Source organism: Streptomyces sp. NPDC057137, assembly GCF_042670825.1.
Taxonomy (GTDB): Bacteria; Actinomycetota; Actinomycetes; order Streptomycetales; family Streptomycetaceae; genus Streptomyces.
On the sequence record NZ_JBHUUW010000009.1, the window covers coordinates 115,344 to 173,014 of the forward strand.

General features: G+C 70.1%; 46 protein-coding genes and 1 pseudogene (2 of these 47 cut by a window edge). 14 read left to right on the top strand and 33 right to left on the bottom strand.

Going from position 1 to position 57,671, the window contains the following annotated elements:
• Positions 1 to 194: the 5' portion of a DMT family transporter gene (locus tag ACFT9I_RS10620; RefSeq protein WP_382562797.1), read on the bottom strand. The gene continues 133 nt to the left of window position 1, outside the view; the window shows 194 of its 327 coding nt (coding positions 1–194); its start codon is at positions 192 to 194; its stop codon lies off the left edge, out of view.
• A gap of 120 nt (positions 195 to 314) precedes the next feature.
• Between ACFT9I_RS10620 and ACFT9I_RS10625 the strand changes: the two genes are divergently transcribed.
• Together ACFT9I_RS10625 and ACFT9I_RS10630 are read left to right on the top strand one after the other, a co-directional pair.
• Positions 315 to 1,556: a hypothetical protein gene (locus ACFT9I_RS10625; RefSeq protein ID WP_382562799.1), complete on the top strand. Its 1,242-nt coding sequence runs from the start codon at positions 315 to 317 to the stop codon at positions 1,554 to 1,556.
• A 109-nt stretch (positions 1,557 to 1,665) separates the two neighbouring features.
• Positions 1,666 to 5,415 carry a S8 family serine peptidase gene (locus ACFT9I_RS10630; RefSeq protein ID WP_382562801.1) on the top strand — a complete coding sequence of 1,250 codons (3,750 nt, stop codon included), beginning with the start codon at positions 1,666 to 1,668 and terminating at the stop codon, positions 5,413 to 5,415.
• A gap of 107 nt (positions 5,416 to 5,522) precedes the next feature.
• Here ACFT9I_RS10630 and ACFT9I_RS10635 read toward each other — a convergent pair whose 3' ends face one another.
• The 8 genes from ACFT9I_RS10635 to ACFT9I_RS10670 all read right to left on the bottom strand — a co-directional run bounded on the left by ACFT9I_RS10635 (position 5,523) and on the right by ACFT9I_RS10670 (position 12,175).
• Positions 5,523 to 5,861, bottom strand: a complete 339-nt coding sequence (locus tag ACFT9I_RS10635; protein WP_023542537.1) for a metal-sulfur cluster assembly factor — start codon at positions 5,859 to 5,861, stop codon at positions 5,523 to 5,525.
• A complete protein-coding gene (gene sufU, locus ACFT9I_RS10640) occupies positions 5,858 to 6,322 on the bottom strand; it encodes a Fe-S cluster assembly sulfur transfer protein SufU (protein ID WP_382562803.1) in 465 nt (154 codons plus the stop codon). Before sufU ends, ACFT9I_RS10635 begins: the two co-directional genes overlap by 4 nt.
• A gap of 11 nt (positions 6,323 to 6,333) precedes the next feature.
• Positions 6,334 to 7,608, bottom strand: coding sequence for a cysteine desulfurase (locus tag ACFT9I_RS10645; RefSeq protein WP_382562805.1), 1,275 nt, complete (start codon positions 7,606 to 7,608; stop codon positions 6,334 to 6,336).
• Positions 7,605 to 8,369 (bottom strand): Fe-S cluster assembly ATPase SufC, encoded by a 765-nt coding sequence (gene sufC / locus ACFT9I_RS10650; RefSeq protein WP_354607185.1) that lies wholly within the window; start codon positions 8,367 to 8,369, stop codon positions 7,605 to 7,607. The genes ACFT9I_RS10645 and sufC overlap by 4 nt, the downstream gene beginning before the upstream one ends.
• A gap of 7 nt (positions 8,370 to 8,376) precedes the next feature.
• Positions 8,377 to 8,694 carry a bifunctional 3-phenylpropionate/cinnamic acid dioxygenase ferredoxin subunit gene (locus ACFT9I_RS10655; protein ID WP_354607186.1) on the bottom strand — a complete coding sequence of 106 codons (318 nt, stop codon included), beginning with the start codon at positions 8,692 to 8,694 and terminating at the stop codon, positions 8,377 to 8,379.
• Positions 8,694 to 9,872 carry a Fe-S cluster assembly protein SufD gene (gene sufD, locus ACFT9I_RS10660; RefSeq protein ID WP_382562807.1) on the bottom strand — a complete coding sequence of 393 codons (1,179 nt, stop codon included), beginning with the start codon at positions 9,870 to 9,872 and terminating at the stop codon, positions 8,694 to 8,696. The genes ACFT9I_RS10655 and sufD overlap by 1 nt, the downstream gene beginning before the upstream one ends.
• A gap of 75 nt (positions 9,873 to 9,947) precedes the next feature.
• A complete protein-coding gene (gene sufB, locus ACFT9I_RS10665; protein WP_382562809.1) occupies positions 9,948 to 11,369 on the bottom strand; it encodes a Fe-S cluster assembly protein SufB in 1,422 nt (473 codons plus the stop codon).
• Positions 11,366 to 12,175, bottom strand: a complete 810-nt coding sequence (locus ACFT9I_RS10670) for a helix-turn-helix transcriptional regulator (protein ID WP_382562811.1) — start codon at positions 12,173 to 12,175, stop codon at positions 11,366 to 11,368. Before ACFT9I_RS10670 ends, sufB begins: the two co-directional genes overlap by 4 nt.
• 168 nt (positions 12,176 to 12,343) lie before the next feature.
• Between ACFT9I_RS10670 and ACFT9I_RS10675 the strand changes: the two genes are divergently transcribed.
• Genes ACFT9I_RS10675 through ACFT9I_RS10685 form a run of 3 tightly spaced genes read left to right on the top strand, consistent with a single transcriptional unit; the run spans position 12,344 to position 15,113 of the window.
• Positions 12,344 to 13,279 (top strand): ABC transporter ATP-binding protein, encoded by a 936-nt coding sequence (locus tag ACFT9I_RS10675; RefSeq protein ID WP_382562813.1) that lies wholly within the window; start codon positions 12,344 to 12,346, stop codon positions 13,277 to 13,279.
• Positions 13,276 to 14,079 carry an ABC transporter permease gene (locus ACFT9I_RS10680; protein ID WP_382562815.1) on the top strand — a complete coding sequence of 268 codons (804 nt, stop codon included), beginning with the start codon at positions 13,276 to 13,278 and terminating at the stop codon, positions 14,077 to 14,079. Before ACFT9I_RS10675 ends, ACFT9I_RS10680 begins: the two co-directional genes overlap by 4 nt.
• Positions 14,080 to 14,135: 56 nt before the next feature.
• Complete coding sequence (locus tag ACFT9I_RS10685) at positions 14,136 to 15,113, top strand: heme A synthase (RefSeq protein WP_382562817.1); 978 nt, start codon at positions 14,136 to 14,138, stop codon at positions 15,111 to 15,113.
• Between the two features lie 26 nt (positions 15,114 to 15,139).
• Here ACFT9I_RS10685 and ACFT9I_RS10690 read toward each other — a convergent pair whose 3' ends face one another.
• The 3 genes from ACFT9I_RS10690 to ACFT9I_RS10700 all read right to left on the bottom strand — a co-directional run bounded on the left by ACFT9I_RS10690 (position 15,140) and on the right by ACFT9I_RS10700 (position 17,737).
• Positions 15,140 to 16,258 carry an amidohydrolase gene (locus ACFT9I_RS10690; RefSeq protein WP_382562818.1) on the bottom strand — a complete coding sequence of 373 codons (1,119 nt, stop codon included), beginning with the start codon at positions 16,256 to 16,258 and terminating at the stop codon, positions 15,140 to 15,142.
• Between the two features lie 99 nt (positions 16,259 to 16,357).
• Positions 16,358 to 16,729, bottom strand: a complete 372-nt coding sequence (locus ACFT9I_RS10695) for a hypothetical protein (RefSeq protein ID WP_382562820.1) — start codon at positions 16,727 to 16,729, stop codon at positions 16,358 to 16,360.
• A 60-nt stretch (positions 16,730 to 16,789) separates the two neighbouring features.
• Positions 16,790 to 17,737, bottom strand: a complete 948-nt coding sequence (locus ACFT9I_RS10700) for a heme o synthase (protein WP_382562822.1) — start codon at positions 17,735 to 17,737, stop codon at positions 16,790 to 16,792.
• A 370-nt stretch (positions 17,738 to 18,107) separates the two neighbouring features.
• Between ACFT9I_RS10700 and tkt the strand changes: the two genes are divergently transcribed.
• The 5 genes from tkt to pgl are packed head-to-tail and all read left to right on the top strand — an operon-like array spanning position 18,108 to position 24,668.
• Positions 18,108 to 20,186, top strand: a complete 2,079-nt coding sequence (gene tkt, locus ACFT9I_RS10705; RefSeq protein WP_382562824.1) for a transketolase — start codon at positions 18,108 to 18,110, stop codon at positions 20,184 to 20,186.
• Positions 20,187 to 20,220: 34 nt separating this feature from the next.
• Positions 20,221 to 21,339, top strand: coding sequence for a transaldolase (tal, locus tag ACFT9I_RS10710; RefSeq protein WP_382562826.1), 1,119 nt, complete (start codon positions 20,221 to 20,223; stop codon positions 21,337 to 21,339).
• 4 nt (positions 21,340 to 21,343) lie between these two features.
• Positions 21,344 to 22,876, top strand: a complete 1,533-nt coding sequence (gene zwf, locus ACFT9I_RS10715; protein ID WP_382562828.1) for a glucose-6-phosphate dehydrogenase — start codon at positions 21,344 to 21,346, stop codon at positions 22,874 to 22,876.
• The gene (opcA, locus tag ACFT9I_RS10720) at positions 22,873 to 23,889 is read left to right on the top strand and encodes a glucose-6-phosphate dehydrogenase assembly protein OpcA (protein WP_382562830.1); all 1,017 of its coding nucleotides are present in this window, start codon (positions 22,873 to 22,875) and stop codon (positions 23,887 to 23,889) included. Before zwf ends, opcA begins: the two co-directional genes overlap by 4 nt.
• A complete protein-coding gene (pgl, locus tag ACFT9I_RS10725; protein ID WP_382562832.1) occupies positions 23,886 to 24,668 on the top strand; it encodes a 6-phosphogluconolactonase in 783 nt (260 codons plus the stop codon). The genes opcA and pgl overlap by 4 nt, the downstream gene beginning before the upstream one ends.
• Positions 24,669 to 24,896: 228 nt before the next feature.
• Here the strand turns inward: pgl and ACFT9I_RS10730 are convergent, their stop codons facing one another.
• The 15 genes and pseudogenes from ACFT9I_RS10730 to ACFT9I_RS10800 all read right to left on the bottom strand — a co-directional run bounded on the left by ACFT9I_RS10730 (position 24,897) and on the right by ACFT9I_RS10800 (position 42,522).
• The gene (locus tag ACFT9I_RS10730; RefSeq protein WP_382562834.1) at positions 24,897 to 26,411 is read right to left on the bottom strand and encodes a PH domain-containing protein; all 1,515 of its coding nucleotides are present in this window, start codon (positions 26,409 to 26,411) and stop codon (positions 24,897 to 24,899) included.
• Positions 26,408 to 26,905: a PH domain-containing protein gene (locus ACFT9I_RS10735; RefSeq protein WP_382562835.1), complete on the bottom strand. Its 498-nt coding sequence runs from the start codon at positions 26,903 to 26,905 to the stop codon at positions 26,408 to 26,410. Before ACFT9I_RS10735 ends, ACFT9I_RS10730 begins: the two co-directional genes overlap by 4 nt.
• Positions 26,906 to 26,909: 4 nt before the next feature.
• Positions 26,910 to 28,589 (bottom strand): glucose-6-phosphate isomerase, encoded by a 1,680-nt coding sequence (gene pgi, locus ACFT9I_RS10740; RefSeq protein ID WP_382562837.1) that lies wholly within the window; start codon positions 28,587 to 28,589, stop codon positions 26,910 to 26,912.
• A gap of 69 nt (positions 28,590 to 28,658) precedes the next feature.
• On the bottom strand, positions 28,659 to 29,846 hold the full coding sequence (locus tag ACFT9I_RS10745) for an MFS transporter (RefSeq protein ID WP_382562911.1): 1,188 nt from the start codon (positions 29,844 to 29,846) through the stop codon (positions 28,659 to 28,661).
• Positions 29,847 to 30,077: 231 nt separating this feature from the next.
• Positions 30,078 to 30,413: an RNA polymerase-binding protein RbpA gene (locus ACFT9I_RS10750; protein ID WP_382562839.1), complete on the bottom strand. Its 336-nt coding sequence runs from the start codon at positions 30,411 to 30,413 to the stop codon at positions 30,078 to 30,080.
• Positions 30,414 to 30,593: 180 nt separating this feature from the next.
• Positions 30,594 to 30,830, bottom strand: coding sequence for a preprotein translocase subunit SecG (gene secG, locus ACFT9I_RS10755; RefSeq protein WP_354607055.1), 237 nt, complete (start codon positions 30,828 to 30,830; stop codon positions 30,594 to 30,596).
• Positions 30,831 to 30,979: 149 nt separating this feature from the next.
• Entirely contained in the window at positions 30,980 to 31,780 is an 801-nt protein-coding gene (gene tpiA, locus ACFT9I_RS10760; RefSeq protein WP_382562840.1) for a triose-phosphate isomerase, read from the bottom strand.
• Between the two features lie 7 nt (positions 31,781 to 31,787).
• Positions 31,788 to 32,999 (bottom strand): phosphoglycerate kinase, encoded by a 1,212-nt coding sequence (locus ACFT9I_RS10765; protein ID WP_382562842.1) that lies wholly within the window; start codon positions 32,997 to 32,999, stop codon positions 31,788 to 31,790.
• Between the two features lie 171 nt (positions 33,000 to 33,170).
• Positions 33,171 to 34,175, bottom strand: coding sequence for a type I glyceraldehyde-3-phosphate dehydrogenase (gene gap / locus ACFT9I_RS10770; RefSeq protein ID WP_382562843.1), 1,005 nt, complete (start codon positions 34,173 to 34,175; stop codon positions 33,171 to 33,173).
• 333 nt (positions 34,176 to 34,508) lie between these two features.
• Positions 34,509 to 36,704, bottom strand: a pseudogene (locus ACFT9I_RS10775) (M14 family metallopeptidase); the annotation flags it as partial.
• Positions 36,705 to 36,911: 207 nt separating this feature from the next.
• Complete coding sequence (gene whiA / locus ACFT9I_RS10780) at positions 36,912 to 37,901, bottom strand: DNA-binding protein WhiA (protein ID WP_382562845.1); 990 nt, start codon at positions 37,899 to 37,901, stop codon at positions 36,912 to 36,914.
• On the bottom strand, positions 37,892 to 38,926 hold the full coding sequence (gene yvcK / locus ACFT9I_RS10785; protein WP_382562846.1) for a uridine diphosphate-N-acetylglucosamine-binding protein YvcK: 1,035 nt from the start codon (positions 38,924 to 38,926) through the stop codon (positions 37,892 to 37,894). Before yvcK ends, whiA begins: the two co-directional genes overlap by 10 nt.
• Positions 38,923 to 39,954, bottom strand: coding sequence for an RNase adapter RapZ (gene rapZ, locus ACFT9I_RS10790; RefSeq protein WP_382562847.1), 1,032 nt, complete (start codon positions 39,952 to 39,954; stop codon positions 38,923 to 38,925). Before rapZ ends, yvcK begins: the two co-directional genes overlap by 4 nt.
• Positions 39,947 to 42,043, bottom strand: a complete 2,097-nt coding sequence (gene uvrC, locus ACFT9I_RS10795) for an excinuclease ABC subunit UvrC (protein ID WP_382562848.1) — start codon at positions 42,041 to 42,043, stop codon at positions 39,947 to 39,949. Before uvrC ends, rapZ begins: the two co-directional genes overlap by 8 nt.
• A 50-nt stretch (positions 42,044 to 42,093) precedes the next feature.
• The gene (locus ACFT9I_RS10800) at positions 42,094 to 42,522 is read right to left on the bottom strand and encodes a Rieske (2Fe-2S) protein (RefSeq protein ID WP_382562850.1); all 429 of its coding nucleotides are present in this window, start codon (positions 42,520 to 42,522) and stop codon (positions 42,094 to 42,096) included.
• 206 nt (positions 42,523 to 42,728) lie between these two features.
• Between ACFT9I_RS10800 and ACFT9I_RS10805 the strand changes: the two genes are divergently transcribed.
• Positions 42,729 to 43,625, top strand: coding sequence for a carbohydrate kinase (locus ACFT9I_RS10805; RefSeq protein ID WP_382562852.1), 897 nt, complete (start codon positions 42,729 to 42,731; stop codon positions 43,623 to 43,625).
• Here ACFT9I_RS10805 and ACFT9I_RS10810 read toward each other — a convergent pair.
• From ACFT9I_RS10810 to uvrA, 4 genes are all read right to left on the bottom strand, one after another.
• The gene (locus ACFT9I_RS10810; protein WP_382562854.1) at positions 43,573 to 48,315 is read right to left on the bottom strand and encodes an amino acid adenylation domain-containing protein; all 4,743 of its coding nucleotides are present in this window, start codon (positions 48,313 to 48,315) and stop codon (positions 43,573 to 43,575) included. The genes ACFT9I_RS10805 and ACFT9I_RS10810 overlap by 53 nt on opposite strands.
• A 93-nt stretch (positions 48,316 to 48,408) precedes the next feature.
• Positions 48,409 to 50,034 (bottom strand): amino acid adenylation domain-containing protein, encoded by a 1,626-nt coding sequence (locus ACFT9I_RS10815; protein WP_382562855.1) that lies wholly within the window; start codon positions 50,032 to 50,034, stop codon positions 48,409 to 48,411.
• A gap of 22 nt (positions 50,035 to 50,056) precedes the next feature.
• Positions 50,057 to 50,302, bottom strand: a complete 246-nt coding sequence (locus ACFT9I_RS10820) for an acyl carrier protein (protein WP_382562856.1) — start codon at positions 50,300 to 50,302, stop codon at positions 50,057 to 50,059.
• Positions 50,303 to 50,406: 104 nt separating this feature from the next.
• On the bottom strand, positions 50,407 to 53,400 hold the full coding sequence (gene uvrA, locus ACFT9I_RS10825) for an excinuclease ABC subunit UvrA (protein ID WP_382562857.1): 2,994 nt from the start codon (positions 53,398 to 53,400) through the stop codon (positions 50,407 to 50,409).
• Between the two features lie 228 nt (positions 53,401 to 53,628).
• On the opposite strand from uvrA, the gene ACFT9I_RS10830 reads away from it, so the two are divergent.
• The 3 genes from ACFT9I_RS10830 (at position 53,629) to ACFT9I_RS10840 (ending at position 56,096) form a co-directional block, all read left to right on the top strand.
• Positions 53,629 to 54,315 (top strand): maleylpyruvate isomerase family mycothiol-dependent enzyme, encoded by a 687-nt coding sequence (locus ACFT9I_RS10830; RefSeq protein ID WP_382562858.1) that lies wholly within the window; start codon positions 53,629 to 53,631, stop codon positions 54,313 to 54,315.
• A 10-nt stretch (positions 54,316 to 54,325) separates the two neighbouring features.
• Entirely contained in the window at positions 54,326 to 54,982 is a 657-nt protein-coding gene (locus ACFT9I_RS10835) for an MBL fold metallo-hydrolase (protein ID WP_382562859.1), read from the top strand.
• 67 nt (positions 54,983 to 55,049) lie between these two features.
• A complete protein-coding gene (locus tag ACFT9I_RS10840) occupies positions 55,050 to 56,096 on the top strand; it encodes a S66 peptidase family protein (RefSeq protein WP_382562861.1) in 1,047 nt (348 codons plus the stop codon).
• 113 nt (positions 56,097 to 56,209) lie between these two features.
• Here ACFT9I_RS10840 and ACFT9I_RS10845 read toward each other — a convergent pair whose 3' ends face one another.
• The gene (locus tag ACFT9I_RS10845; RefSeq protein WP_382562863.1) at positions 56,210 to 57,235 is read right to left on the bottom strand and encodes a TerC family protein; all 1,026 of its coding nucleotides are present in this window, start codon (positions 57,233 to 57,235) and stop codon (positions 56,210 to 56,212) included.
• 310 nt (positions 57,236 to 57,545) lie between these two features.
• Positions 57,546 to 57,671, bottom strand: the end of a protein-coding gene (locus tag ACFT9I_RS10850) for a TerD family protein (RefSeq protein WP_382562865.1). 1,941 nt of this gene lie beyond the right edge of the window; 126 of the gene's 2,067 nt are visible here — the last part of the coding sequence; its start codon lies off the right edge, out of view — the gene reads right to left on this strand; it ends in the stop codon at positions 57,546 to 57,548.

A 57,671-nucleotide genomic window follows, 5' to 3' on the forward strand; every position in this document is an offset into this window, starting at 1 on the left:
GCCCAGATCGCGTACGCGGTGCCCACGGAGAGGGTCTTGAGTGTCTGGGCGAGCAGCGCGAAGGCCAGCACATAGCCGACCACGGCTCCCAGTGAGGGCCAGAGCCGGGTGAAGCCCTCGCTGTACTTCATGGCCGTCGTACCGGCCACCTCCGCCGCGATCGCGACGGCGAGCAATCCGTATGCCAGTCCCATGTGTACGAGTGTACGCATGGGATGCGTACGTGCGTACACAAGATGGCGGAATTCCCGGTCGGCGCACCAGCGGCTACGGTGTCCCGGCCGGAGTCGGCGATAACACATCGGAGCAGAGCAGTGACGCAGGACGCGGGGTGGGGCGGCGGCCCGAACAGCGGGCCGCCGGGCGGTTACGGGCCGTACGGCGGTGGCGGTCCGCCGCCGTACGGAAACCAACCTCCGTACGGAAACCAGCCTCCCTACGGAGGTCAGCCCCCTTACGGCGGTGGGCCGCCGCCTCCGTACGGAAGCGGTCCCCCGCCCGGCTGGGGCGGCTGGTCGCGCCCGCAGGGGCCGAAGCCCGGTGTCATACCGCTGAGCCCGCTCGGCCTCGGCGAGATACTCGGCGGCGCGTTCTCGACGCTGGGCCGCTACTGGGCGCAGGTGCTGGGCGTCGCCGTGGTGGTGTACGGCGCCGCGTTGCTGGTGAGCGGTGCGGCGCTGGCCGTCGCGTACGCCGCCGTCGGCGACCATCTGTCGGCCGTCGTCGACACCCCGGGCCGCTCCACACCCGCGTGGGACGACGTACAGCCGCTGATCGTCGCCTTCGTCTGCCTCTGGCTCGTACTGATGGCGACGCTGCTGCTCGCCACCGCGATGATGCAGACCTGCTGCCCGTTGATCGTCCAGGAGGCGGTGCTCGGCGGGCCGGTCAAGGTCGCCGCGACCCTGCTGCGGGCGCTGTCGCGGGTGCCGGCCGCGATCGGAACGGTCTTCCTCAGCGGGCTGATCGCGATGATCCCGGTACTGCTGTTCATCACCGGAGTGGTCTCGACGGTGGTCATGTTCGCCGCCACGGGCGGCTGGGACCCGGCCGCCTGGCTGATCCTCCTGGGCTTCGTGGGCAGTCTGGTCCTCGGGCCCCTGGCGATCTGGCTGTGGGTGCTGTTCAGCCTCGCCCCGGCGGTCGTCGTCATCGAGTCGCGCGGCCCCGTCGACGCGCTGCGCCGCTCGGCCCAACTGGTGCGCGGCTCCTGGTGGCGCGTCTGCGGCATCTCGCTGCTGGCCTTCGTGATCGCCTCGATCGCCGGCCTGGTGCTCCAGCAAGTGCTCAATGTGGTGGGGGCGTTGCCCAACACCCTCAGCTCGGGAGAGTTCAGCTACGAGCCGACCCTGGGCGAGATCTTCGTCGCCGTGAGCGGCTATCTGCTCCTGGCGCTGGTGGGCCAACTGGTCAGCCAGGTCTTCTCGACGACCTTCCCGCAGCTGGTGCTCAACCTTCTCTACATCGACCAGCGCATCCGCAGGGAGGACCTGGCGCCGTCGCTGATCGCGGCGGCGGGCACCCGGCCCGCTCCCTACCGGCCGGCACATCGCTGACGAAGGCCGGGTACCACGCGAGCGACCGGCGCGGGCGGGTTACCGCCACGGCGGTTTCACGCCAGGGGTGAAGCCGTTCCCGGCCCTGATTTGCCGGTAGATCAGCTCTATGACATTTTCCCTCTCCTCCGTCTCCGGCCGGGCGAGACCCGCCCGCGCGGGACTCAGGGCTCCGCTCATAGCGATCTCGGTCGCCCTCGTGAGCGGCGTCATTCTCCCGGTGGCCGGTCCGGCCGCCGCCGCTCCCAAGCCACCGACCGCCGGGGACCGCCAGGGTTCCGAGGTCCAGGACTACGACATCACCCTGGTCACCGGGGACGTCGTCCACTACTCGGACGGCGCCGGCGACCAGGACACCGTCACCGTCGACCGCCCCGAGGGCGCGAAGGGCGGCGTGCGTGTGCAGCAGGCCGGGGAGGACATCTACGTCATCCCCGACGAGGCGGTGTCCCTCCTCGCGGCGGGCACGCTGGACCGACGTCTCTTCAACGTGTCGACACTGGTCGAGATGGGCTACGACGACCGGCGCTCGGCGGGCATTCCGCTCATCGCCACCTACCCGGCGGGCAAGGCCCGTTCACTGCCCGGGGCTCCGGACGGCAGCAGGACGGTCACCCGGCTCGACTCGGTCCACGGCGCGGCGCTGAAGGCCGACAAGGACGACGCCCGTACGTTCTGGAGCTCCATCTCCCGTACGGAGACCAGCCGTTCGCTGGACAGCGGCATCGCCAAGCTCTGGCTCGACGGCAAGGTCGAGGCCACACTCAAGGACTCCGTACCGCAGGTCAACGCCCCGCAGGCGTGGGCAGCGGGCTTCGACGGCAAGGGCACCACGGTCGCCGTCCTGGACACCGGCATCGACGCGACCCATCCGGACGTCAAGGACCGCGTCACGCTGTCCAAGAGCTTCGTGCCGGGTGAGGAGGTCGACGACAAGAACGGCCACGGCACGCACGTCGCCTCCACCATCGCGGGTTCGGGCGCGGCGTCGGACGGGGTCAACAAGGGCGTCGCACCGGCGGCCGACCTGATCGTCGGCAAGGTGCTGAGCGACGAGGGATCGGGCGCGGACTCCGGCATCATCGAAGCGATGGAGTGGGCGAAGGCCGAGGGCGCCGACGTCGTCTCCATGAGCCTCGGCTCCAGCGTCCCGGACGACGGCACCGACCCGATGTCGCAGGCCGTCGACGCCCTGTCGGCCGACGGCGGTCCGCTCTTCGTGATCGCCGCGGGCAACGCCTACGGCGCGGGCACCATCGGTTCGCCCGGCTCGGCGGCGAAGGCCCTCACCGTCGCCGCCGTCGACAAGAGCGACCGGCGCGCCGACTTCTCCTCGATGGGCCCGCTCGTCGGGTCGTACGGTCTGAAGCCGGACCTGTCCGCGCCCGGCGTCGACATCAACGCCGCCGCCTCGCAGTCGGTTCCGGGCATCGAGGGCCTGTACCAGCAGATGTCCGGTACCTCGATGGCCACGCCGCACGTCGCCGGCGCCGCCGCCATCCTGAAGCAGCGGCACCCCGACTGGTCCGGTCAGCGCGTCAAGGACGCGCTGATGAGCTCCTCCAAGGAACTGCCCGACCACACGCCGTACGAGCAGGGCACCGGCCGGCTGGACGTGAAGGCCGCGATCGACACCACGATCGAGGCCACCGGCTCGGTCGAGGTCGCCTCGTACGACTGGCCGCACAACGCGTCCGACCCGGTGGCGGAGCGCGCCATCACCTACCGCAACACGGGTGCCAAGGACATCACGCTCGACCTGACCACCGGTACGGACGCCGAGACCTACACCCTGTCGACCTCCACCCTGACCGTTCCGGCGGGCTCCACCGCCGAGGCCGTCCTCTCGGTGGACCCGACGAAGGCCGCGAACGACACCCAGTTCTCCGGTCAGGTCGTCGCCAAGGACGCCACGGGCGCGACCGTCGCGCACACCGGCTTCGCGCTCAACAAGGAGCAGGAGCTGTACGACCTCACCCTTCGGCTCCGCGACCGCGCGGGCCGGCCGATGGACGGCAACGTCGTCCTCGGCGCGCTCGGCGACCCGAACCTGGGCGTCGTCCAGGTCTCCGGCGAGACCACGCTGCGGCTGCCTCCCGGCAACTACACCGCGTGGACCGCCGCGGACATCGACGGTGACCGGGCCGACTCGAAGGCCCTGGCGTTCCTCGCGGCCCCCGAGACGATCCTCGACAAGGCCACCACCGTCACGCTCGACGCCTCCAAGGCCCGCAAGGTCGACGTGCGCACGCCGAAGGAGACGGAGACCCGCCAGCTGCGGTACGACATGGCCCGCACGTCCCCCGAGGGTGTGGTCCAGCGCGACGCCTACCAGATCCCGCTGACCTACGACCAGTTGTGGGCGGCCCCCACGAAGAAGGTCACCGAGGGAAGCTTCAGCTTCCTGACCCGCTGGCGTCAGGGCGAGGAGCTGATCGACCTCACGGCCGACGGTCACGACGTCCCGGTCACCGTGCAGGCCGGCTCGGTCGTCGCCGAGGACAGCGAGCAGAAACTGACGGCCGTCTACGCCGGCGACGGCGCCGCGGCCGACTTCACGGGCCGGAGCGTCAAGGGCAAGGCCGTGGTGGTCACCCGAAGCGACACCGTCCCGCCCGAGGAGCGGCTGGCCAACGCGCTCGCCGCGGGCGCGAAGGCGCTCCTGGTCGTCAACGACGAGCGCGGAGTCGCGATGGAGTCCTACGTCCCGTACGGCGAGGAGACCACCATCCCGGTCGCCTCGGTGCGGCGGATCGTGGGCGCGACGCTGATCGAGGCGGCGCGGCGCGGCAAGAAGGTCACCCTCGACCAGCGGAAGTTCGCCTCCTACGTATACGACCTGGTCGACCGTCACGACGGCGCGATCCCGGACCGCTCGCTGACCTTCGCACCGTCGGCGCGTCAGCTGGCGAAGGTGGAGAACACCTTCTACGGCCACCAGGAAAAGCTGGGCGCCGGCTACCGCTACGACATCCCGGACTACGGCCCCGGCCTCGGTTTCGAGGAGTACGAGAAGTTCCCGGGCACCCGGACCGAGTGGGTCACCCCGCTTCCGGGCGCGTCCTTCTGGTACGAGAACCACTCGGTCCTGACCGCCGACTCCGGCCCCGCACACGAGGTACGGAGCGCGGAGCTCGACTACACGGCGGGCCGGACCTACCGCGACCAGTGGTTCGCCCCGGTGGTCGGTCCCCGGCTCGGTACGGGCTACTGGGGGCCGTTCCGTACCTCGTACAACGACTTCCAGTTCAACATCACACCGTGGACCGACTCGGGCGAGGGCCACTCCGGCTCGATGCCCGAGGACGAGTACGACACCACGTCGTACGCCTTCTACCAAGGTGACACCCTGATCAAGAAGGGTGCGGGCCGGGCGGGCTACGCCTGGGACCTGTCGTCGGACGCGCTGCCGTACCGACTGGTCATCGACTCGGCTCGGGACGAGGCCAGATGGAAGACCTCGACGCGGACGCACACGGAGTGGGACTTCGTCTCCGGCGCCCTGCCCGAGGGCACCGAGCAGGCCGACATCCCGCTGCTGCAGCTCGACTACGACGTGGACACCGACCTGGCGGGTGACGTCAGGGCCGGGAAGTGGGTCGAGATCGGTCTGGAGTCCGGTACCCAGGCGTGGCTGGCGGGTGCGGTGAAGGCCACCAAGGCGTCGCTGTCGGTCAGCTACGACGAGGGCAAGACATGGAGTGCGGCGGAGCTGCGCAAGAGCTCGTCGGGGCAGTGGACCGCGAAGGTGCGGACGCCCTCCAGAGGCGCCTCCTCCGTCTCGCTGAAGGCACACGCCGAGGGCCCCGGGGGCCTGGGCGTCGACCAGGAGATCATCAGGGCCTTCGGCCTCAAGTGATCGGCTGACCGCCGACAAAGCCATCAGGCCCGGTGCTCCGAGAAATCTCGGAGCACCGGGCCTGATGAGCGGAGCAATCAGATGTCGTCAGACGTGATCAGATGTGATCAGACGTTGAAGCCCAGCGCGCGCAACTGCTCGCGGCCGTCGTCCGTGATCTTGTCCGGACCCCACGGCGGCATCCAGACCCAGTTGATCTTCAGCTCGTTGACGATGCCCTCCGTCGCCGACTTCGCCTGGTCCTCGATCACGTCGGTCAGCGGACAGGCCGCCGACGTCAGCGTCATGTCGAGGGTGGCGACGTTCGACTCGTCGATGTGGACGCCGTAGATCAGGCCCAGATTGACGACGTCGATCCCCAGCTCGGGGTCGACGACGTCGTACAGCGCCTCGCGGACCTCCTCCTCGGAGGCCGGCTTCATCATCACGGTCTCGTTCTCGCTCATGCCGTCTCCTTCTGCGCGGTGTCGCCCAGTGCCTGGGCCGTCGCGTCCTTCCACGCCATCCAGCTCAGCAGCGCGCACTTCACACGGGCGGGGTACTTGGAGACGCCGGCGAACGCCACGGCGTCCTCCAGCACCTCCTCCATCGCGTCGTCGGGCTCGATCTTGCCCTTGGACTGCATCAGCTCCAGGAACGTGCTCTGGATCTTCTGCGCGTCTGCGAGTTCCTTGCCGACGAGCAGATCGTTCAGCACGGACGCGCTGGCCTGGCTGATGGAGCAGCCCTGGCCCTCGTACGACACGTCCTCGATGCGGGAGCCGTCGTACTTCACGCGGAGCGTGATCTCGTCACCGCACGTCGGGTTGACGTGGTGCACCTCTGCGTCGCCGTCCCGCAGGCCGCGCCCGTGGGGGTGCTTGTAGTGGTCCAGGATGACTTCCTGGTACATGGAATCCAGCTTCACCGGTCAATCCCTCATCCGAAGAAATTACGGACGTGCTCCAGCCCGTCGACCAGAGCGTCGACCTCGGACTGCGTGGAGTACAGATAGAACGACGCCCGCGTGGTCGCCGGAATTCCGTACCGCAGGCAGACCGGCCGTGCGCAGTGGTGACCGACCCGGACGGCGATGCCCTGCTCGTCCAGCACCTGCCCCACGTCGTGGGGGTGGATGTCTCCGAGTGTGAAGGAGATCGTCGCGCCGCGCTCCTCGGCCGTGGCCGGGCCGATGATCCGCAAGGAGGGGACCTCCAGCAGCCGCTTCACCGCGTACTCGGTGATGGCGTGCTCGTGCGCGGCGATCTTGTCCATACCGATCGCGCTCAGATAGTCCACGGCCGCGCCGAGGCCGACGGCCTGGGCGATCGGGGGCGTACCCGCCTCGAACTTGTGCGGGGCGGGGGCGTACGTCGAGGAGTGCATCGACACGGTCTCGATCATCTCGCCGCCGCCGAGGAACGGCGGAAGGTCCTCCAGCAGCTCCTGGCGGCCCCACAGGACGCCGATACCGGTCGGGCCGCACATCTTGTGGCCCGTGAAGGCCACGAAGTCGGCCTGGAGCGCCTGCACGTCGACCGCGACGTGCGGGGCCGCCTGCGAGGCGTCGATCAGCACCAGCGCGCCGACCTCCTGGGCGCGGCGGACGATCGCCTCGACGGGGTTGACCGTGCCCAGGATGTTCGAGATCAGCACGAAGGAGACGATCTTCGTCTTCTCGGTGATGATCTCGTTGATGTTCGACAGGTCGAGCCGGCCGTCGTCGGTGAGACCGAACCACTTCAGCTTCGCCCCGGTGCGCTGCGAGAGCAGCTGCCACGGCACGATGTTGGAGTGGTGCTCCATCTCCGTGATGACGATCTCGGTCTCGTGGTCCACGCGGTAGGGCTCGTCGGCCCAGCCCAGCATGTTCGCCACGAGGTTGAGCGACTCGGAGGCGTTCTTGGTGAAGATCACCTCGTCGCGGCTCGGCGCGTTGATGAACGCGGCGACCTTGTCGCGCGCGCCTTCGTAGAGCGCCGTGGCCTCCTCGGCGAGCACATGGACGCCGCGGTGCACGTTGGCGTTGTGCTGCTCGTAGTACTCGTTGAGGGCGTCGAGGACCTGGCGCGGCTTCTGCGACGTCGCCGCGTTGTCCAGGTACACGATCTTCTTCCCGTCGTGGACCAGCCGGTCCAGCAGGGGAAAGTCCTTACGGACCGCCTCGTCGAGGAGTCGTTCCGACCCGGTGAGGAGGCCTGACGGCTGTGTCACGCGGATACGCCACCCTTCACGTACGCCTCGTAGCCCTCGTTCTCCAGCTTGTCCGCCAGCTCCGCGCCGCCGGACTCGGCGATACGGCCCTGGGCGAAGACATGCACGAAGTCGGGCTTGATGTAGCGGAGGATCCGCGTGTAGTGCGTGATCAGCAGCGTGCCGACCTCTCCGCTCTCCCGGACGCGGTTGACGCCCTCGGAGACCACCCGCAGCGCGTCGACGTCCAGACCGGAGTCCGTCTCGTCGAGGATCGCGACCTTGGGCTTGAGCAGTTCGAGCTGAAGGATCTCGTGGCGCTTCTTCTCGCCGCCGGAGAAGCCTTCGTTGACGTTGCGCTCCGCGAACGCCGGGTCCATGTGGAGCTGCTCCATCGCGCTCCTGACCTCCTTGACCCACGTACGCAGCTTGGGTGCCTCGCCGCGCATGGCGGTGGCGGAGGTGCGCAGGAAGTTGGAGACGGAGACTCCGGGGACCTCGACGGGGTACTGCATCGCGAGGAAGAGCCCGGCGCGGGCGCGCTCGTCGACGGTCATCTCCAGGACGTCCTCGCCGTCCAGCGTCACGGTGCCACCGGTGATCGTGTACTTGGGGTGGCCCGCGATGGAGTACGCGAGGGTCGACTTGCCGGAGCCGTTGGGGCCCATGATGGCGTGCGTCTCGCCCTGCTTGACGGTCAGGTCGACGCCCTTGAGGATCTCGCGGGCACCGCCCTCCGCCTCGACAGTGACGTGCAGGTCGTTGATTTCAAGGGTTGCCATGGCTGACTCAGGACTCCTGGGTGACGGAGACGAGCACATCGTCCCCTTGGATCTGTACGGGGTATACGGGGACGGGGCGCGTCGCGGGCAGGCCGTTCGGCTTGCCGGTCCGCAGGTCGAAGCTGGAGCCGTGCAGCCAGCACTCGATCGAGCAGTCCTCGACCTCGCCCTCCGAGAGGGAGACGTTCGCGTGCGAGCAGATGTCGTTGATCGCGAACACCTCGCCCTCGGTACGGATGACGGAGACCGGTATGCCGTCGAGTTCGACCCGCTTGGGGGTGCCGTCCTCCAGCTCGGTCAGTCCACATGCACGGACGAAGGCCATCACACCGATGCCTCCAGCTCCGCCTCGATCTTGCCGAGCAGGCGCTCCTCGACGTCGGGCAGTCCGATCTGCTGGACCAGCTCGGCGAAGAAGCCGCGGATGACGAGGCGGCGGGCCTCGATCTGCGGGATGCCGCGCGACATCAGGTAGAAGAGCTGCTCGTCGTCGAACCGGCCGGTGGCCGAGGCGTGACCGGCGCCGGCGATCTCGCCGGTCTCGATCTCCAGGTTCGGCACGGAGTCGACCCGGGCACCGTCCGTGAGGACCAGGTTCCGGTTCATCTCGTAGGTGTCGGTGCCCTCGGCGGCGGCGCGGATGAGCACGTCACCGATCCAGACGGCGTGCGCGTCGTCGCCCTGGAGCGCGCCCTTGTAGACGGCGTTGGACTTGCAGTGCGGCGCGTTGTGGTCGACCAGGAGGCGGTGCTCCTGGTGCTGGCCCTTGTCGGTGAAGTACAGGCCGAACAGCTCGGCCTCGCCGCCGGGGCCCGCGTAGGCCACGCGCGGGTGGAGCCGTACGACGTCGCCGCCGAAGGTCACCACGATCGACTTGAACGAGGCGTCCCTGCCGATCAGCGCGTTGTGCTGGGCGACATGAACGGCCTTGGCGTCCCAGTCCTGCACGGACACGACGGTGAGCTTGGCGCCGTCGCCGACGAGGAAGTCGACGTTGGCGGCGACCACCGCGTCACCGGTGTGGTCGATGACCACGACCGCCTCGGCGAAGGCGCCCAGTTCGATCACCTGGTGCACGAAGGCGGTACCGCCCTGGCCGTGCACGGTGATCCGGATCGGCTCGGTGAGCACCGTCTCCTTGGGAACGGAGACGACCGACGCCTTCTCGAACGAGGTGTACGCCTGGGCGGCCACCCGGTCCACCGGCGTACCGGCCCTGCCCACGCGCGGGTCGTCGCGGCCGACGGTCTCCTGGGTGACACCCGCGGGGGTGTACACCTCCGTACGGATACGGCCGTCGGCGACGGCCGTTCCGTCCTGGAGACCGCGCAGTCGCTCCAGCGGCGTGAACCGCCACTCCTCCTCGCGGCCGTGCGGAACGGGGAAGTCCGCGACGTCGTAGGACGGCGGCGCGCTCATGCGCGTGGCGACGGTCGACTCGGCGGCCACCGCGATCGAACCGGCGGTGGTGGAACCCACCGGAATGTTCTGAGCCTCAGCCATGGCTGTCGTCGTGCTCTCTCTCTGCCTCTTGGGGAATCGGTCGCTGCTGCGGAGAACCTGCCGCCGGGGGCAGGGTCAGCCGACGGAGCCTTCCATCTGGAGCTCGATCAGCCGGTTGAGCTCCAGGGCGTACTCCATGGGCAGTTCCTTGGCGATCGGCTCCACGAAGCCGCGCACGATCATCGCCATGGCCTCGAACTCGGTCATGCCGCGGCTCATCAGGTAGAAGAGCTGGTCCTCGGAGACCTTGGAGACCGTCGCCTCGTGCCCCATCGACACGTCGTCCTCACGGACGTCCACGTACGGATAGGTGTCGGAGCGCGAGATGGTGTCGACCAGCAGCGCGTCGCAGAGCACGTTGGACTTGGATCCGGGCGCGCCCTCACCGATCTCGATGAGACCTCGGTAGGAGGTACGGCCGCCGCCTCGCGCCACCGACTTGGAGACGATGTTGGACGAGGTGTTCGGGGCCATGTGCACCATCTTGGCGCCGGCGTCCTGGTGCTGGCCCTCGCCCGCGAAGGCGATGGACAGGGTCTCGCCCTTGGCGTGCTCGCCCATCAGATAGACGGCCGGGTACTTCATGGTGACCTTGGAGCCGATGTTGCCGTCGACCCATTCCATGGTCGCGCCCTCGTAGGCCACGGCACGCTTGGTGACGAGGTTGTAGACGTTGTTCGACCAGTTCTGGATGGTCGTGTAACGGCAGCGGCCACCCTTCTTGACGATGATCTCGACCACGGCGCTGTGCAGCGAGTCCGAGGAGTAGATCGGCGCCGTACAGCCCTCGACGTAGTGGACGTAGGCGTCCTCGTCGACGATGATCAGCGTCCGCTCGAACTGGCCCATGTTCTCCGTGTTGATACGGAAGTAGGCCTGGAGCGGGATCTCGACGTGCACGCCCTTCGGCACGTAGATGAACGAACCGCCGGACCACACGGCCGAGTTCAGCGAGGCGAACTTGTTGTCGCCGACCGGGATGACCGTGCCGAAGTACTCCTGGAACAGCTCCGGGTTCTCCCGGAGGGCGGTGTCCGTGTCCTTGAAGATGACGCCCTGCTCCTCCAGGTCCTCACGGATCTGGTGGTAGACGACCTCGGACTCGTACTGGGCCGCGACACCGGCGACGAGGCGCTGCTTCTCCGCCTCGGGGATGCCGAGCCTGTCGTACGTGTTCTTGATGTCCTCGGGCAGGTCCTCCCAGGACTCCGCCTGCTTCTCCGTCGACCGGACGAAGTACTTGATGTTGTCGAAGTCGATGCCCGACAGGTCGGAGCCCCAGCTCGGCATGGGCTTCTTGCCGAAGAGCTTCAGGCCCTTGAGACGGAGCTTGAGCATCCACTCCGGCTCGTTCTTCTTCGACGAGATGTCGCGGACGACCTCTTCGGAGAGACCCCGCTTGGCGGTGGCGCCGGCCGTGTCGGAGTCGGCCCAGCCGTATTCGTACTTGCCCAGTCCGTCGAGCTCAGGATGGGCGGTCTCCGTGGGGAGCGTCATGCGGGGTTCCTCCCGGCCGTGCTTTCGGATGCGTGATGATCGGTCTGCTGGCTGATCTTCGGTGTGTCGGTCTGTGGGGTGGCGCCCTGCGGGGCACCCGGTGGCGCGCCGTGCCCGGTGGCGTGGGGGATGAACGTCGTGCACACCCCGTCGCCGTGGGCGATGGTCGCCAGCCGTTGCACATGGGTCCCGAGCAGTTCGGAGAAGAATTCCGTCTCCGCCTCGCACAACTGCGGATACTTCTCGGCCACGTGGGCCACCGGGCAGTGGTGCTGGCAGAGCTGCTCGCCCTGCTGGTTCGGTGCGCTACGAGCCGTAGCAGCGTACCCGTCGGCACTCAGCGCCTTGGCGAGCGCCTCCGTGCGCTTCTCGGGCGCGGCGGCCTCGACGGCTTCCCGGTAGGCCCCCGCCTGGGTGGCGATCCGGTCGCGCGCGAAGGCGCTGACGGCCGCGTCGCCCTTGGCTCCGCCGCCCGCGGCACGGGCGATCCAGTCGATGGCGTCGGCGGCGAGCTTGTCGTACGACTGGTCGAAGGCGTCCCTGCCGCAGTCGGTGAGGGCGAAGACCTTGGCGGGCCTGCCACGCCCGCGTGAGCCGTAGACTCGCTGGTCGCGCGGCTCCACGACGGCGTCGGCGGCCAGCGCGTCGAGATGACGGCGGACGGCGGCCTGGGTGAGCTTCAGGCGCCCCGCGAGGTCGGAGACGGTGGACGGGCCGTGATCCAGGATGGAGCGCGCGACCCGGTTGCGTGTGGAACGCTCACCGGTCGCGAGTTCCTCCTGCGGAGCCTCGCCAACGTATTTCACAACGCCATTGTTGCGTAATTCCTTCGCGAGTGACAACAGGCGTCCGAAACGATGAGTCGTGCCGTTCGTCACTTAGGGTCACCTAAGAAGATCGGGGGCGACCGCACGAACGAGCGGTTTGACCGCCCCCGGAACCGGGGCCCCGGGGCCGCTGCCTAGACTCACGGCATGCGCAGCGTCGTCGGAGAGCCGGTGGTCCAGGTCCGGGGCCTGGTCAAGCGGTACGGGGCCAGGACCGCCGTGAACGGCCTCGACCTGGTGTTCCGGGCGGGCACGGTGTCCGCGGTCCTCGGCCCCAACGGAGCCGGCAAGACCACCACGATCGAGACCTGCGAGGGCTATCGCAGGCCGGACGAGGGCACCGTACGCGTCCTCGGACTCGATCCCGTGGCCGACGCGGCGCGGCTGCGCCCCCGGATCGGCGTGATGCTCCAGTCGGGTGGCGTGTACTCGGGCGCCCGCGCGGAGGAGATGCTGCGCCACATGGCCGCACTGCACGCGAACCCGCTGGACGTGACCGCGCTGATCGAACGTCTCGGGCTCGGCGGCTGCGGCCGTACGGCCTACCGGCGGCTCTCCGGCGGCCAGCAGCAGCGGCTCTCGCTCGCCATGGCGGTCGTCGGCCGGCCCGAGCTGGTGTTCCTGGACGAGCCGACCGCGGGGCTCGACCCGCAGGCCCGCCGCTCCACCTGGGACCTGGTGCGCGAGCTGCGCGCCGACGGCGTGACCACGGTGCTCACCACGCACTTCATGGACGAGGCCGAGGAACTGGCCGACGACGTCGCCATCGTCGACGCCGGCCGGGTCGTGGCGCACGGCACCACCGAGGAGCTGTGCCGGGGCGGCGCCGAGAACACCCTGCGCTTCACCGGCCGCCCCGGACTCGACGTCGGCTCGCTCCTCAAGGCACTGCCCGACGGATCGGCCGCCGCCGAACTGACGCCGGGCGCCTACCGGATCGGCGGCACGATCGACCCGCAGCTGCTCGCGACGGTGACGTCCTGGTGCGCGCAGCACGGGGTGATGCCGGAGAAGATCTCCGTCGAGCGGCACACGCTGGAGGACGTCTTCCTCGAACTGACCGGCAAGGAGCTGCGTCCATGAGCACCGATACGGAGATGAGTACCGGTGCGGGGACGGGCGCCGGTACGTACACACCCGCCCCGGGCGCGGCGCCGCTGTCGCGGATGATCGCCGCGCAGACGGCCTTCGAGACGAAGATGCTGCTGCGCAACGGTGAGCAGCTGCTGCTGACCGTGATCATCCCGAGTCTGCTGCTGGTGCTGTTCTCGACCGTCGACATCATCGACACGGGCTCGGGCGCGTCGGTCGACTTCCTGGCCCCCGGCGTCCTCGCGCTGGCCGTGATGTCGACGGCCTTCACCGGACAGGCCATCGCGACGGGCTTCGAGCGGCGCTACGGGGTGCTGAAGCGGCTCGGCGCGTCGCCCCTGCCGCGCTGGGCCCTGATGACCGCCAAGACACTCTCGGTCCTGGTGACGGAAGTGCTCCAGATCGTGCTGCTGGCGGTCATCGCGTTCGCGCTCGGCTGGTCGCCGGAGGGCAATCCCTTCGCCGTGACTCTGCTGCTCGCCCTCGGGACGGCCGCGTTCTCCGGGCTCGGGCTGCTGATGGCGGGCACGCTCAAGGCCGAGGCGACGCTGGCCGCGGCGAATCTGGTGTTCGTGCTGCTGCTGGTGGGCGGCGGCGTGATCGTACCGATGGACAAGTTCCCCGAGGTGGCACAGACGTTGCTCGGTCTGCTGCCGATCTCGGCCCTCTCCGAGGGGCTGCGGGACGTGCTCCAGCACGGTGCGGGGATGCCCTGGGACGATCTCGGGGTGCTGGCGGTCTGGGCGGTGCTCGGGCTCGGGGCGGCGGCCCGTCTCTTCCGCTGGGAGTAGCGCGCCGACGCGCGCGGGGACCCCCTCGTGACTGCGTTCACAAACGCCCGCCTACCATGGTTGCCGTGTGGAACCCCCTCGACTACATCGCCCAGCGCTGGACGCCCTCCCCCCGAATCCTCCGGCGCGCCGCGCTCTCCGCCGTCGTGATGACCGTCGTCATCATCGTCACCGGCGGGGCCGTCCGGCTCACGGGCTCCGGGCTCGGCTGCGACACCTGGCCGAAGTGCACGGACGACAGCCTGTTCGCGACGCCCGAGCAGGGTCTGCACGGCGCGATCGAGTTCGGCAACCGGATGCTGACGTACGTCCTGTCGGCCGCCGTCGGCTGGGCGATCGTGGCGGCCAGGTCGGCCAAGCCCCGGCGGCGCGGCCTCACCCGGCTCGCCTGGAGCATGTTCTGGCTGGTGGTGGTGAACGCCGTCATGGGCGGCATCACGGTCCATATGCAGCTCAACCCCTGGACGGTGGCCGTCCACTTCCTGCTCGCCAATGCCCTGCTCACCGTCACCGTGCTCGTCTGGCAGCGCACCGGCGAGGGCGACTCGACGCCCCGGCCGCGGGTCCCCCGTCCCGTACGGAAGCTGTCCTGGGCGCTGATCGTCACAACGGTGGTGCTGATCACCCTGGGAACGACGGTGACCGGTTCCGGCAAGCACGCGGGCGACAGCAGCGAGGTGCCGCGCATGCCGTGGAACTGGATCGACGCGGCGCACGTCCACTCCGCCGCGGCCTGGCTGGTCTGCGCGCTGGCGATCGCGATGTGGCTGGTGCTGCGTGTCGTGGACGCCCCGGACGACACCCGCGCGAGGGCGCGTGACCTGCTGATCGTCCTGCTCGCGCAGGGCGGTATCGGTTACGTCCAGTTCTTCACCGACGTGCCCGAGTTCCTGGTCGGCGTCCATATGCTCGGCTCCGCGCTCACCTGGATCGCGGTGCTGCGGCTCGCGTTGAGCCTGCGGGAGCGGCCCGTGGCGGACCCGGCGATCCCGGCGCAGGCGGACCCGGCCGACCCGGCGCTGTCCACGGCCTGAGCCCGTCGCGACGACCTGACGACCCGTCAGATCCCGTCCAGGCCGTAGACCCGGCGGGCGTTGCCCGAGGCGATCATCTCCGCGACGCGCTGCGCGTCGGCGACCGCCCACGAGCCGTCCGCCGCCCAGCCGCCGAGCACCCGCGTCAGCGCCTGCCGGAAGACTCTCGCGCCCACCACGTGCAGTTCGGGCAGCCCGCGCGCGCCGCTGGAGTAGAGCAGCTTCCCGAACGGCGCCAGCTCCAGCACCTCCGCCAGTACGTCCGCCGCGCGGGCCCCGGTGTGCGCGAGGGCCGGGCCGAGATCGGCGTACACGTGCGGGAAGGCCCCGGCGAGCCGCGCGGCGTGCCGGTGGTACGGCCTGCCGTACAGCAGGACCAGGTCGGTGCCGAGCCCGGCCGTGGCCGCCGCGAAGCCCGCGATCTGCGCCGGACCGCCGCCGGAACAGACGCCCGGGCACTCCTCGGCGCCGCCGCCCGCGTGCAGTTGGAGCGGCAGCCCGGTGGCGACGGCGGTCCACAGCAGATGCCGCAGCAGTACGGGGTCGGTGAGCCGGCCGCCCACCCGCCGCCGGGCGAGCCAGCGTCCGGCGGCGGCGCGTACCTCGCCGGCTCCCGGCGGTTCGGACGCCGGGGCGGCGGCGTGGCGCAGGGCGGTCACGGACACGAAGGCGACGGCGGAACCGGCCGCCGTGTGCACGGCGTGGGCGAGGTTGGCGAGCAGCGAGTCGACGGTGCCCGAGGTGTCGGCCACCTGCTGGGCGAGCAGTTCGAGCCGTACGATCTCGCGGGCCTCGGCGGCGCCGGCCGCCGCGAGCTCCTCGGGGCCGGTCAGATCGCCGGGCAGCCCGGTGTCGACCAGATAGGTGGTGATGCCGGTGCCGCGCAACAGCCGCCGCCCGGCCTCCAGGACGCCGAGTTCCCGGCGCCGGGCGAGATAGCCGGCGGGTGAGGTGTGCGGCTCCAGTCCGAGGAGCGGCGGGCACCAGCGCCGTACGGCGAATCCGGTCTGGGTGTCGAAGAAGGTGGTGCCCGCGGCGGGCGGGCCCGCGGTCCTGCCGAGCTGGGCCTCGAAGGTGCCGAGGCCCAGCTCCGTACGGAGCACGCCGTGGCAGTTCTGGTCCACCAGAGTCGTTGTCTCGATCATGGCGCTTCCCGTCGTGGACCGTATCCCTACAGTCCTAACGGGTAAGGCGCGCTCGGGTGTTGGTCTGCCCGGCGATCGAGGTCCGCGCGGGCGACCGCGCTACCCGTTGGCGGGCCCGCCGACCTGGATGCCGGCCATGCGGGTCCACTCGTACGGGCCGGTGCGGACCCTCGCGGCGAACGCGCCGTCGAAGGACTCGTGCACGGTGATCCCGGCCTTCTCGACGGCCTTCAGCGCCACGTCGTGCGAGGGGGCGACCAGATCGCCCCAGTCGCCGTCCTGCGCCACGAGCACGATGCGGGTGCCGGCCTGGCCCAGATACGCGAGCCGGCCCTCGGCGGTACCGCCGTGCCGTTTCGCGAACGCGCCGATCTGCTTGGCCAGTCGGGCCGCGCGCCGCTCGTCCCGTACGGCCTGCCGGCTCGCACGCGCGCCGTCGCCGGTCTGCTCGTCAACCTCGGTCTCTGCCATGGCCGACATGCTACCGACGGGTAGCCGTACGAGCGAGGGAAGGGGCCCGCGAGGGAAGGTCTACCGAAGGAAGGGGTCCACCGCGACGGCCACGAAGAGCAGCGAGACATAGGTGATCGACCAGTGGAACAGCCGCATCTCCTTGAGCTTGCCGCCCGTCGCACCGGACTTGGCGCGCGACTGGAGCCCGTGCGCCTCCCAGAGCCACCAGCCGCCCGCCACCAGGGCCACCGCCGTGTAGAACCAGCCGGTGTAGCCGAGCGGCGTCAGCAGCAACGACACCGCGACCATCACCCAGCTGTAGAGCACGATCTGGCGGGCCACGACCTGGTTCGACGCGACGACGGGGAGCATGGGCACGCCCACCCGCGCGTAGTCCTCGCGCACCTTCATCGACAGCGGCCAGTAGTGCGGCGGCGTCCAGAAGAACATGACGAGGAAGAGGATGACGGCGGCCCAGGACAGCGAGTTGGTGACGGCCGACCAGCCGATGAAGACCGGCATACAGCCGGCGATGCCGCCCCAGACGATGTTCTGCGAGGTGCGCCGCTTGAGGATCATCGTGTAGACGACGACGTAGAAGAGGAGCGCGCCGAGCGCGAGCGCCGCCGACAGCCAGTTGACGAGCAGACCGAACCAGAGCGTCGAGATCACGGCCAGGGCGAGCCCGAAGACGAGGCCCTCACGCGGCGACACCATGCCGGTGACCAGCGGGCGCTGCGACGTACGGTCCATCAGCGCGTCGATGTCGCGGTCGATGTACATGTTCAGCGCGTTGGCACCGCCGGCGGACAGATAGCCGCCGACGCAGGTGACGAGTACCAGCCACATGTCCGGTACGCCCTGCTCGGCCAGGAACATCACCGGGACGGTGGTGATGAGCAGCAGCTCGATGATCCGTGGTTTGGTCAGCGCCACGAACGCTTTGACGCGGGCCCCGAACGGCCGATGGCCCCCCGGGCTCGGAGTCAGGACGACCCCTGCGGGTCGGGACTCGACGGCCGTCACGCACACCCCAGACAGAGAAATCCCAGCAAGCTCCGGGCGTGAAGGCCCGATAAAGACTTGCGCGTACCACGCCACTCTAGACGTTGCCCATACGTCGTTCTTCGCGGGGGTGGGCTCGTGTTGACGCCTGGTCGGAGCCCCCGGCGCGCGGTCGGGCCGAGTGTCGAACTCCGGCGCGCGGTCGCCCCCGAGAGGCGTGCCGGACACTCTCCCGGCACCCGCCCTGCACCTGCCCGGCACCCTGACGGTGTCTCTTCTTTACTGAAGTGGACGGGAATGGTCGCGCGCCGCCACGAGGGTAGGCTCGACAGCGAACCGGTGCGCCCTCAGACACCGGGATTCGACATGTGGAGAGGAGCCCTGACTCAGGGTGAGCACCAAGCCGACCACCACAGATCTCGAAGAGTGGACCGACCTGGACCGCAAGGCGGTCGATACCGTCCGCGTCCTGGCCATGGATGCCGTACAGAAGGTCGGCAACGGCCATCCCGGTACGGCGATGAGCCTGGCGCCCGCCGCCTACGTGCTCTTCCAGAAGCTGATGCGGCACGACCCGGCCGACGCGCAGTGGACCGGACGCGACCGGTTCATTCTCTCCGCGGGCCACTCGTCGCTGACTCTCTACATCCAGCTGTATCTCGCGGGCTACGGCCTGGAGCTGGACGACCTGAAGGCGTTCCGCACCTGGGGGTCGAAGACCCCGGGGCACCCGGAGTACGGCCACACGGTCGGCGTCGAGACCACCACCGGGCCGCTCGGCCAGGGTGTCGCCAACGGTGTGGGCATGGCGATGGCCTCCCGTTACGAGCGCGGCATGTACGACCCGGACGCGGCCCCGGGCACCTCTCCCTTCGACCACACCATCTGGGTGATCGCGGGTGACGGCTGTCTCCAGGAGGGTGTCTCCGGCGAGGCGTCGTCGCTGGCCGGCCACCAGAAGCTGGGCAACCTCGTCCTGCTGTGGGACGACAACCACATCTCCATCGAGGGTGACACCGAGACGGCCGTCTCCGAGGACACCCTCAAGCGGTACGAGGCGTACGGCTGGCACGTCCAGCGCGTCGAGCAGCTGCCGAGCGGCGACCTCGACCCGGCGGGTCTGGCGCGTGCGCTGAAGGCCGCGCAGGACGAGACCGAGCGCCCCTCGTTCATCGCCGCGCGCTCGATCATCGCCTGGCCCGCCCCGCACGCGCAGAACACCGAGGCCGCGCACGGCTCGGCGCTGGGCGACGAGGAGGTCGCCGCGACCAAGCGGGTGCTGGGCTTCGACCCCGAGCAGACCTTCGAGGTCGACGACGAGGTCCTGGCGCACACGCGTCAGGCGCTCGACCGGGGCCGGGAGACGCGCGCCGAGTGGGAGAAGACGTTCGCCGCGTGGCGTACGGCCAACCCCGAGCGCGCCGCGACGTTCGACCGGGTCCGCGCGGGCGAGCTGCCCGAGGGCTGGGAGAAGAAGCTCCCCGTCTTCGAGACCGGCAAGGGTGTCGCCACCCGCGCCGCGTCCGGCAAGGTGCTCCAGGCGCTCGGTGCGGTCATTCCCGAACTGTGGGGCGGCTCCGCCGACCTCGCGGGGTCCAACAACACCACGATCGACAAGACGTCGTCGTTCCTCCCGGCGGGCAACCCGCTGCCGGAGGCCGACCCGTACGGCCGCACGGTGCACTACGGCATCCGTGAGCACGCCATGGGTTCGACGATGAACGGCATCGCGCTGCACGGCAACACCCGTATCTACGGCGGCACTTTCCTGGTGTTCTCCGACTACATGCGCCCGGCCGTCCGGCTCGCCGCGCTGATGCAGGTGCCCGTCACCTACGTCTGGACGCACGACTCGGTCGGTCTCGGCGAGGACGGCCCGACGCACCAGCCGGTCGAGCACCTGTCCGTCCTGCGTGCCATCCCCGGTCTCAACATCGTGCGTCCCGCCGACGCCAACGAGACGGCGATCGCGTGGCGCGAGATCCTCAAGCGGCACGCCAAGGGCGCGCCGCACGGACTGGCGCTGACGCGTCAGGGTGTGCCGACGTACGAGGCCAACGAGGGCGCGGCCAAGGGCGGTTACGTGCTCTTCGAGGCCGAGGGCGGTGAGCCCCAGGTGGTGCTGATCGGTACGGGCTCCGAGGTGCAGCTGGCCGTCGAGGCGCGCGAGCAGCTTCAGGCCGCGGGCATCGCGACCCGTGTGGTGTCGATGCCGTCGGTCGAGTGGTTCGAGGAGCAGGACCAGGCGTACCGGGACAGTGTCCTGCCGCCTTCCGTGAAGGCGCGGGTGGCGGTCGAGGCCGGGATCGGGCTCACCTGGCACCGTTTCGTGGGCGAGGCCGGCCGCATCGTCTCGCTGGAGCACTTCGGCGCTTCGGCCGACGGCAAGGTCCTCTTCCAGGAGTTCGGATTCACCGCGGACGCCGTCGCGTCCGCCGCTCGGGAATCTCTCGCCGCCGTGGCGCGCTGACGCAGGTATACGACAAGTAGGAGATGCAACTCTCATGACAGACGCACTCAAGCGCCTCTCCGACGAAGGCGTCGCGATCTGGCTCGACGACCTGTCGCGCAAGCGCATCACATCCGGCAACCTCGCCGAACTCATGGACCAGCAGCACGTCGTGGGCGTGACCACCAACCCCTCGATCTTCCAGAAGGCGATCTCGGAGGGCGACGGTTACGAGACCCAGCTCACCGACCTCGCGACCCGCCGGGTCACCGTCGAGGAAGCCGTCCGCATGATCACGACGGCGGACGTCCGTGACGCCGCCGACATCCTGCGGCCGGTCTTCGACGAGACGCAGGGCCAGGACGGCCGTGTCTCCATCGAGGTCGACCCCCGGCTGGCCCACAACACGGCGGCGACCATCGCCGAGGCCAAGCAGCTCGCCTGGCTGGTGGACCGTCCGAACACCCTCATCAAGATCCCGGCCACGAAGGCGGGCCTCCCGGCGATCACCGAGACGATTGCCCGGGGCATCAGTGTCAATGTGACGCTGATCTTCTCGCTGGAGCGCTACCGCGAGGTCATGGACGCGTACATCTCCGGTCTGGAGAAGGCGAAGGACGCGGGCCTCGACCTCTCGAAGATCTACTCGGTGGCGTCCTTCTTCGTGTCCCGTGTGGACACCGAGATCGACAAGCGGCTCGACGCGCTGGGCACGGACGAGGCGAAGGCCGCGCGCGGCAAGGCCGCCGTCGCCAACGCCCGGCTGGCCTACGAGGCGTACGAAGACGTCTTCGGCGCCGACCGCTGGGCGGCGCTGGACCGTGTCCAGGCCAACAAGCAGCGGCCGCTGTGGGCCTCGACGGGCGTCAAGGACCCCGCGTACCGGGACACGATGTACGTCGACGACCTGGTCGCCCCGCACACCGTGAACACCATGCCGGAAGCCACTCTGGACGCTGTCGCCGAGCACGGAGCGGTCACCGGTGACACCGTGAGGGGTACGTACGACCAGGCGCGCGCGGATCTCGAAGCCATCGAGAAGCTGGGCATCTCCTACGACGACGTCGTCCAGGTGCTTGAGGACGAGGGCGTCGAGAAGTTCGAGAAGGCCTGGACCGACCTGCTCAAGTCGACCGAGGCGGAACTCAAGCGCCTCGCCCCTTCGGAGGACTGAACCCTTGACCGCAACCCACGGAGCGAATCCGCTTCGTGACGCCGCGGACCGACGGCTCCCGCGTATCGCGGGGCCGTCGGGCCTGGTCATCTTTGGCGTCACGGGCGATTTGTCCCGTAAGAAATTGATGCCGGCCGTCTATGACCTCGCCAACCGCGGCCTGCTGCCGCCGGGCTTCTCGCTCGTCGGCTACGCCCGTCGTGAGTGGCAGGACGAGGATTTCGCGGCGGAGGTCCACGACGCCGTCAAGGCGCACGCCCGTACGCCGTTCCGGGAGGAGGTCTGGCAGCAGCTCATCCAGGGGATGCGCTTCGTCCAGGGTGACTTCGACGACGACCAGGCCTTCGAGAACCTGAAGTCCACGATCGAGGACCTCGACAAGGTGCAGGGCACGGGCGGCAACTTCGCCTTCTACCTCTCCGTACCGCCGAAGTTCTTCCCGAAGGTCGTCAAGCAGCTCAAGAAGCACGGGCTGGCCGACCAGAAGGACGGCTCCTGGCGGCGCGCCGTCATCGAGAAGCCGTTCGGCCACGACCTGGTCTCCGCGCAGGAGCTCAACAAGGTCGTGCACGAGGTCTTCCCGTCCAACGAGGTCTTCCGGATCGACCACTACCTGGGCAAGGAGACCGTCCAGAACATTCTGGCGCTGCGCTTCGCGAACACCCTCTTCGAGCCGATCTGGAACCGGTCGTACGTCGACCATGTGCAGATCACCATGGCCGAGGACATCGGCATCGGCGGCCGGGCCGGCTACTACGACGGCATCGGCGCCGCGCGCGACGTCATCCAGAACCACCTCCTGCAGCTCCTGGCGCTCACCGCCATGGAGGAGCCCGCCTCCTTCGACGCGGACGCGCTGGCCGCCGAGAAGACCAAGGTCCTCGGCGCCGTACGGCTGCCGCACGACCTCGGCAAGGACACGGTGCGCGGGCAGTACGCCGCGGGCTGGCAGGGCGGCGAGAAGGCCGTCGGCTATCTGCAGGAAGACGGCATCGACCCCAAGTCGAAGACCGACACCTACGCCGCGGTGAAGGTGGAGATCGACAACCGCCGCTGGGCGGGCGTCCCGTTCTACCTCCGTACCGGCAAACGGCTCGGCCGCCGGGTCACCGAGATCGCGGTCGTCTTCCAGCGGGCCCCGCACTCCCCCTTCGACCACACGGCCACCGAGGAGCTGGGGCAGAACGCCCTGGTCATCCGGGTCCAGCCGGACGAGGGCGTGACCATGCGGTTCGGTTCGAAGGTGCCCGGCACGGCCATGGAGGTGCGGGACGTCTCGATGGACTTCGCCTACGGCGAGTCCTTCACGGAGTCCAGCCCCGAGGCGTACGAGCGACTGCTGCTCGACGTGCTGCTCGGTGACTCCAACCTCTTCCCCCGTACGGAGGAGGTCGAGCTGTCCTGGAAGATCCTCGACCCGATCGAGCAGTACTGGGACAAGCACGGCAAGCCCGCGCAGTACGAGTCCGGGACCTGGGGTCCGGTCGAGGCGGACGAAATGCTCGCACGACACGGACGGAGCTGGCGTCGGCCATGAAGATCGACCTTACGGACACCACGTCCAGCAAGATCAACAAGGCGCTGGTAGAGGGGCGCCGGGCGATCGGCACCCCGGCCGTCGGCATGGTCCTCACCCTGGTCCTCGTCACCGACGAGGAGAACGCCTACGACGCGCTCAAGGCCGCCAACGAGGCGTCCCGCGAGCACCCGTCCCGCAAGCTGGTCGTCGTCAAGCGGGTCTCCCGCTCGGCACGCGACCGGTCCAAGGCACGTCTCGACGCCGAGGTGCGGGTGGGCGTGGAGGCCGGCACCGGCGAGACGGTCGTGCTGCGGCTGTACGGGGACGTCATCGACCACGCCCAGTCGGTCGTCCTGCCGCTGCTGCTGCCCGACGCGCCGGTCGTGGTGTGGTGGGCGGCCAACGCCCCGGACAACCCCGCGAAGGACCCGCTGGGCACACTGGCCCAGCGGCGGGTGACGGACACGTACGCCGCCGAGAACCCGATCGAGGAGCTCAAGGCCCGCGCCGCCGTCTACACACCCGGCGACACGGACCTGGCGTGGAGCCGGATCACCCCGTGGCGTTCGATGCTGGCCGCCGCGCTGGACCAGGTCGACTGCAAGGTCACCTCGGTCCGGGTGGAGGGCGAGGAGCTGAACGCGAGCTGCGAGCTGCTCGGCATGTGGCTGGCGGAGCGGCTGCACGTCCCGGTCACCCGCTCGGTCTCGGCCGGGCCCGGCCTCACGGCCGTCCGGATGGAGACCGACTGCGGGCGGATCGAGCTGCGGCGGACGGACGGCTCCCTGGCGACGCTGGCCATCGAGGGCCAGCCGGACCGGGCGGTGGCGCTCAACCGGCGCGAGACCTCGGAGCTGATCGCCGAGGAGCTGCGCAGGCTGGACCCGGACGACACGTACGCGGCGACGCTGCGGTTCGGCGTGGACCGGCTGGAGTCGGCGGACCCCGAGAAGTCCGGCGACGCCGCCCCGCCGGCGAAGAAGGCGGCTCCGGCGCGTGCGACGGCCGCCAAGAAGGCGGCGTCGAAGTGAGCGTGCCGCAACTCGTCGTCCACCGCGACAAGGAGCTGATGGCGCAGGCCGTGGCGGCCCGGCTGATCACGAAGATCGTGGACGCCCAGGCCGCGCGCGGTTCCGCGTCGATCGTCCTCACGGGCGGGCGCAACGGCAACGGCCTGCTGGCCGCGCTGTCGACCGCGCCCGCCCGGGACGCGGTCGACTGGACCCGGCTCGACCTCTGGTGGGGCGACGAACGCTTCCTGCCGGAGGGCGACCCGGAGCGCAACATCACCCAGGCGCGGTCCGCGCTGCTGGACTCGGTGCCGCTGGACCCCTCACGGGTGCACGCGATGCCGGCATCCGACGGCCCGTACGGCTCCGACATCGAGGCGGCGGCGGCCGCGTACGCGACCGAACTGGCCGCGTCCGCACGGCCGGAGGACCACGCCCGGGTCCCGTCCTTCGACGTCCTGATGCTCGGGGTCGGCCCGGACACGCATGTGGCCTCGCTCTTCCCGGAGCTGCCGGGCGTCCGGGAGACGGAACGAACGGTGATCGCCGTCCACGGCGCCCCGAAGCCGCCACCGCTGCGCATCTCCCTGACCCTGCCGGCGATCCGTGCGGCGCACGAGGTCTGGCTGCTGGCGGCGGGCGAGGACAAGGCGGAGGCGGCGGAGATCGCACTCTCCGGCGCGGGCGAGATCCAGGCCCCGGCGGCGGGCGCGTACGGCCGCGCGCGGACGCTGTGGCTGCTGGACGAGCCGGCGGCGTCGAAGCTGCCGCGGGGGCTGTATCCGGCGGGTTCGGCCTGACGCAGGGCCTTCGGCTGTGCCCTCAATCGCCGGGCGGGCTACAAAGTAGCCCCTCTGGCGTTTGAGGAGCGGGGCCCGGGGCGGAGCCCCGAAAACAGCCCGCCCGGCGTTTGAGGGCACGGCCGAAGGCCGTACGGGCCCGGGGCGAAGCCCCGGTTTCGGGAAGGGGCGGGTAGGGGAACAGGCCCCGCGCAGCGGCCCCCGCACCCCGCCACCCCCGCCGCGCCCCTACCGCTCCAGGAACGGCTCCAACAACCCCGGCACCGCCTCCGCCGCGAACGCCAACCCCTCCCCCACCGCCGCGTCGTGGACGGCGTACGCCCCCTCCCCCGCCGCGGTCGTCGCCAACAGCGTCACCAACCCCGCCCGCCGCTGAAAGTACGACTGCTTGACCGTCCACCCCACAACCCCACCCCTCTGCAGCGCGACGGTCGACCGCCGCACCGTCCCCGACCGCGCCACCAGATACCCCCCACTGAGCCCGTGCCCCAGACTGCGGTACGCGTCGAGCCCCAGCGCCACCGCACAAGGCACCAGCACCACCGCGCACCCGGCGGCGACGGACAGCAGCACGTCGCTCGTAAGCAGCAGACCGAGAAGCAGCAGGATCAGCACCGGCACCAGCGCCGAGCCCACCGCCCAGCGCAGCCGGCGCCCGCGCGCGGCGACCGGGTGCGGGACGAGGTCCGTCGCGCTCGTCGGGGACACCGTCTCGCGCAGGACCCGCGCCGCCACCTCGTCCGCCGTCGCCTTCGGCGCGGCCGGCAGCAGCGTCTTGAGGTCGGTGTGCTTGTCCTCGTCGTCCTGGGCGATCCCCGTGGCGACGGCGTCGACCCGCGCCGCCCCGACCAGCCGCACGCCCAGCGGCTCGACCAGTTCGACGCCCCGCAGCCTGCGTTCCTCTATCGAGACGGACCGTGACGTGAAGAGCCCGCGCCGCACCCGCAGGGTGCCGCCGGGCTCGCGTTCCAGCCGGTAGTTCCACCACATCTCGACCCAGAGGCCGAGCGAGCCGACTATGCCCGCGAGGAGCGCCGCGGCGACGAGGATCACGATCATCATGAGGATCGAGGTGTCCCGGAACCGGTCGCCGATCCAGTCGATCACCTCGTTCTGCACCCCGAACCAGTCGCTGACCTGCATCACACCGCCCGCCGCCGCTCCGCCCAGCAGGGGGGCCACGAAGGAGACGGGCGCGTATCCGATCCAGCGGGGGTCGAGGACGGCCAGCATGCCGTCCGGATGCGATCCGGACGCCGCCGACGTGCGGTCCAGAAGTTCCGTACGCAGGCGCTCCCCCTCCGCCCGGGTGACCGGGTCGAGTTCCAGGGTGGATTCGCCGCCGGTGTGCTCGCCCGTACCGATGCGGACCTTCACCAGGCCGAGTATCCGCAGCAGCAGGTTGGCTGTGAGGTCGACGGTCCTGATCCGTTCACGGCCCAGTGAGCGGCGTTTGACCAGCAACAGCCCGGTGTGGAGTTCGGCCCGGTCGGGGCCGATGCGGTAGCGGGTGCGGCGCCAGCGGACGTAGTCGGCGCCGGTGCCGCAGACGATCAGCAGCAGGGCCGGGGGCAGCACCCAGGCGAGCGCGCGCCACACCCCCATACCGCCGGACAGACCGATGACGGTCGGCACCCCGGCGCCCGCCGCGACGCTGGTCATGACGGCGGCGGTGACCAGCACGGTGCGCTTGTCGAGCTTGCGCCACTCCTCCCCCGGCGCGGGCACGGCGACGGTGCTCACGTCGCGTCCCCGGGGGTCGCCTGGGTGATGTGTGTCAGCTGTTCGGCCAGTTCGGCGGCCAGCTCATGGCCGAGCCCCCCGATCCGTACCGCTCCTTTGGAGGACGCGGTGGTGACGATGACGGTGGAGAGCTTGAACAGCTGCTCCAGCGGGCCCCGTACGGTGTCCACGGTCTGGATCCGGGACATCGGCGCGATCCGCCACTCCTGCCAGAAGTAGCCGGTACGGACGTAGACCGCCTCGTCCGTCACCTCCCAGCGGTGGACCCTGAACCACCACATCGGCATGACCACCGTGCAGATGAGGCCCAGCACCGCCACGACGGCGGCGGGGACCAGCAGCCAGGTGCGGGCCGGGGTTATGAGCCAGCCGAGCACCGCGAGGACGGCCACCGGCACCAGGGTGAGCAGCAGCCACCGCGCACGCCACCAGGCGACCGCCCTCTCGTTGAGCGTGTTGCTGGGCGGCCTGAGCCGCCGCTCCCCCTCGGTCATCGGCTCAACGCCCCCGCAGCGCCCGGTACTTCGCGACCAGTTCCGCCGTCGAGGCGTCCAGCGGCTTGTCGGCCGAGCTGTCGCGCCCACCGTCGATCTGGGTGAGGATCGGCTCGATCTCCTTGGCGAGGACCTTGCCCAGCTCGACGCCCCACTGGTCGAACGAGTCGATGTTCCACACGGCGCCCTGGACGAAGACCTTGTGCTCGTACAGCGCGATCAGCTGGCCGAGTACGGAGGGGGTCAGGGACTCGGCGAGGATCGTGGTCGTCGGATGGTTGCCCCGGAAGGTCTTGTGCGGCACCAGTTCGGCGGGGACGCCCTCGGCCCGGACCTCGGCGGGCGTCTTGCCGAAGGCCAGCGCCTGGGTCTGGGCGAAGAAGTTGGCCATCAGCAGGTCGTGCTGGGCGATCAGCCGGTGCGGCAGGTCGTCGACCGGCTGGGCGAAGCCGATGAAGTCGGCGGGGATGATCTTCGTACCCTGGTGGATCAACTGGTAGTACGCGTGCTGTCCGTTGGTGCCCGGGGTGCCCCAGACGACCGGTCCGGTCTGCCACTCGACCGGCTCGCCGTCGCGGTCCACGGACTTGCCGTTGGACTCCATGTCGAGCTGCTGGAGATACGCGGTGAACCGGGACAGGTAGTGGCTGTACGGCAGGACGGCGTGCGACTGGGCGTCGAAGAACGCCCCGTACCAGACCCCCAACAGGCCGAGCAGCAACGGCACGTTGGACTCGGCGGGCGCGGTGCGGAAGTGCTCGTCGACGAGGTGGAAGCCGTCGAGCATCTCGCGGAAGCGGTCGGGGCCGATCGCGATCATCAGGGAGAGACCGATGGCGGAGTCGAACGAGTACCGGCCGCCGACCCAGTCCCAGAACTCGAACATGTTCGTGGTGTCGATGCCGAATTCGGTGACCTTCTCACCGTTCGTGGACAGTGCCACGAAGTGCTTGGCCACTGCCTCCTGATCGGCCTGAAGCTCGGTCAGGAGCCAGTTGCGGGCCGAGGTGGCGTTGGTGATGGTCTCGATGGTGGTGAAAGTCTTGGACGCGATGATGAACAGCGTCTCGGCGGCGTCGAGATCGCGCACGGCCTCGTGCAGGTCGGCGCCATCGACGTTCGACACGAAACGGACCGTCAGATCGCGGTGGGTGAAGGACTTCAGTGCCTCGTACGCCATCGCGGGGCCCAGGTCGGAGCCGCCGATACCGATGTTGACGATGTTGCGGATCGGCCTGCCCGTGTGGCCGAGCCATTCGCCCGCCCTGACCTTCTCGGAGAAGGCGGCCATCTTGTCGAGGACGGCGTGCACGCCCGGCACGACGTTCTCGCCGTCGACCTCGACCACCGCGTCGCGCGGGGCGCGCAGCGCGGTGTGCAGGACCGCCCGGTCCTCGGTGGTGTTGATCTTCTCGCCGCGGAACATCGCGTCGCGCAGCTCGGCGACGCCGGTGGCCGCCGCCAGGTCACGCAGCAGCGTGAGCGTCTCGTCCGTCACCAACTGCTTCGAGTAGTCCAGGTAGAGGTCACCGACCTGGAGGGTGTAGCCGGCGCCGCGCGCCGGGTCCTCGGCGAACAGCTCCCGCAGACTCGTCTCCCCCAGCTGCTCACGGTGTTTGCCCAGTGCGCTCCACTGGGGCGTCCGGTTGAGCCTGGCGCGGCCTTCTGCCTTTTTGTCGGACATCTTGCTTCAGCCCACTTCTTCTCGTACGTGAGTGCCTGCGTGAGTGCGGTGCCCAGCTGCCCTCCCAACCTAATTGATCAGGGCGCCGAGCGAGGCGACGGCGAGCGTGAACGTACCGGCCGCCAGCAGCGCGGGCGTGTTGAGTCCCCAGGCGCTCGCGACCACACCGCCGAGCAGTGCGCCGAGCGGCGCCCCGCCGATGGCGAGCGTGCGGAAGGCGGAGTTGATGCGGCCCAGCATCTCGGCGGGGCTCCGCTCCTGGATCAGGGTCGCCTGGTTCACGTTCCACACCATGCCCATGACCGCGAACACCGCCATCGCGGCGATCGCCACCCACAGTTCACGGACCGTGCCGAGCACGACGAGCGCGCAGGTCTGGACGACTCCGGCGACGAAGACGCTCCGTATCCGCCCGATCCGGACGGCGAGCCGCGGTGCCACCAGTCCGCCGGCGACGCTCGCGACGCTGAATCCGGTGAGGACCGCCGCGTAACCGCTGTTGCCCGCGTCCAGCCAGCCGGTGACATGCAGGACCAGGGTGGCGATGAGGGCTCCCATGCCGATGTTCGACAGGGCGGTCGCCACGGACAGCCCCCGCAGCGCGCTGTCCCGCCACAGGGCACGCATCCCTTCCGCCATCTCCGCGCGCAGGGTGCCGCCGGCCGCCTTCGAGGCCTTCGCCGGTGCGTCGGTCCGCAGGGAGGCGATGAGCAGCGCGCCGACGGCATAGGTGGCCGCGTTGACGGCGAACGGGGCGGAGGCGCCGAGGATCAGGAGCGCGGGCACCAGCGGCGCCGCCAGGAAGCCGCTCGCGACGTGCTGGCCGGTCATGAGGCGGGCGTTGGCGCCGGCCAGCGTGTCACGGGGGACCACGGCGGGCAGCAGGGCCGTGGCGGCGTTGTCGAAGAGCGTCTGGAAGGTGGTCAGCAGGAAGGCCAGGGCGAGCAGCAGCGCGATCGTGCCGTGGTCGAGCGCGACCGCGAGCGCGAAGCCCGCCATCAGTACGCCGCGCACCAGGTCGACGGCCCACATCGCCCGGCGCTGGTCCACCCGGTCGGCGACAGCGCCGCCCAGCAGTCCGAACAGCAGCCAGGGCAGATAGCCGCAGGCGGTCACGGAGGCGATGAGCAGCGGGTCGTCGGTCAACGAGGCGGCCAGCAGCGGCAGTGCGGCGTTACGCAGCGAGTCCCCGAAGCGGGAGACGACAGCCGCGCTCCAGAGCCGTCCGAATCCCCCGCGCCACGCGGGCGCCGACACTTTCCGGGCCGCCGTGGTCCCAGGCGCGGTCGTCCCGGGCGCAGCGATCTCGGCCGCCGTCGTCCCGGTCGTTGTCTTCTCGGCCGCCGGCCCGCTCGCCGTCGCCTCGTCCGTCGTCACAACTCTCCCTTTCGGTCTTCCTGTTCGGACCGTAGGGGATGCCACTGACAATCGGCCGTCCGCGAAAGCGGCACCGGCCGGACACCTTTGGGTGTCCGGCCGGATCAATGTCTAGATCTCGCCACGCAGTTTGGCGAGGGCTTCGGCGAGAATCGCCTCGCCGTCCTCGTCGCTGCGCCGCTCTCGTACATAGGCGAGGTGTGTCTTGTACGGCTCGGTGCGCGGTGGGTCCGGCGGATTGTCCCGGTCCTGGCCGGCCGGGAATCCGCAGCGTGGGCAGTCCCACGTGTCCGGAACCTGCGCGTCATGGGCGAAGCTCGGCTGCGTCTCGTGCCCGTTGGAGCACCAGAAGGAGATGCGCAGGCGTGGCGCGGACTCGCCACGCTCGGCCTCACCCATCGGCCCCGCTCCGACCCGGCTTCCCCGGATCGCGTTGCCACTTGCCACGGTCGTAACTCCCTGCGTGAATGGTGCCGCAAGCATCAAGCGTCGAGAGGCAGCTCCGCTGTCGAGCGCCCCAGTCTACGTATGGCCCAACGCGCGTCCGGTGAGTGGAGTTACACCCCCACCGCCGGGACGCAGGGCCTCATGATAGGCCGCGCCCACGGCGACGTACCGTACGACTGGTCAGTTGTCCAGCTTCATCAGCAGACCAAGCACGACAATGCAGGCAAACCACGACATACCAACGACCACAGTGATGCGGTCGAGGTTGCGCTCGGCGACCGAGGAACCGCCGACGGACGACTGCATGCCGCCACCGAACATGTCGGAGAGGCCGCCGCCCTTCCCCTTGTGCATCAGCACCAGCAGCATCAGCAGCAGGCTGAAGACGATCAGGGCGATCGAGAACCCCATAATCACGGCTGGACCCTACTTTCCGGAATTCTCTCGAATTTAATCGGGATTGAACGGGACTGAACAGGACTGCAATGGACAACGGGGGCCGGCGGCATGTGTGAGATGCCGACTCGGCCCCCGTCAGGGTACGACGGATCCGCGCCCTCGCATACTTACTGGTCGCGGAACCTGACGATCTTGACGAACTCCTCGGCGTCCAGCGCCGCGCCGCCGACAAGGGCGCCGTCCACATCCGGCTGCGCCATGATCGCGGCGACATTCCCGGACTTCACCGAGCCGCCGTACTGGATACGCACCTGGTCGGCCAGCTCCTGCGAGTACAGCTCCGCGAGCCGGGCGCGGATCGCTCCGCACACCTCCTGCGCGTCCTCGGGGGTGGCGACCTCGCCGGTGCCGATGGCCCACACCGGCTCGTACGCGATCACGACGGACTCGGCCTGGTCGGCCGGGATGTCCTTGAGACCGCCGTCGAGCTGCGCGAGCGTGTACGGGACCTGCTCGCCGGCCTTGCGGACGTCCAGGCCCTCGCCGACGCACAGGATCGGGGTCAGCCCGTGCTTGTACGCGGCCCGCACCTTCGCGTTGCAGATCTCGTCGGTCTCGGCGTGGTACTGGCGGCGCTCGCTGTGGCCGACGGCCACGTACGCGCACTTCAGCTTCGCCAGCATCAGCCCGGAGACCTCGCCGGTGTAGGCGCCGGAGTCGTGCGAGGAGATGTCCTGGGCGCCGTACTTGATCTTGAGCTTGTCGCCGTCGACCAGCGTCTGCACGGACCGCAGATCGGTGAACGGCACCAGGACGGCCGTCTCGACCGCGTCGTGGTCCTTCTCGGTCAGGGCGAAGGCGAGCTTCTGGACGTGCGCGATGGCCTCGAGGTGGTTGAGGTTCATCTTCCAGTTGCCCGCCATCAGCGGGGTACGGGCGGTCTTCTCGGTCGGGGTTTCAGCTGCCATCAGTTGGTCAGTCCTCCAGTGCGGCGAGGCCGGGAAGCGTCTTGCCCTCGAGGTATTCGAGGCTGGCGCCGCCACCGGTCGAAATGTGGCCGAATGCGTTTTCGTCGAAACCGAGGATCCGGACGGCGGCGGCGGAGTCGCCACCACCGACGACCGTGAAGGCGTCGGAGTCGATCAGGGCCTGGGCGACGGCCCGGGTGCCCTCGGCGTAGTCGGGGTGCTCGAAGACACCCATGGGGCCGTTCCAGAAGACGGTCGCCGCGTCGGCGAGCTTCGACGCGTACAGCCGGTTGGTCTCCGGACCGTTGTCGAGGCCCATCGTGTCGGCCGGGATGGCGTCGACGGCGACGGTCGTCGGGTTGGCCGGCGCCTTCGTCCTGAGGTCGGGGAACGAGGGCGCGACCAGGACGTCGACCGGGAGGACGAACTCCACGCCCCGCTCGTCGGCACGCTTCAGATACTCCTGGACGGCCGGGATCTGGTCCTCCTGGAGCAGCGAGGCGCCGACCTCGTGGCCCTGGGCCTTGAGGAAGGTGTACGCCATGCCGCCGCCGATCAGGATGCGGTCGGCCTTCTCCAGCAGATGGTCGATGACGCCGAGCTTGTCGGAGACCTTGGCGCCGCCGAGGACGACCGCGTACGGCCGTGCGACGTCGTCGGTGAGCTTCTTGAGCACGCCGACCTCGGTGGCGATCAGACCGCCCGCCGCGTGCGGCAGCCGGGCCGGCAGGTCGACGACCGAGGCGTGCTTGCGGTGGACGGCGCCGAAGCCGTCGCCCACGTAGAGGTCGGCGAGCTCGGCGAGCCGGTCGGCGAAGGCGCCGCGCTCGGCGTCGTCCTTCGACGTCTCACCGGCGTTGAAGCGGAGGTTCTCGATGACGGCGACCTGGCCGTCCGCGAGGGCGGCGACGACGGCCTTGGCGGAGTCGCCGACGGTGTCGGTCGCGAACGCGACGTCGGCGCCGAGGAGTTCACCGAGCCGCGCGGCGGCGGGGGCCAGCGAGAAGACGGGGTCCGGCGCGCCCTTCGGGCGGCCGAGGTGGGACGCCACGATGACCCGGGCGCCGGCCTCGGCGAGCCTGGCGACAGTGGGCTGCACGGCACGGATCCGGCCGTCGTCGGTGATGGTGGTGCCGTCGAGCGGCACGTTGAGGTCGGCCCGGACGAAGACGCGCTTGCCGGCGACCCCTTCGTCGAGAAGTTCGTCGATCGTCTTCATGTATCAGTGACTCCTTGAGAGCGGCTCCACGTCCCGCGACGTAGCGAGCACACAGAAGAGCGAGCACACACAGCACAAGCACACAGCACACAGACGACAGGGCCCGGTCAGCGCCACGTCGCGCCGCACGAGCCCTGTCGTTCACATCGGGAGTTGTCTAGCCGACCGCTGTCAGAGCTGGCCGCCGACGAAGGTGGTCAGGTCGACCAGCCGGTTGGAGTAGCCCCACTCGTTGTCGTACCAGCCGATGATCTTCACGCTCTTGCCCTGGACCAGGGTCAGGGAGGCGTCGAAGGTGCAGGAGGCCGGCCAGTTCACGATGTCCGAGGAGACGATCGGGTCCTCGGTGTAGTCGAGGAGGCCCTTGAGCTGGCCCTCGGAGGCCTTCTGGAACGCGGCGTTGACCTCGTCCTTGGTCACCTCGCGCTCCAGCTCGACCACCAGGTCGGTGACGGAGCCCGTCGGGACCGGGACGCGCATCGCGATGCCGTCGAGCTTGCCCTCGAGCTCCGGGATCACCAGGGCGGTCGCCTTGGCGGCGCCGGTGGTGGTCGGAATGATGTTCTCGGCGGCGGCACGGGCGCGGCGCAGGTCCTTGTGCGGGAAGTCCAGGATGCGCTGGTCGTTGGTGTACGCGTGGACCGTCGTCATCAGGCCCTTGACGATGCCGAAGTTCTCCAGGAGAACCTTGGCCATCGGCGCCACACAGTTGGTGGTGCAGGAGGCGTTGGAGATGACGTTGTGGTTCGCCGGGTCGTACTTGTCCTGGTTGACGCCCATCACGATGGTGATGTCCTCGTCCTTGGCCGGAGCCGAGATGAGGACCTTCTTGGCGCCGCCCGCGATGTGCTTCTCGGCGTCGGCCTTCTTGGTGAAGATGCCGGTCGACTCGATGACGATGTCGACGCCCAGCTCACCCCAGGGGATGTCGGCCGGGTTGCGCTCGGAGAGCACCTTGAACGTCTTGCCGTCGACGGTGATCGTGTCGGCGGTGTGGCTCACCTCTGCCTTGAGGCGACCCATGATGGTGTCGTACTTCAGCAGATGAGCGGTGGTCGCGGTGTCACCCAGGTCGTTGACAGCCACGATCTCGATGTCGGCACCCTGCTCCAGCAGCGCGCGGAAGTAGCTGCGACCGATGCGGCCAAAGCCGTTGATGCCTACGCGGATCGTCACGAACCGATCTCCTCGTTGGTACGCCGGGTTTCGACGCCGGCGAGTGCGTATGGGATGTCCCCGACCACTTATGACCCTACCTCTCCCCAGACGCCTCGGTGACATCGAGTGGCCCCTACGGACCGGCGGCGCCCCGTACCGCCCGGTAGGGGTACGGGGCGCCGCCGCGGGGGTGACGCCGCGCCGGTGGCGCCGGCGCGGTCAGCGCCGCAGGGCCCGCAGCGCCTTCCCGAGCAGCGCCGTGCGCCGCTCCGCGTCCGTGACCTGCTCCAGCCCGAAGCCGAGCAGGACGGTGTCCTTCGTGGTGACCGCCGCCGCGCCGGTGCCGACGTCGTACGTCCCCGCCGCCGTGCTGGCGAACCGCGGGAAGAGGTCGGGGGCGAGGACGGAGGAGGTGACGGTGTACGTACCGGCCTGGTCCAGCGGATTGCCCGGCACCGCGCCGAGCGGCCCCGACGTCCCGAGGAGCGCGCCGGCCCCGGTGAAGGCGGTGGCGCCCGCGGTGGAGGCCCGCCCGTAGGCGCCGAGGTAGTACTGGCTGAAGTCGTTCGTCTGCGTGCGGCCGACCTGCGCGTTCCCGCCGGCCCGCTCGCCCGCCTCGATCAGCTTGCCGCCCTCGTTGAGGAAGTCGCGTACGGCGATCTGTGTGTCGCCGTCCGAGGTGACGGCGCCGGTGTGGTGGACGACGGTGGAGAAGTGGCTCAGGACGCCCAGGGGGTGCGGTGCGCCCTGTGTGGCGACGTCCCAGACGACGGCGGTACGGCCGTTGGCCCGCAGCGCGTCGACGTACGTCTGGGCGTACTGCGCGGGCGCGCCCTCGTCGGCGATCACAAGGGTGTCGGCCCTGGGGCGCTCGGCGACGGTGTAGGTGAAGCGGTCGCTGGTGGTGCGCTTGCCGCTCTTGGTACGACCCGTGAACCAGACCTCTACGCGGTCGCCCGGGTCGGCGTCCTCGATCTCGGCGCGGTACTCGTCGAAGTACAGGTTGTCCTCGCCGCCGTAGGTCTCGCCGCCCTTCCAGGCCCGGAGGTCCTCGTCCCGCGTCCGGCCGCCGTTGATCCGGTAGTTCAGCTCCTTGTCACGCACCGACTTGCGGGCGGTGACGGCGACCTCCTGGTCGGCGCCGCGCGCGTAGGAGGTGGTGAAGGTGTCGGGGGTGAAGTCGGGGGCGCTCAGGCCGACCGAGGAGGACGGCTGGTCGGGGTGGGCGGCGGTCTCGGCGACGGAGAGCGCGAAGGGGATGTTCTTGGCGAACTCCGCCTGGATCAGCTTCTCGTCGTCGGGGAAGTTGAAGCCGGACCGGCAGTCGTCCGCTTCCCAGGCGTCGTCGGGGACGCTGTCGGAGACCGTCTCGCAGGTGGTCATCTCCGGGGTGAACATCATGATCCCGTTGACGTTGGCGCCGTGTCCGTCGGCCTCGCCGTTGGTGGTGTACAGCTCGGAGGAGACCTGCGGGTAGTAGCCGGGGACGGCCGAGTTCTCCGGAGTGCCGGCGAGCGACCGGTAGAGGACGTCGTCGGGGGTCGGCATGGCGACCTGCCAGCCCACGCCGTAGAGGAGCAGTTCGGCGGCGGAGTGCCAGTTGATGCCGTAGTCGAACCCGATGCGCTTCTGGAGGCGGTCGATCGCCTGGGTCTCGGGCTCGGAGCCGGGTGAGGCGCCCCGGTAGGTCTCACCGGTGGGCTGCGGGGACGAACCCTCGTTGTCGTAGCCCCACTTGTAGGTGAAGTTCCGGTTCAGGTCGATGCCGTCGCCGCGGCCGATGACGCCGTCGGCGTTGACGTCGCGGAGGTTCTTGCGCCAGAGGCGGTTGGCGTCGGCGGCGTGGGTCCAGTCGTAGCCGTCGGGGTTGGCGGACAGGACGAACCACAGCTCGGTGGTGTCGACGATCTTCGTGATCCTCGGGTCCTTGCCGTAGTTGTCCAGATAGTGGTGCATCAGCCGCCGTGTCATCTCGGGAGTGATCCACTCCCGGGCGTGCTGGTTGGACATGTAGAGCACGGAGGGCTTGGCGCCGTCCTTGGCCTTGGCCGCGCCCTTGGTGAGCTTGAGGGCGAGGATGTCCTTGCCCTGGACGGTCTTGCCGATGGAGACGACCTTGGTGAGTCCGGGGTGGGCCGCGCCGGCCTCGGTTATCTCCTCCTGGAGGCCGCCCGGACCGCTGTACGGGCGGTAGACACCGTCCCCGGCCGCCCTCAGCCGCGATTGCGTCTGCGCGGAGATCTTTCGCTCGGTGACCTCGACGCCCTGGGTCTCCAGGTCGCGCGCCTGGTCGTCGGTGAGGAACAGCTCGACCTTCGCCGTACCGCCCTTCGGCACCGATTCGCCCAGCTCGTGGGCGTCCTGGCCGGCCGCGAGGAGCAGTGGCACCTGCTCGGCGGTGACCTCGGCGTCGAAGACCTTCAGGGTGTCCCCGGCCGCGGCCGGGGACTTGTCGGTGGCGGTCTCGGCCTGGGCGCCGGGTGCTGCCGTGATTCCGCCCAGCAACAGTGCGCCCGCCGCGAGGATCGCTCTCGCTCCGCGTCTCATGTGCCCCCCTTGCTGTGGTCCGCCACAGGCGTGACGGGACGCCGTCAGATTCACCAACCCGCATGGCCATGTCAAGGGCGCCTCAAGGCCAAGCAAAATGCCGCTGTCGGCCCCCGACGGGGTACCGGCAGCGGCACGTTGGCGTACTGCGGTGCGGGCGTTCTGCGCGCTTCGGTCGCGCCGCCCTCCTTACGGAAGGCGCGTCACTCAGCCGACGAGGCCGTCCGCCATCTCCTCCGACAGCGTCGACTCGGTCCCCGGAATGCCCAGGTCCTGCGCCTTCTTGTCCGCCATGGCCAGCAGCCTGCGGATCCGGCCCGCCACCGCGTCCTTGGTGAGCGCCGGATCGGCGAGCGCGCCCAGCTCCTCCAGCGACGCCTGCTTGTGCTCCATCCGCAGGCGGCCGGCGGCGGCGAGGTGCTCGGGCACCTCCTCGCCCAGGATCTCCAGCGCCCGCTGCACCCGGGCCCCGGCCGCCACGGCCGCGCGCGCCGAGCGGCGCAGATTCGCGTCGTCGAAGTTGGCGAGGCGGTTGGCCGTCGCGCGGACCTCACGGCGCATCCGCCGCTCCTCCCACGCCAGCACCGACTCGTGCGCCCCGAGCCGCGTCAGCAGCGCCCCGATCGCGTCCCCGTCCCGTACGACGACCCGGTCCACGCCACGCACCTCGCGCGCCTTGGACGGGATCTGGAGTCTGCGGGCCGCGCCGACGAGCGCGAGGGCCGCCTCGGGCCCCGGGCAGGTCACCTCCAACGAGGAGGAGCGCCCCGGCTCGGTGAGCGAGCCGTGGGACAGGAACGCGCCCCGCCAGGCCGCCTCGGCGTCGCAGGTCGCGCCGGAGACCACCTGGGGAGGCAGTCCGCGGATCGGCCGGCCACGGCCGTCGACCAGACCCGTCTGACGGGCCAACTGGTCACCGCCGGTAATCACCCGTACGACGTAGCGGCTGCCGCGGCGGAGTCCGCCGGGAGCCATCACCACAAGCTCCGAGTTGTGCCCGAAGATCTCCAGGATGTCCTTGCGGAGCCGGCGCGCGGCGATGCTGGTGTCCAGCTCCGCCTCGATCACAATGCGTCCGCTCACGAGGTGGAGACCACCCGCGAACCGGAGAATCGCCGAGACTTCGGCCTTCCTGCAGCACGTACGGGTGACGGGAAGCCGGGCGATCTCGTCCTTCACCGCTGCCGTCATCGCCATGGGCCGATCCTTCCATGCATCCGAAAAATACGGTCGTACGCGGCGGCCAACAGTTCCGGGTCGTGCTTCGGAAGTCCATCGGGTCGGGCCACGGGAGCCAGCTCGACCGCGGCACCGAGCCGCTTCGCGGCATCGGAGAGTGATTCGCTGTCGGGCACGGCGGCCTCGTCGGCCAGCACCACGTCCAGGGCGAGTTTAGGGGCGTGTCGTCCCAAAACCTCCAAATGACGCTGCGGTGAGAAGCCATCGGTTTCACCGGGTTGTGGTGCGAGGTTCAGCGAGAGGACCCGGCGGGCCTTCGTCTCGACCAGCGCGTCGAGCAGCTCGGGCACGAGCAGATGGGGGATCACCGAGGAGAACCAGGAGCCGGGACCGAGCACCACCCAGTCGGCGTCGAGGACCGCGGCGACGGCTTCGGGGACCGCCGGCGGGTCGTTCGGCACGAGATGCACGGACTGCACCTCGCCGCGGGTCAGGGCGACCGTGGCCTGTCCCCGTACGGTGTCGATCTCGTCCGGGCGGTCCGGGTCGTGACCCCGTACGAGCGCCTGAAGCTCCAGCGGCACCGCGGACATCGGCAGCACCCGGCCGTGGGCGCCGAGGAGCTTGCCGACCAGGTCCAGGGCCAGCACATGGTCACCGAGCTGTTCCCACAGGGCGACGATCAGCAGATTGCCGACCGCGTGCTCGTGCAGGTCGCCCTTGGACTGGAAGCGGTGCTGGATGACGCGGGCCCAGGTCTGACCCCAGTCGTCGTCGCCGCACAGCGCCGCCAGCGCCTTGCGCAGATCACCGGGCGGCAGCACGCCCAGCTCCTCGCGGAGCCGGCCGCTGGAGCCGCCGTCGTCGGCGACCGTGACGACCGCCGTGAGGTCGCCGGTGATCCGGCGCAGCGCCGTCAGGGAGGCGGACAGCCCCATGCCGCCGCCGAGTGCGACGACCTTGGGCTGGGCGCCGCGGCCGCGGCCGGCCAGCGCGGGCGTGGCCCTGCGCAGCCGCCGCAGCCGGAAGTTGCGTCCGGTCACTCGCGCCCCATGTCCCGGTGGACGACCACGGTCTCGATCCCCTCGGCGGCGAGCCGGGCGCCCAGCTTCTCCGACATGGCGACGGAGCGGTGCTTGCCGCCGGTGCAGCCGACGGCGACGGTCACATAGCGCTTGCCCTCGCGGCGGTAGCCGGTGGCGATCAGCTCCAGCAGCTCCGTGTAGCGGTCCAGGAACTCCTTGGCGCCCGGCTGGTTGAAGACGTAGCCGGACACCTCCTCGTTGAGGCCGGTGAACGGGCGCAGCTCGGGGACCCAGTGCGGGTTCGGCAGGAAGCGGCAGTCGACCACGAGGTCGGCGTCGACCGGCAGGCCGTACTTGTAGCCGAACGACATGACCGTGGCGCGCAGCTCCGGCTCCTCGTCGCCGGCGAACTGGGCGTCCATCTTGGCGCGCAGCTCGTGGACGTTGAGGCTGGAGGTGTCGATCACCAGGTCGGCGTCGCCGCGCAGCTCGCGCAGCAGGTCGCGCTCGGCCTCGATGCCGTCGACGATCCGGCCGTCGCCCTGGAGGGGGTGCGGACGGCGTACGGACTCGAAGCGGCGGACCAGGGCCTCGTCGGAGGACTCGAGGAACACGATCCGCCGGGTGACCTGCTTGGCGTCGAGGTCGGCCAGCGACTCGCGGAGGTTGTCGAAGAAGCGGCGGCCACGGACGTCGACGACCACGGCGATCCGGGCCACGTTGCCCTGCGAGCGGGCGCCGAGCTCCACCATCGTGGGGATCAGCGCGGGCGGCAGGTTGTCCACGACGAACCAGCCGAGGTCCTCCAGGCACTTGGCGGCCGTACTGCGGCCCGCGCCCGACATGCCGGAGATGATCACCAGCTCGGGGATGGCGGGCTCGGGGACCGTCCCGTCGGGCCCGGTCGCCGCGTCGGTCCCTTCGACGGGCTCCCCGGCGTTCTCCTGTGTGGTCTCCCCGTCCGCCGTCGGCGCTGCCCCCTTCGCGGTCTCCTTGGGCTCACCCGTACTCACGTCTGCCACTCCGTCCCGGTCTTGCTCAGTCATGCGTGCTGCCCCCGTCGTCTTCCATGATCTCTCCTGTCGCCGTGTTCACAGCGGGCGCGGCGGGTGCCGCCTGGGCGAGGGCCACGGCCACGGACTCGGCCGTCTTGCGGCCGAGACCGGGCACCTCACAGATCTGCTCGATTGTGGCCTGCCGGAGCTTCTTCACCGAGCCGAAATGCTTGATGAGTGCCTGTTTCCGGGTCTCGCCGAGGCCCGGGACGTCGTCCAGGGGGCTGGTCCGGATGCGTTTGGCCCGTTTGGCCCGCTGATAGGTGATGGCGAAGCGGTGGGCCTCGTCACGTACGCGCTGGAGAAGGTACAGCCCTTCGCTGGAGCGGGGGAGCACCACGGGGTCGTCGTCGTCGGGCACCCAGACCTCTTCCAGGCGCTTGGCGAGGCCGCAGACGGCCACGTCGTCGATGCCCAGCTCGTCCATGGCCCGCTTGGCCGCGGCCACCTGGGGCTGTCCGCCGTCGACCACGACCAGCTGGGGCGGGTACGCGAAGCGCTTGGGCCTGCCGTCGTCCTCCTTGAGAGGCGACGGACCGGAGTGGCCGTCGTGCCCGTTCTCACCGGGGGCGGCCGGGCTCTGGGCGGTCATGTCCCGGTCGGCCGGGTCCTGCCCGTTCTCGTCGGGGACGGTGGATCCCTCGTCCTCCTCCGTCCACTCCCCCGTGCGCTCCTTCTCGGCGAGGTAGCGCTTGAAGCGCCGGCCGATCACCTCGTGCATGGAACGGACGTCGTCCTGGCCCTCGAAGCCCTTGATCTGGAAGCGGCGGTACTCGCTCTTGCGGGCGAGGCCGTCCTCGAAGACGACCATCGAGGCGACGACGTCGTCACCCTGGAGGTGCGAGATGTCGAAGCACTCGATACGCAGCGGCACACTGTCCAGATCGAGCGCCCGCGCGATCTCCTCCAGGGCGCGGGAGCGCGTCGTGAGGTCGCTCGCGCGCTTGGTCTTGTGCAGGACGAGGGACTGCTGGGCGTTGCGCCCCACCGTCGCCATCAGGTCCTTCTTGTCACCGCGCTGCGGGATCCGCAGCGAGACCTGCGAGCCGCGGCGCTCGCTCAGCCACTGGGAGAGCGCGTCGGTCGCCACCTGGTCCTCGGGCAGGGCGGGGACCAGGACCTCCTTGGGAACCGAGTCGCCGCTCTCCTCCCCGTACAGCTGCTGAAGCGCGTGCTCGACGAGGCCCGCCGTGTCGACCGCCTCGACCTTGTCGGTGACCCAGCCGCGCTGACCGCGGACACGTCCGCCACGGACGTGGAAGATCTGTACGGCCGCCTCCAGCTCGTCCTCGGCGACGGCGATCAGGTCGGCGTCGGTGGCGTCGGCGAGGACGACGGCGCTCTTCTCCATCGCCCGGCGCAGCGCCCCTATGTCGTCCCGCAGCCGGCCCGCCTTCTCGTACTCCATGTCCTCGGCGGCGATCGTCATCCGCTGTTCGAGACGACGGATGTACGCGCCGGTGCGGCCGGCCATGAAGTCGCAGAACTCCTCGGCCAGTTGACGGTGCTCGTCCGGTGTGACGCGGCCGACGCAGGGCGCCGAGCACTTGCCGATGTAGCCGAGGAGGCAGGGGCGTCCGGTGCGCTCGGCGTTCTTGAACACCCCGGCGGAGCAGGTGCGTACGGGAAAGACACGGAGCATCAGGTCGACGGTCTCGCGGATGGCCCACGCGTGGCCGTACGGACCGAAGTAGCGCACGCCCTTCTTCTTGGCGCCGCGCATGACCTGAACGCGCGGGAATTCCTCGTTCAGCGTGACCGCGAGATACGGATAGCTCTTGTCGTCGCGGTACTTGACGTTGAATCGGGGGTCGTACTCCTTGATCCACGAGTACTCCAGCTGGAGCGCCTCGACCTCGGTGGAGACGACGGTCCACTCGACGGAGGCGGCCGTGGTGACCATCGTGCGGGTGCGCGGGTGGAGATTCGCCAGGTCCTGGAAGTAGCTGGAGAGCCGGGGGCGCAGGCTCTTGGCCTTCCCGACGTAGATCACCCGGCGGTGATCGTCGCGGAATCTGTAGACCCCCGGGGAGTCGGGGATCTGTCCCGGCTTGGGGCGGTAGCTGGAGGGGTCGGCCATGTCCTCCACCCTACTTGCGGGCACCGACAGTGTGGCCGCGCCAGGTGGGCTCAGGCGCCGGGGCCCGCGACGAGCCGGCCGTCCTTCGCGCTGATCGGGACCTCGGGCAGCGGCACCGTCGCCGGGCCCTTCGTCGCCTTGCCCGTCGTGACGTCGAACCGGCTTCCGTGGCAGGGGCAGTTGCCCTCGGTGCCCTCCACCTTGTCCAGCACACAGCCCGCGTGGGTGCACTGCGCGCTGAAGGCCTTGTACTGGCCCTCGGCGGGACAGCTCACCACCAGACGCTGCTCGCGGTAGAGCTTCACCCCGCCGACCGGCACCGCGTCCGCCGCGCCGAGGTCGACCGGGGCGGTCGGGGTCGGCTCCTCGGCGTGCCCCAGCTTCGACTCGGTGGAGCAGGCGGCCACACCGGCACCGGCCGCGCCGGCGAGCGCGACACCCTTCAGGACGGTACGACGGGGGGTGGGCCGGGCGGGCATGGTGTCTCCACTGGTCAGAAGGCTGGCGCGGTCGGAAGGCTGGCGCTGCGTTCGACCCTACCGGGGGCGTTTTCGGCGCCTTCCCCGGGCATCACACGTGGTGGTCGTGGGGTGGTCGTCGCAGCGCTGCCGTCGGGCGTGGCCGTCGGGCGTGGCCGTCACGCACACGCTGTCGCACGTGAGGACGATGGGTTACGTTCGGCAGCGTGATCGTCGTCGCCGGAGAGTCCCTGATCGACCTGGTCCCGCAGCCCGCCGCCGGTGGCCCGCTGCCGCCCCTGCTGCCCCGCCTCGGCGGCGGCCCGTACAACACCGCCGTCGCCCTCGGCCGGCTCGGCACACCGACCGCCTTCTGCTCGCGCGTCTCCACGGACGCCTTCGGCGTGGCCCTGCTGGACGGTCTGCGCTCTGCGCGGGTCGACACCTCCCTCGTACAGCGCGGCCCCGAACCGACGACGCTCGCCGTCGCCTCCGTAGGAAGCGACGGTTCGGCCGGCTACGGCTTCTACGCGCAGGGCACCGCCGACCGCCTCTTCGAGCTGCCGCCCCAACTGCCCCCGTCGGCAAGGGCGCTCGCCCTGGGCACCTGCTCGCTCGTCCTCGAACCGGGCGCGAGCGCGTACGAGGCGCTGCTGCGCCGTGAGGCGGACCGCGGGGTCTTCACCCTGCTCGACCCGAACATCCGGCCGCCGCTGATCCCGGACGCCGACGCCTACCGTGCGCGCTTCGCGGGCTGGCTGCCGTACGTGTCGCTCCTGAAGCTCTCCGAGGAGGACGCCCGGTGGCTCGGAGGGGTGCCGCGCGGCCCGGCGGCCGTGGTGGTGACGCGCGGCGCCGACGGGCTGACCGTGCGGACGCGGGCCGGGGTGGAGGTCTCGGTCCCGGCCACCCCGGTGGACGTCGTGGACACGATCGGCGCGGGCGACACCGTGAACGCCGCGCTGCTGCACCGGTTGGGCGCCATCGACGCCCTGTCGGAGCGGGCGCTGAACGCGCTCGACGCGGGGCAGTGGCGGGACATCCTCGGCTTCGCCGCGCGGGCCGCCGCCGTCACCTGCTCCCGGCCCGGCGCTGAGCCTCCCTATGAGGCCGAGGTGCGTTAGGGGGAGGAGACGGAGTCGACCGGGGCTTCGGCTGCGGGTGCGGCCTTGGAACGGACGACGACGGTGACGGTGACGCGGACGACGACGGCGACCGGGCCGGGGGCGTGGACGGCGAAGGGGACGGGAACGGGGACGGACCGGCCGTGCGGGTGGGCCGCGGCAGGAACCCCGTGCGGGTGAAGTACTCCACATACGTACGAAAGAGCTGTTCGTCGATGTCGGGGCAGCCGATCCCGGTGCCCTCCAGCGCACGCCGGGTGTCCTCCGCGTCGAAGAGCAGGCTCCCCTCCGAGCCCCCTCCGCGCGTCTCGGCGGCCATGGCCGTGAGCAGCGGGAAGGCGGCGTTGCCGGGATCCGCCTCGGTGGCGGCGAGCCAGTCGGCGGCCGGGACGTCCTTGACGGCGTGGCCGAGTGCGCGCAGGCGCGCCACGGCGGTGTCCATGCGCAGCGGGCGCTCCCCCGCGACATGGAACGTCCGCCCCGCCGACCGGGGTTGGCGGGAGAGCGCCACCACGGCGGCGCTGACGAAGTCCACGGGCACGAGGTCGAAGGCGGTGTCGACGTCCGACGGGGCCACGCCCGACTGGACGCAGCCCTTCAGCAGCAGCCACATGAAGTCGCCCGTCTGGCAGACACCGGTGGTCGACTCGCCGGTGATCCGGGTGGGCCGGTAGACGGAGACGGGCAGCCCACGGGCGCGCGCGGCCTCGACGAGCCGCTCCGCGGCCCATTTGCTCCGCGTGTAGCCGTGTTCAAGGGTGGCGGCCGGTCCGGTCGGGTCCTGCGGCCGTACGGGGCGAGCGGGCCCGTCCCCGGCGCCGTACGCGGTCTCGGCGCCGCCGCCCCCGTACACACCGACGGTGGAGATGTGGTGGACCGGCACGGTGCGGTGCAGGGCGGCCAGCCGCAGGATCTCCTGCGTGCCGTACACGTTGGCGTCTCTCAACTGCTCGTAGGAGAACACCAGGTTGACGGCGGCGCCGGAGTGGTAGACGGCGTCGACGGTACGGGCGAGCCGGTCGAAGTCGGCCGCCGAGAGGCCCAGTCGGGGCCGGGCCAGATCGCCCGTGACGACGGTGACGCGGTGTTCGGTGGACGGGTCGGTGAGGCCGTACGACTCGCGGGCCGAGCGCAGTCGTTTCTCGGCGTTCAGCTGGTCGCTGCCGCGCACCAGGCAGTGGACGGTGGCGTCGGTCCGGCGCAGCAGTTCCCTCAGGAGGAAGGCGCCGAGGAAGCCGGTGGCTCCGGTGAGGAGGACGTGCTCCGGGTCGGGGACGACGGTGCGGACATCGGCGGCGGCAACGATGTCGGGGGCGAGTCGTATGTCGTCGGTGAGGTCGGGGGCGACTTCCTTACGTCCTCCTACTGAGGAGGCGTCCACCAGTGCGGCGAGGCCCGCGACGGTCGGTGAGGTGAAGACGGAGCGGAGCGGTACCCGTACGGCCAGCTCCTCCCGGAGTGCGAGGACGAGCCGGGTCGCCAGCAGGGAATCGCCGCCGAGCGCGAAGAAGTCGTCGTGCGCGCCGATGGTGCCGGGGCCGAGCAGCGCCGACCACAGCCGGGCGATCCGCTCCTGTGTGGCGGTGAGTAGCGCGACGGCCCGTGCGGTGTCGTCGTCGCCTGCGCCGTCACCCCGGTCCTCGCCGCCGTCTCTCCGCCGGGCGAGTGCGGCGCGGTCGACCTTGCCGCTGGAGGTGAGCGGGAAGCCGTCGACCGGTACGCAGCGCGCCGGGACCAGCGGGTCGGGCAGCCGGGCGCGCAGCCGCTGCCGTATCTCCTCGGGACCGGCCACGTCCGGGTCGCCGGCGATGTAGTACGCGAGGAGCCGCTTGCCGGCTCCCGGGCCGAGGTCCTGGGCCACGACCGCCGCGTCGGCCACGCCGGGCTGGGCGCGTACGGCGGCCTCCACCTCGCCTGTCTCCACCCGGTGGCCCCGGATCTTGACCTGGCCGTCGCTCCGGCCGACGTACTGGATCCGGCCGTCGGGCAGCAGCCGGGCCAGGTCACCGGTGCGGTAGAAGCGGCTGCCCGCCCGCGTACCCGCCCCCGTCCCTGCTCCGGGAAGGTCGCCGGGCACGAACTTCTCGGCCGTCAGCTCCGGGCGTCCCACATAGCCGCGCGCGACCACCGGTCCGCCGACGCAGATCTCCCCCACGGCGCCCGCCGGCACGGGCCGCAGCCGCTCGTCCAGCAGGAGGACCGTGGCGCCGTCGACGGGGCGTCCGATGCTCGGCAGATCGGGCCAGGCGGCCGGGTCGGGGCCCAGCCGCTCCGCAGTCACGACATGGGTCTCGGAGGGGCCGTACTGGTTCTCCAGCGTGGCCGAGGTGAGGGTGCCGAAGAACTGCCGCAGGGCGGGCGTGACATGGAGCTGTTCGCCCGCCGTGAGGACCTCTTGAAGAGAGTCGCAGCGACGGCCGGTGACGCACGCGTACTCCACCAACTGCTGCAACGCGACGAACGGCAGGAACAGCCGCTCGATCCGCTCCGACCCGATCAGGTCGAGCAGTTGGTGCGGGTCCCTGCGGACCTGTTCGTCGACGAGGACGAGCGTCCCGCCCGCCGCCCAGGTGGCGAAGATCTCCTGGAACGCGACGTCGAAGCCGAGGGGCGCGAACTGAAGGGTGCGCGCCCCCTCACTCGGGTCCGGCCCGGTCGCCGACCGGCGCCGCTGCCACTCGATCAGATTGGCCAGCGGACCGTGCTCCATGGCGACGCCCTTGGGCCGGCCCGTGGAACCCGAGGTGTAGATGACGTACACGAGGTCGTCGGGCCCCACCGGGACGACGGGGCCGGTGAACGGCGATTTGTTGTCAACCTGCCCCGGCATGCCCGGCACGTCGTCCGCGTCCGGCGCACCCGGCACGTCGTCCGCGTCCGGCAGGTCGTCGAGGAGCACCGCCTCGACGCCGGCGGGCAGTTCGGCCGGCCGGCACCCGCGCTGGGTGAGCAGGACGTCGATCCCGCTGTCCCGCACCGTGAACGCGATCCGCTCCGCCGGATGGCGCGGGTCGATCGGCACACAGCTGCCGCCCGCCTTCAGCACCCCGAGGACGGCCACCGGCAGATCCGCCGTCCGCTCCACGCACACGCCGACGGGGCGGCGTACGGCGCCTCGCGCGACGAGCAGCGCGGCGACCCGGTCGGCGGCGGCGTCCAGCTCCGCGTACGACAGGGTCCGCCCGTTCGCGACGACGGCGGGCGCGTCCGGTGTCAGCCGGGCCGAACGCGCGAACGCCTCGTGCACGAGCGGGACTTCGGGGGGCGGCTGCGCGCCGTGCGCCCACTCGGTGAGCGTCCGCCGTTCCTCGTCGGGAGGCATGACCGCCAGGTCCTGGAGCGCGGTCTCGGGGCGGGCGACGGCGTCGGCGACGAGCGTACGGAACCGGGCCGCCAGCCGCTCGACCGTGGCATGGTCGAAGAGGTCGGCGGAGTACTCCCACAGTCCGCGGTACCCGTCCCCGTCGGGCATCAGGTGCAGGAACACGTCGTACTTGGCCGTCCCGTCGTGCACCTGGAGGCGCTCGGCCGCCACACCCGGCAGGGACAGCGCCGACGGCGGCGCGTCGTCGACCGCGAACACCACCTGGAACAGCGGGAACCGGCTCAGTGTCCGCTCGACACCCAGCTCACGCACCAGATGGCTGTACGGCACGTCCTTGTGCCGGACGGTCGACCTGACCTGGTGCTTCATCTCCACCACCAGGTCCGTGAACGACCGGTCGTGGCGCGGCCGTCCGCGCAGCGGCAGCACGTCGGTGAGGCAGGCGATGAGGTCCTCGGTCTCCGGCTCGTCGCGGCGCGACACCGGCGTGCCGATGACGAGGTCGTCCTGGCCGGTGTGCCGCCCGATCAGCGCGGTCAGCGCCGCGGCCAGCACCACGAAACGTGTCGTCCGCAGCCGGGCGGCGAGGCCGCGTATCAGCGCTCCCGTGGCGGCGTCGACGCCGAACTCCACCTGGCCGCCGTGGTGGCTGAGGGCCTGCGGGCGGGGGCGGTCGGCCGGGAAGGACGACTCGTCGGGTGCGCCTGCCAGTTCGGCCCGCCAGTGCTCGACCAGCCGCGCGCGGTGTTCGCCGTCGGTGCTCCGCTGGCGCCGGGCGTACGGCCCCGACTGGACGGGCAGTTCGGGCAGCCGGGGCGCCCGGCGCTCCACCTCGGCGCGGTACAGCTCGCCGAACTCCTGGTCGAGGAGGCTGAAGCACCAGCCGTCGATCACGGCGTGGTGGATCGCGACGGCGAGCACGGACTCACCGTCCGCGCGCGGGTGTGGGCGCGGGCGTGAGCGCGAGTCGGTGGCGTCGTGGTCCGCGCCGTCGGCGTCGACGTCGGCGATCACCAGCAGCGTGGCCTTCAGCAGCGGCGGTTCGGCGAGGTCCGTCTGCCGGGTGACGGCGTCCCTGAGCGCCGACGCCCGCTCGTCCGCCGTGATCCGCCGTACGTCGACCGGAACCCGCATCGGCGGGAGGACGATCTGCCGGGGAGCGCCGTCCACCAGCATCAGCCTGCTGCGCAGCGCTTCGTGCCGGGCCACGACGCCGGTCAGCGCCGCTTCGACGGCAACGATGTCGAGGGGGCCGCGCAGTCGGTGGACCCACGACTCCACGTAGCGCGAGGTGCCTTGCTGATACTGGTCGTTGAGCCAGATCGACTCCTGCTCGAACGACATCGGGTAGGTACGCGGTTCCATCGCTTCTCGCTTCGTGGTGCGAACGACTGGGACGGACCTCTGGGGGGTGGCGGCTGAGGCCGGTGCGGCGATATTCAGACACCGATCATGCGTCTATCGGCCCGGCTGGTCCAACAGAGCGACGATGTCGATCTTTCCGTTGGGCGTCCGGGGGAAGGTCCGGATCCGCCGGACGTCGTCGGGCACCTGGGCGCGCGGCAGTACGGCGGCGAGCGATTTCCGAACGGTGTCCGGCTCCGGGGCGGCGCCGTCGACCGCGCCGTCGGCGTCACCGGTGCCGCCCGTCCCGGCGAGCGGTTCCGCGGTGTAGAACAGCGCGAGCCGTTCGTACGCACCGCTCTCACCAGCCACGGGAAGCACGGCGCACTCCCGGACGCCTGCCAGGCGCAGGGCCGCGGCCTCTGTCTCGGCGGGCTCGACGCGGTGCCCGGAGATCTTGATCTGCCGGTCGGCGCGGCCGTGGAAGTGCAGTGTCCCGTCGCTGTCCAGCCGGCCGAGATCGCCGGTGCGGTAGATCCTTCTGGGGCCGGTGCCGGGGTCGAATGTGGCGAAACTCTCCGCCGTCGCCCGCTCGTTGCCGAGGTAGCCGTCGGCCAGGCCCTCCCCGGAGACACAGATCTCGCCGAGCGCGCCGGGCGGGACCTCGTGGTCGCCGTCGAGGACATGGATCGTGGTGCCGGGGACCGGCGTGCCGAGCGGGATGCCGTACTCGGCCTCGCAGTCGGCCGGTCGGATCCGGTGGGTGGTGACGAAGACGCAGCACTCGACCGGGCCGTAGCCGTTGAGCAGGGTGATCCCGGGGTGACGGGCGAGGAAGGCCCGGATGTGCGGGGCGGAGAGGCGCTCGCCGCCGGTGAAGACCTGGCGCAGCCCGGTGAAGCAGTCGGGGTCCTCGTCCACGAAGAGGTTGAAGAGGGCGGCGGTGAGCCAGATGGTGTCCAGGCCGGTGGATTCGACGAGTTCGGCCAGGTCGTCGGGGAGGAAGTAGTCGCCGTCGACGAGCACGACCGTGCCGCCGGTGGTCAGCATGCTCCACAGTTCGAGGGTGAGCGCGTCCCACGAGACGGGGGCGGCCTGGGGCATCACACGGCCGGGGCCGAAGTCGGCGAAGCTGTCAGGGCCGAACAGCCGGGTGGTGGCGCGGTGCGGCGAGAGCACTCCCTTGGGGGTGCCGGTGGTGCCCGAGGTGAAGAACACGGTGGCGGGCGCGGCCCCGTCCACCCCGTCCGCCGTGTCCTGATCAGGCGTGAGGCTCGCGTCCGGGGCCCGTCCGGCCGCTTCGCTCAACTCCTCGGCGGGTGGCGTCCATACGGTGCGGCCGTCGGCGTCCGTCGCGGGCGGCGCGCCCTCGGCCGGCGACGGGCCCACGACGACCGGCGGCGCCAGCATGGCGAGTACGGTCCGCAGGCGGTCGGCGGGCAGTTTCGGATCCAGCGCCGCGTAGGCGGCACCACGTTTGAGTACGGCGAGGAGCACGGCCACCAGTTGGGGCGAGCGTGGCAGCAGTACGGGCACCAGCCGCCCGGGGCCGACACCGAGTCGGCCCAGCTCCGCGGCGTACGTCTCCGCCGCCCGGTCGAGCGTGCGGTAGCTGACGCGCCGGCCCGCGAAGACCAGTGCGGTGGCGTCCGGCCGGAGGTGGGCCTGGTGCGCGACGGCCTCGTGGATGAGCCGCGTACCGGGCGGACGAGGCACGGGCACGGGGGACATGCGGGACATGAGAAGTCGGTCTCCGTCCCCGTCAGTCGGCTTCGCCGCGGGCGATCACGGCGGCGCTGAAATCGGCGACCGTCTCACTGTCGAAGACCGTGTCGGGAGAGACCCGGATGCCCAGTTCTCGTTTGACACGGGTGCATATGCGTACCGCTTGGAGGGATGTGCCGCCGAAGTCGTAGAAGCTGTCGGAGGGCTTCAACTCATCGGCTCCGAGGACCTCTGCCATGATCCGGACGACGGAATCGCTGTCGCCGCGCTGCTGCTCGGACACCTTCATCTCGCATCCTGCCGATTGATGGAAGGTGACCATTCTGACCCAGATCCCGCGCATACGTTCGGCCGAGGCGCCCCGGGGGACGCCTCGGCCTCCTGATGTCAGGACTTGCGGGACCGCTCGGCCGTCTTCTTGGCCGCGGCCTTCTTCGCCGGCGCCTTCGCCGCGGTGGTCTTCGCAGCGGTGGTCTTCGCCGCTGTCTTGCGGGCCGGTGACTTCGTACGTCCCGAGGGAGCCGCGTCGCTGATCCGCTCCGCGTCCAGGATCTCCCGCAGGAACTTCCCGGTGTGGCTGGTCGCGACCCCGGCCACCTGCTCCGGTGTGCCTTCGGCGACGACGAGCCCGCCGCCGTTGCCACCCTCGGGACCCATGTCGACGACCCAGTCCGCCGTCTTGATGACGTCCAGATTGTGCTCGATGACGATCACCGTGTTGCCCTTGTCGACCAGTCCGGACAGCACGTTGATCAGCTTGCTGATGTCGTCGAAGTGCAGCCCGGTGGTGGGCTCGTCCAGCACGTACACCGTGCGGCCCGTGGAGCGCTTCTGGAGTTCGCTGGCCAGCTTCACGCGCTGCGCCTCGCCGCCCGAGAGGGTCGGCGCGGACTGACCGAGCCGCACATAGCCCAGACCCACCTCGTTGAGCGTCTTGAGGTGGCGCGAGATCGTGGGGACGGCCTCGAAGAAGTCGAGCCCTTCCTCGATGGGCATGTCCAGCACCTCGGCGATGGACTTGCCCTTGTAGTGGACCTCCAGGGTCTCCCGGTTGTAGCGCGCGCCGTGGCAGACCTCGCACGGGACGTACACGTCCGGCAGGAAGTTCATCTCGATCTTGATCGTGCCGTCGCCCGCGCAGTTCTCACAGCGTCCGCCCTTGACGTTGAAGGAGAAGCGCCCGGGGAGATAGCCGCGGACCTTCGCCTCCATCGTCTCGGCGAAGAGCTTGCGCACATGGTCGAACACCCCGGTGTACGTGGCCGGGTTGGACCGGGGCGTACGGCCGATGGGCGACTGGTCGACATGCACGACCTTGTCGACCTGGTCGTCCCCGTCGACCCGGGTGTGGCGCCCCGGCACCGACTTGGCGCCGTTCAGCTCCCGGGCCAGGTGCATGTAGAGGATGTCGTTGACCAGGGTCGACTTGCCGGATCCGGAGACACCTGTGACGGCGGTGAACAGGCCGAGCGGGAACGACACGTCGATGTCCCGCAGGTTGTTCTCCCGCGCGCCGTGCACGGTGAGCTTCCGCCCGGGGTCGATCGGCCTGCGGACGTCCGGCGTCGGGATGGCCTTCTTGCGGGACAGATACTGCCCGGTGATCGACTCCTCGTTGTCCAGGAGTTCCTTCAACGTGCCGGAGTGGACGACCTTGCCGCCGTGCTCGCCCGCGCCGGGGCCGATGTCGACGATCCAGTCGGCGACCTTGATCGTGTCCTCGTCGTGCTCCACGACGATCAGGGTGTTGCCCATGTCACGCAGCCTGATGAGGGTCTCGATCAGCCGGTGGTTGTCGCGCTGGTGCAGACCGATGGACGGCTCGTCCAGGACGTAGAGCACACCGACCAGACCGGAGCCGATCTGGGTGGCGAGCCGGATGCGCTGCGCCTCGCCGCCGGAGAGTGTGCCGGCCGCGCGGTTGAGCGAGAGATAGTCCAGGCCGACGTCGACCAGGAACCTCAGCCGCTCGTTGACCTCCTTGAGGACGCGCTCGGCGATCTTCTTGTCCCTGGCGTTCAGCGTCATCTTGCCGAGGAAGTCGGCGCACTCGCTGATCGACATCGCGGAGATGTCGGCGATGGACCGGTCCATGACCGTGACCGCGAGGACGAGCGGCTTGAGGCGGGTGCCGTGGCACGTCGGGCAGGGCACCTCGCGCATGTAGCCCTCGAAGCGCTCCCTGCTGGTGTCGCTCTCCGCCTCGGAGTGCCGCCTCTTGACGAAGGAGACCGCGCCTTCGAAGGACGGGGTCGTGTACGCCCGCTCGCGGCCGTACCTGTTCCTGTACCGCACCTCGACCTGGGTCTTGTGGCCGTACAGCAGGGCCTTCTTGGCCCGCTGCGGCAGCCCCGCCCACGCGATGTCCGTACGGAAGCCGACGGACTCGGCCAGACCGCCGATGAGCCGGCCGAAGTACTCCCTCGTGTGGCCGTGCGACCAGGGGTGGATGGCGCCCTCGTCGAGCGACTTCTCCTCGTCGGGGACGATCAGCTCCGGGTCGACCTCCATGCGGGTGCCGATGCCCGTGCAGTCGGGGCAGGCGCCGAAGGGCGAGTTGAAGGAGAAGGAGCGCGGCTCCAGCTCCTCGAACGACAGGTCGTCGTACGGGCAGTACAGATGCTCCGAGTACATCCGCTCGCGCTCGGGGTCGTCCTCCGGGAGGTCGACGAAGTCGAGCACGACCATGCCGCCGGAGAGCCCGAGCGCGGTCTCGACCGAGTCGGTCAGCCGGCGCTTGGCGCTGCCCTTCACCGTGAGACGGTCGACGACCACCTCGATGGTGTGCTTCTCCTGCTTCTTGAGCTTCGGCGGCTCGCTCAGCTGGATGGTCTGCCCGTCGACGCGCGCCCGGCTGTACCCCTTGGTCTGGAGGTCCGAGAACAGGTCGACGAACTCGCCCTTGCGCTCCCTGATCAGCGGCGACAGCACCTGGAAGCGGCTGCCCTCGGGCAGCTCCAGGACCTTGTCGACGATGGCCTGCGGCGACTGGCGGGTGATCGGCCGGCCGCACTCGGGGCAGTGGGGCTTGCCGATACGGGCGAAGAGCAGCCGGAGGTAGTCGTAGACCTCGGTGATCGTGCCGACCGTCGAGCGGGGGTTGCGGGAGGTGGACTTCTGGTCGATGGAGACGGCCGGCGAGAGGCCCTCGATGAAGTCGACGTCCGGCTTGTCCATCTGGCCGAGGAACTGCCGGGCGTAGGAGGACAGCGACTCGACATAGCGACGCTGTCCCTCGGCGAAGATCGTGTCGAACGCGAGGGAGGACTTGCCCGACCCGGAGAGCCCGGTGAAGACGATCAGGGAGTCACGGGGAAGGTCGAGCGAGACGTTCTTGAGATTGTGTTCGCGAGCGCCACGGACGATGAGACGGTCGGCCACGCCGGTCCGCACCTTTCTAGAGAGAAGCAGGGGCGGAGCCCCCTTCCCAGAGTAATGGGGGTCGCCAGAGCGATGGACTGCCTAACGGAATGACCCGGGTCACTGGGGCACCGGGCTGCGAGGGCTCCTTACCAGGATGCCTCCGACGAGCTTATAGCACGCGCATTCGATTTACGGCTGCTTGTCGCCGCCTTCACCCGAAGGAGTGGTGGGACTATCGTCGCCCTCATGCTTGATCATGTGCGCGACCTGGATTCCCTGCATGAAGCGACCGAGCGGCTCCTCACCGCAGCCGCCCGACTGGACAACGCCTCCGTGGCCGAGCCGTCACGGCTGCCGGGCTGGAGCCGTGGTCACGTACTGGCTCATCTGGCCAGGAACGCCGACGCACTCGTCAATGTGCTCGAAGGCCGGCCGATGTACCCGGACGCCGTCACCCGCGACTCCGACATCGAGCGGGACGCCCCGCGCCCCCTGGACGCGCAGGTCGCCGACGTACGCGCCACGGCCGAGCACTTCCGGCGGGTGGCGGCCGTCCCCGCCGACTGGGCACGCACGGTCGCGCTCCGTAACGGTGTGACGGACGTGGCCGCCCGGATCCCGTTCCGCAGGCTCGTCGAGGTCGAACTGCACCATGTCGACCTCGGCATCGGTCCGGAGCTCGAAGACCTCTCCGACGACTTCACCGGCCGCGAGATCGACTTCCTGACCGAGCGCTTCGCCGGCCACGCCGACGTACCGCCGCTCGCCCTGACCTCCCCCGACGGACGCACCTGGCGCACCGGCCGCGCCGACGGCACTCCGTCCGCCGTCACGGGCCCGGCGGCCGACCTCATGGGCTGGCTCGCCGGCCGGCGTGACGGGTCGGCGCTCAAGACCTCGGACTCCTCGCTGCCCGTACTGCCCCCGCTATAGGCTGAGTCGTATGACCTACAGCGGAGCCGTGAAGCTCGACGGACCGGCCGATGTGCACGAGTTGACCGACCTGATGATCTCGAAGGTCGCCGTCGGCGCGATGAACAACAACGCCTATCTGCTGCGCTGCCGGGCCACCGGGGAGCAACTGCTGATCGACGCGGCGAACGACGCGGCCACGCTGCTGACGCTGATCGGTGACGACGGCATCGCGTCCGTCGTCACCACGCACCGACACGGGGACCACTGGCAGGCGCTGGCCGAGGTCGTGGCCGCCACCGGCGCCGAGACGTACGCCGGACGGTACGACGCCGAGGGGATCCCCGTCCCGACCGAGGTGCTGGTCGAGGACGGCGACACGATCCGGGTCGGACTGATCGAACTGACCGCGCGCCATCTCGTCGGTCATACGCCGGGCTCGATCGCCCTGGTCTACGACGACCCGCACGGCCACCCGCACCTCTTCACCGGCGACTGCCTCTTCCCCGGCGGCGTGGGCAACACACACCAGGACCCGGCGGCCTTCGCCAGTCTGATCAACGACGTCGAGACGAAACTCTTCGACCGGCTGCCGGACGAGACCTGGGTCTATCCGGGCCACGGCGACGACACGACGCTCGGCGCCGAGCGTCCGCAGCTGCCGGCCTGGCGCGAGCGCGGCTGGTAGGCGGGCAGTCCCCGCTGCCGAAAAACCGGCTGCCCGCGGCGCGGGGCTGTCGTTACGCTCCGGCCGTATGCAGCCGCTCACGTATCCCGCCAAGCCCCGCCCCGGCGACCGGATCGCCGTGATCTCCCCCTCGTCGGGGCTGCCGGGCCTGTTCCCGCGCCCGTACGAACTGGGCCTGACCCGGCTGGAGAAGGACTTCGGCCTGGTGCCCGTCGAGTATCCGGCGACGCGGAAGATGGGGTCCACACCGCGTGAGCGGGCCGACGACATCCACGCCGCCTTCGCGGACCCGACGGTCAGGGCGGTCATCGCGAGCATCGGCGGGGACGACCAGATCACCGTACTGCCGCTGCTGGACCGCGAGTTGATCCGCGCATCCCCCAAGCCGTTCTTCGGCTACAGCGACAACACCAATCTGCTGGCCTTCCTCTGGAACACCGGGATCGTCGCCTTCCACGGCGGCAGCGTGATGTGCGAGCTGGGCCGGCCCGGCGCGATGGATCCTCTTACGGAGGCTTCGCTGCGCGCCGCTCTCTTCACCTCGGGGCCGTACGAACTCACTCCCGCCGCGCGCTTCCGCGACACCGACCGCGACTGGGCCGACCCGGCGACCTTCCTGGCCGAGCCCGAGACCCGGCCGGGCGCGGGATGGACGGTGCACGGGCCCGAGCGGGTGGTGGAGGGCCGGACCTGGGGCGGAAATCTGGAGACCCTGTCCGGGTTGTTCACGGCCGGCCGGGAGATCCAGGACGACCTCGGCGCGTACGACGGCTGTGTGCTGCTGCTGGAGACCTCGGAGGAGCTGCCGGGCGCCGACGAGGTCTTCCGGATCCTGCGCGGCATGGGCGAGCGCGGGCTGCTGCGGCGCTTCCCCGCGCTGCTGATGGGACGGGCCAAGACCTGGTCGCTGGAGCGCCGGAACAGCCCGCGGGAGTCGGCGCTGTACGCCCGGGAGCAGCGCGCGGCGGTGGTGCGGGCGCTGGACACGTACGCCCCCGACACGATGGCCGTCTTCGACGTGGACTTCGGGCACACCGATCCGCAGCTGGTCATTCCGTACGGCGGCACGGTGCGGGTGGACGGCCCGGCGCGGCGGATCACCGTCACGTACTGAGGCGGCGCGGGCGCCGGCGCGCGGACGGGACCGGGGCGATCGGCTGGTGCCACTCGCCCCGGTCCGGGTGTCTCGTACGTGCGTCTTGTACGCGTGTCTCGTACGTCGCGCGGTCAGGCCTCGATGTCGGCCTTGCCCTCGCTGTCCTTGTCCTCGGCCTTGTCCCCGGCGTCCTTGCCCTCGGCCGCGTCGCGCTCCGCCTGCTTCTTGGAGGCGATCAGGCTGGTGATCGTGGTGACGATCAGCACACCGCAGATGACGGCCAGCGAGAACGGGATGGAGATCTCGGGGACATTCACCCCGTTCTCGTGCAGCGCGTGCAGCACCAGTTTGACGCCGATGAAGCCGAGGATGATCGACAGACCGTAACTGAGGTGGACCAGCTTCCTGAGCAGGCCACCGATCAGGAAGTACAGCTGCCGCAGACCCATCAGCGCGAAGGCGTTGGCGGTGAAGACGATGTACGGGTCCTGGGTCAGACCGAAGATCGCGGGGATCGAGTCCAGCGCGAACAGCACATCGGTGGTGCCGATGGCGAGCATGACCACCATCAGCGGGGTCAGCACGCGCTTGCCGTTCTTCTGGATGAAGAGCTTCGTGCCGTGGTACCTGTCGGCGACTCCGAAGCGGTTCTCGATCGACTTCAGGAGGCGGTTCTCCTCGAACTCCTCCTCCTCGTCGTCGGAGCGCGCCTCCTGGATGAGCTTCCAGGCGGTGTAGATCAGGAACGCGCCGAAGATGTAGAAGACCCACGAGAAGCTGGCGATGATCGCCGCGCCCGCCGCGATGAAGATGGCGCGCAGGACGAGGGCGATGAGCACACCGATGAGCAGCACTCGCTGCTGGAGGTGTGAGGGCACCGAGAACTTCGCCATGATCAGGACGAAGACAAAGAGATTGTCGACACTGAGCGACTTCTCGGTGATGAATCCGGCGAAGAACTCGCCCGATGCCTGGCTGGTGCCGAATATCAACAGGCCGATGCCGAACAGGGCGGCCAGGACGATCCAGACGATCGTCCAGATTCCGGCTTCTTTGATCGACACGTCATGGGGCTTGCGCCCGATGAGGAAGTCGACCGAGATCAGGGCACACAGACCAAGAATGGTCAGTACCCACAGGGTCCATGAAACGTCCACTGCGCCTCCGGCGTCGTACGGCTACTGATCAGCGTCGTCGCTGCCGGAGGTCTCTTCCACCCGGGCGTCTCATCTGCGCCTGCGGGCCGACGCCCCGGGACCGATGGCGGTCCGTATTGACGGGTACGTCGCGGTGTGGGAGTACTCCCCTCCGTTCAATGGAGAGTACAGGAAACCCCAAGAGAAGGTAAAGTCCAGGGTCAAGCAGGCGCCGAGGTGCAGGTCAGCTGCTATTCAGCCGTTCACGGACGGGAGTGACGGGAGTGAGGACAGGGTCCCGGGCACGGACAGGGTCCCGGACACGAACGGGTCAGCGGCGCCAGGCGCGGCGTGCCTCGGCGACCTGTTCGAGCACCCGCCGGAGTATCTGGCTGCCCGGCGGCATCGTCAGCGGTTCGAACGTCCACGCGTGTCCGACCCACGGGTCGGCGAGGTG

Bases quoted from the DNA above. Each gene is read 5' to 3' on its own strand.
- ACFT9I_RS10675 (WP_382562813.1), top strand. From the start codon at position 12,344: ATGCGCAGCGTCGTCGGAGAGCCGGTGGTCCAGGTCCGGGGCCTGGTC.
- ACFT9I_RS10840 (WP_382562861.1), top strand. From the start codon at position 55,050: ATGCAGCCGCTCACGTATCCCGCCAAGCCCCGCCCCGGCGACCGGATC.
- tal (WP_382562826.1), top strand. From the start codon at position 20,221: ATGACAGACGCACTCAAGCGCCTCTCCGACGAAGGCGTCGCGATCTGG.
- pgi (WP_382562837.1), bottom strand. From the start codon at position 28,589: ATGTCCGACAAAAAGGCAGAAGGCCGCGCCAGGCTCAACCGGACGCCC.
- tpiA (WP_382562840.1), bottom strand. From the start codon at position 31,780: ATGGCAGCTGAAACCCCGACCGAGAAGACCGCCCGTACCCCGCTGATG.
- ACFT9I_RS10810 (WP_382562854.1), bottom strand. From the start codon at position 48,315: ATGGAACCGCGTACCTACCCGATGTCGTTCGAGCAGGAGTCGATCTGG.
- sufB (WP_382562809.1), bottom strand. From the start codon at position 11,369: ATGACGCTCCCCACGGAGACCGCCCATCCTGAGCTCGACGGACTGGGC.
- ACFT9I_RS10655 (WP_354607186.1), bottom strand. From the start codon at position 8,694: ATGGCCTTCGTCCGTGCATGTGGACTGACCGAGCTGGAGGACGGCACC.
- ACFT9I_RS10800 (WP_382562850.1), bottom strand. From the start codon at position 42,522: ATGCCCGCCCGGCCCACCCCCCGTCGTACCGTCCTGAAGGGTGTCGCG.
- whiA (WP_382562845.1), bottom strand. From the start codon at position 37,901: ATGGCGATGACGGCAGCGGTGAAGGACGAGATCGCCCGGCTTCCCGTC.
- rapZ (WP_382562847.1), bottom strand. From the start codon at position 39,954: ATGACTGAGCAAGACCGGGACGGAGTGGCAGACGTGAGTACGGGTGAG.
- opcA (WP_382562830.1), top strand. From the start codon at position 22,873: ATGAAGATCGACCTTACGGACACCACGTCCAGCAAGATCAACAAGGCG.
- ACFT9I_RS10830 (WP_382562858.1), top strand. From the start codon at position 53,629: ATGCTTGATCATGTGCGCGACCTGGATTCCCTGCATGAAGCGACCGAG.
- sufC (WP_354607185.1), bottom strand. From the start codon at position 8,369: ATGGCAACCCTTGAAATCAACGACCTGCACGTCACTGTCGAGGCGGAG.
- ACFT9I_RS10685 (WP_382562817.1), top strand. From the start codon at position 14,136: ATGGTTGCCGTGTGGAACCCCCTCGACTACATCGCCCAGCGCTGGACG.
- ACFT9I_RS10815 (WP_382562855.1), bottom strand. From the start codon at position 50,034: ATGTCCCGCATGTCCCCCGTGCCCGTGCCTCGTCCGCCCGGTACGCGG.
- ACFT9I_RS10835 (WP_382562859.1), top strand. From the start codon at position 54,326: ATGACCTACAGCGGAGCCGTGAAGCTCGACGGACCGGCCGATGTGCAC.
- ACFT9I_RS10735 (WP_382562835.1), bottom strand. From the start codon at position 26,905: ATGACCGAGGGGGAGCGGCGGCTCAGGCCGCCCAGCAACACGCTCAAC.
- uvrC (WP_382562848.1), bottom strand. From the start codon at position 42,043: ATGGCCGACCCCTCCAGCTACCGCCCCAAGCCGGGACAGATCCCCGAC.
- ACFT9I_RS10690 (WP_382562818.1), bottom strand. From the start codon at position 16,258: ATGATCGAGACAACGACTCTGGTGGACCAGAACTGCCACGGCGTGCTC.
- sufD (WP_382562807.1), bottom strand. From the start codon at position 9,872: ATGGCTGAGGCTCAGAACATTCCGGTGGGTTCCACCACCGCCGGTTCG.
- ACFT9I_RS10635 (WP_023542537.1), bottom strand. From the start codon at position 5,861: ATGAGCGAGAACGAGACCGTGATGATGAAGCCGGCCTCCGAGGAGGAG.
- ACFT9I_RS10630 (WP_382562801.1), top strand. From the start codon at position 1,666: ATGACATTTTCCCTCTCCTCCGTCTCCGGCCGGGCGAGACCCGCCCGC.
- ACFT9I_RS10695 (WP_382562820.1), bottom strand. From the start codon at position 16,729: ATGGCAGAGACCGAGGTTGACGAGCAGACCGGCGACGGCGCGCGTGCG.
- ACFT9I_RS10680 (WP_382562815.1), top strand. From the start codon at position 13,276: ATGAGCACCGATACGGAGATGAGTACCGGTGCGGGGACGGGCGCCGGT.
- ACFT9I_RS10765 (WP_382562842.1), bottom strand. From the start codon at position 32,999: ATGAAGACGATCGACGAACTTCTCGACGAAGGGGTCGCCGGCAAGCGC.